At 66.6% G+C, this 55794-nt stretch carries 55 protein-coding genes (1 of these 55 cut by a window edge); 23 read left to right on the top strand and 32 right to left on the bottom strand.

The genetic code is table 11. The features are described from left to right. Positions 1-62 precede the first annotated feature (62 nt). Positions 63-1049 (top strand): NAD(P)H-quinone oxidoreductase, encoded by a 987-nt coding sequence (locus tag JHD77_RS17380; protein WP_003082297.1) that lies wholly within the window; start codon positions 63-65, stop codon positions 1047-1049. A gap of 6 nt (positions 1050-1055) precedes the next feature. Here JHD77_RS17380 and JHD77_RS17375 read toward each other — a convergent pair whose 3' ends face one another. Then, a complete protein-coding gene (locus JHD77_RS17375; protein WP_003112485.1) occupies positions 1056-1787 on the bottom strand; it encodes a PA1136 family autoinducer-binding transcriptional regulator in 732 nt (243 codons plus the stop codon). Positions 1788-1958: 171 nt separating this feature from the next. On the opposite strand from JHD77_RS17375, the gene hchA reads away from it, so the two are divergent. From hchA to JHD77_RS17360, 3 genes are all read left to right on the top strand, one after another. Beyond that, on the top strand, positions 1959-2834 hold the full coding sequence (hchA, locus tag JHD77_RS17370; protein ID WP_031756169.1) for a glyoxalase III HchA: 876 nt from the start codon (positions 1959-1961) through the stop codon (positions 2832-2834). 255 nt (positions 2835-3089) lie between these two features. Continuing rightward, on the top strand, positions 3090-3503 hold the full coding sequence (locus JHD77_RS17365; RefSeq protein WP_003116330.1) for a thiol-disulfide oxidoreductase DCC family protein: 414 nt from the start codon (positions 3090-3092) through the stop codon (positions 3501-3503). Between the two features lie 66 nt (positions 3504-3569). Further along, positions 3570-3920 carry a DUF7079 family protein gene (locus tag JHD77_RS17360; protein WP_003082290.1) on the top strand — a complete coding sequence of 117 codons (351 nt, stop codon included), beginning with the start codon at positions 3570-3572 and terminating at the stop codon, positions 3918-3920. A gap of 9 nt (positions 3921-3929) precedes the next feature. Here JHD77_RS17360 and JHD77_RS17355 read toward each other — a convergent pair whose 3' ends face one another. Beyond that, positions 3930-4619, bottom strand: a complete 690-nt coding sequence (locus tag JHD77_RS17355) for a hypothetical protein (protein ID WP_003123148.1) — start codon at positions 4617-4619, stop codon at positions 3930-3932. Between the two features lie 312 nt (positions 4620-4931). Here JHD77_RS17355 and JHD77_RS17350 point away from each other — a divergent pair, with 312 nt between their 5' ends. Both JHD77_RS17350 and JHD77_RS17345 read left to right on the top strand, forming a co-directional pair. Next, the gene (locus JHD77_RS17350) at positions 4932-6200 is read left to right on the top strand and encodes a TCR/Tet family MFS transporter (protein ID WP_003123149.1); all 1269 of its coding nucleotides are present in this window, start codon (positions 4932-4934) and stop codon (positions 6198-6200) included. Then, positions 6188-7165, top strand: coding sequence for a rhamnosyltransferase (locus JHD77_RS17345; RefSeq protein WP_016851886.1), 978 nt, complete (start codon positions 6188-6190; stop codon positions 7163-7165). Before JHD77_RS17350 ends, JHD77_RS17345 begins: the two co-directional genes overlap by 13 nt. Here JHD77_RS17345 and JHD77_RS17340 read toward each other — a convergent pair. After that, positions 7162-7569 (bottom strand): FosA family fosfomycin resistance glutathione transferase, encoded by a 408-nt coding sequence (locus tag JHD77_RS17340; RefSeq protein ID WP_003082280.1) that lies wholly within the window; start codon positions 7567-7569, stop codon positions 7162-7164. The genes JHD77_RS17345 and JHD77_RS17340 overlap by 4 nt on opposite strands. A gap of 35 nt (positions 7570-7604) precedes the next feature. Then, entirely contained in the window at positions 7605-8516 is a 912-nt protein-coding gene (locus JHD77_RS17335; RefSeq protein ID WP_003123151.1) for a LysR family transcriptional regulator, read from the bottom strand. Between the two features lie 134 nt (positions 8517-8650). On the opposite strand from JHD77_RS17335, the gene JHD77_RS17330 reads away from it, so the two are divergent. Both JHD77_RS17330 and JHD77_RS17325 read left to right on the top strand, forming a co-directional pair. Beyond that, positions 8651-9640: an aldo/keto reductase gene (locus JHD77_RS17330; RefSeq protein WP_003082273.1), complete on the top strand. Its 990-nt coding sequence runs from the start codon at positions 8651-8653 to the stop codon at positions 9638-9640. A 94-nt stretch (positions 9641-9734) separates the two neighbouring features. After that, positions 9735-10322: a DUF4234 domain-containing protein gene (locus tag JHD77_RS17325; RefSeq protein ID WP_017001453.1), complete on the top strand. Its 588-nt coding sequence runs from the start codon at positions 9735-9737 to the stop codon at positions 10320-10322. 6 nt (positions 10323-10328) lie between these two features. Here JHD77_RS17325 and JHD77_RS17320 read toward each other — a convergent pair whose 3' ends face one another. Together JHD77_RS17320 and dgt are read right to left on the bottom strand one after the other, a co-directional pair. Beyond that, the gene (locus tag JHD77_RS17320; RefSeq protein ID WP_031756167.1) at positions 10329-11081 is read right to left on the bottom strand and encodes an SIR2 family NAD-dependent protein deacylase; all 753 of its coding nucleotides are present in this window, start codon (positions 11079-11081) and stop codon (positions 10329-10331) included. Between the two features lie 13 nt (positions 11082-11094). Further along, positions 11095-12591 carry a dGTPase gene (gene dgt / locus JHD77_RS17315; protein ID WP_015648346.1) on the bottom strand — a complete coding sequence of 499 codons (1497 nt, stop codon included), beginning with the start codon at positions 12589-12591 and terminating at the stop codon, positions 11095-11097. 230 nt (positions 12592-12821) lie between these two features. Between dgt and JHD77_RS17310 the strand changes: the two genes are divergently transcribed. Together JHD77_RS17310 and JHD77_RS32665 are read left to right on the top strand one after the other, a co-directional pair. Beyond that, positions 12822-13142, top strand: coding sequence for a DUF2025 family protein (locus tag JHD77_RS17310; RefSeq protein WP_003082265.1), 321 nt, complete (start codon positions 12822-12824; stop codon positions 13140-13142). Positions 13143-13274: 132 nt separating this feature from the next. Continuing rightward, entirely contained in the window at positions 13275-13406 is a 132-nt protein-coding gene (locus JHD77_RS32665; RefSeq protein WP_255254913.1) for a hypothetical protein, read from the top strand. A 33-nt stretch (positions 13407-13439) separates the two neighbouring features. Here the strand turns inward: JHD77_RS32665 and def are convergent, their stop codons facing one another. Continuing rightward, on the bottom strand, positions 13440-13979 hold the full coding sequence (gene def / locus JHD77_RS17305) for a peptide deformylase (protein ID WP_003112493.1): 540 nt from the start codon (positions 13977-13979) through the stop codon (positions 13440-13442). Between the two features lie 209 nt (positions 13980-14188). Here def and yfiR point away from each other — a divergent pair, with 209 nt between their 5' ends. The 5 genes from yfiR to JHD77_RS17280 all read left to right on the top strand — a co-directional run bounded on the left by yfiR (position 14189) and on the right by JHD77_RS17280 (position 17856). Then, positions 14189-14761 carry a diguanylate cyclase inhibitor YfiR gene (gene yfiR / locus JHD77_RS17300; protein ID WP_094954161.1) on the top strand — a complete coding sequence of 191 codons (573 nt, stop codon included), beginning with the start codon at positions 14189-14191 and terminating at the stop codon, positions 14759-14761. Beyond that, entirely contained in the window at positions 14761-16068 is a 1308-nt protein-coding gene (gene tpbB / locus JHD77_RS17295) for a diguanylate cyclase TpbB (protein ID WP_191519251.1), read from the top strand. The genes yfiR and tpbB overlap by 1 nt, the downstream gene beginning before the upstream one ends. Then, positions 16040-16546 (top strand): OmpA family protein, encoded by a 507-nt coding sequence (locus tag JHD77_RS17290; RefSeq protein ID WP_003082254.1) that lies wholly within the window; start codon positions 16040-16042, stop codon positions 16544-16546. The genes tpbB and JHD77_RS17290 overlap by 29 nt, the downstream gene beginning before the upstream one ends. Before the next feature lie 274 nt (positions 16547-16820). Beyond that, positions 16821-17375, top strand: a complete 555-nt coding sequence (locus JHD77_RS17285; protein ID WP_003112496.1) for a magnesium transporter — start codon at positions 16821-16823, stop codon at positions 17373-17375. Between the two features lie 106 nt (positions 17376-17481). Continuing rightward, entirely contained in the window at positions 17482-17856 is a 375-nt protein-coding gene (locus JHD77_RS17280; RefSeq protein WP_003082252.1) for a hypothetical protein, read from the top strand. A gap of 9 nt (positions 17857-17865) precedes the next feature. On the opposite strand, the gene JHD77_RS17275 is transcribed toward JHD77_RS17280, so the two are convergent. Continuing rightward, positions 17866-18705, bottom strand: a complete 840-nt coding sequence (locus JHD77_RS17275; protein ID WP_003082250.1) for a CvfB family protein — start codon at positions 18703-18705, stop codon at positions 17866-17868. A gap of 254 nt (positions 18706-18959) precedes the next feature. Between JHD77_RS17275 and JHD77_RS17270 the strand changes: the two genes are divergently transcribed. Then, positions 18960-21284 carry an LTA synthase family protein gene (locus tag JHD77_RS17270; protein ID WP_003082248.1) on the top strand — a complete coding sequence of 775 codons (2325 nt, stop codon included), beginning with the start codon at positions 18960-18962 and terminating at the stop codon, positions 21282-21284. A 103-nt stretch (positions 21285-21387) separates the two neighbouring features. Continuing rightward, positions 21388-21723 carry a lysozyme inhibitor LprI family protein gene (locus tag JHD77_RS17265; protein ID WP_003082246.1) on the top strand — a complete coding sequence of 112 codons (336 nt, stop codon included), beginning with the start codon at positions 21388-21390 and terminating at the stop codon, positions 21721-21723. 2 nt (positions 21724-21725) lie between these two features. Here the strand turns inward: JHD77_RS17265 and hcuC are convergent, their stop codons facing one another. Further along, positions 21726-23492, bottom strand: a complete 1767-nt coding sequence (gene hcuC / locus JHD77_RS17260; RefSeq protein WP_003082245.1) for a hydrophobic compound transporter HcuC — start codon at positions 23490-23492, stop codon at positions 21726-21728. 472 nt (positions 23493-23964) lie between these two features. Between hcuC and JHD77_RS17255 the strand changes: the two genes are divergently transcribed. Both JHD77_RS17255 and JHD77_RS17250 read left to right on the top strand, forming a co-directional pair. Beyond that, complete coding sequence (locus tag JHD77_RS17255; protein WP_003109112.1) at positions 23965-24156, top strand: hypothetical protein; 192 nt, start codon at positions 23965-23967, stop codon at positions 24154-24156. A gap of 100 nt (positions 24157-24256) precedes the next feature. Beyond that, a complete protein-coding gene (locus JHD77_RS17250) occupies positions 24257-24478 on the top strand; it encodes a VF530 family DNA-binding protein (RefSeq protein ID WP_003082243.1) in 222 nt (73 codons plus the stop codon). Positions 24479-24481: 3 nt separating this feature from the next. Here the strand turns inward: JHD77_RS17250 and hcuB are convergent, their stop codons facing one another. After that, positions 24482-25630, bottom strand: a complete 1149-nt coding sequence (gene hcuB, locus JHD77_RS17245; RefSeq protein ID WP_003082241.1) for a hydrophobic compound transporter HcuB — start codon at positions 25628-25630, stop codon at positions 24482-24484. A gap of 92 nt (positions 25631-25722) precedes the next feature. Then, positions 25723-26346: a hydrophobic compound transporter HcuA gene (gene hcuA / locus JHD77_RS17240; RefSeq protein WP_003082239.1), complete on the bottom strand. Its 624-nt coding sequence runs from the start codon at positions 26344-26346 to the stop codon at positions 25723-25725. A gap of 112 nt (positions 26347-26458) precedes the next feature. Between hcuA and JHD77_RS17235 the strand changes: the two genes are divergently transcribed. Continuing rightward, a complete protein-coding gene (locus JHD77_RS17235; RefSeq protein WP_003082237.1) occupies positions 26459-27169 on the top strand; it encodes an rRNA pseudouridine synthase in 711 nt (236 codons plus the stop codon). Positions 27170-27173: 4 nt separating this feature from the next. On the opposite strand, the gene JHD77_RS17230 is transcribed toward JHD77_RS17235, so the two are convergent. Further along, on the bottom strand, positions 27174-27953 hold the full coding sequence (locus JHD77_RS17230; protein ID WP_003082235.1) for an AraC family transcriptional regulator: 780 nt from the start codon (positions 27951-27953) through the stop codon (positions 27174-27176). Between the two features lie 89 nt (positions 27954-28042). Here JHD77_RS17230 and JHD77_RS17225 point away from each other — a divergent pair, with 89 nt between their 5' ends. The 3 genes from JHD77_RS17225 (at position 28043) to JHD77_RS17215 (ending at position 31425) form a co-directional block, all read left to right on the top strand. Continuing rightward, positions 28043-29200, top strand: coding sequence for a multidrug effflux MFS transporter (locus JHD77_RS17225; protein ID WP_003158219.1), 1158 nt, complete (start codon positions 28043-28045; stop codon positions 29198-29200). 116 nt (positions 29201-29316) lie between these two features. Beyond that, the gene (gene roeA / locus JHD77_RS17220; protein ID WP_003082226.1) at positions 29317-30513 is read left to right on the top strand and encodes a diguanylate cyclase RoeA; all 1197 of its coding nucleotides are present in this window, start codon (positions 29317-29319) and stop codon (positions 30511-30513) included. Positions 30514-30711: 198 nt separating this feature from the next. Beyond that, entirely contained in the window at positions 30712-31425 is a 714-nt protein-coding gene (locus JHD77_RS17215) for a TorF family putative porin (protein WP_003086461.1), read from the top strand. A gap of 4 nt (positions 31426-31429) precedes the next feature. Here JHD77_RS17215 and fliJ read toward each other — a convergent pair whose 3' ends face one another. The 20 genes from fliJ to flgK form a co-directional block, all read right to left on the bottom strand. Continuing rightward, positions 31430-31873, bottom strand: coding sequence for a flagellar export protein FliJ (gene fliJ, locus JHD77_RS17210; RefSeq protein ID WP_003082220.1), 444 nt, complete (start codon positions 31871-31873; stop codon positions 31430-31432). Between the two features lie 13 nt (positions 31874-31886). Next, positions 31887-33242 (bottom strand): flagellar protein export ATPase FliI, encoded by a 1356-nt coding sequence (gene fliI, locus JHD77_RS17205; protein ID WP_003086458.1) that lies wholly within the window; start codon positions 33240-33242, stop codon positions 31887-31889. Then, complete coding sequence (gene fliH, locus JHD77_RS17200; protein ID WP_003082217.1) at positions 33232-34038, bottom strand: flagellar assembly protein FliH; 807 nt, start codon at positions 34036-34038, stop codon at positions 33232-33234. The genes fliI and fliH overlap by 11 nt, the downstream gene beginning before the upstream one ends. A gap of 1 nt (position 34039) precedes the next feature. After that, positions 34040-35056 carry a flagellar motor switch protein FliG gene (gene fliG / locus JHD77_RS17195; RefSeq protein WP_003082212.1) on the bottom strand — a complete coding sequence of 339 codons (1017 nt, stop codon included), beginning with the start codon at positions 35054-35056 and terminating at the stop codon, positions 34040-34042. Between the two features lie 5 nt (positions 35057-35061). Continuing rightward, the gene (gene fliF / locus JHD77_RS17190; protein ID WP_003109118.1) at positions 35062-36858 is read right to left on the bottom strand and encodes a flagellar basal-body MS-ring/collar protein FliF; all 1797 of its coding nucleotides are present in this window, start codon (positions 36856-36858) and stop codon (positions 35062-35064) included. A gap of 22 nt (positions 36859-36880) precedes the next feature. Further along, on the bottom strand, positions 36881-37210 hold the full coding sequence (gene fliE, locus JHD77_RS17185; protein WP_003140591.1) for a flagellar hook-basal body complex protein FliE: 330 nt from the start codon (positions 37208-37210) through the stop codon (positions 36881-36883). Positions 37211-37456: 246 nt separating this feature from the next. Beyond that, complete coding sequence (fleR, locus tag JHD77_RS17180; RefSeq protein ID WP_003082202.1) at positions 37457-38878, bottom strand: sigma-54-dependent response regulator transcription factor FleR; 1422 nt, start codon at positions 38876-38878, stop codon at positions 37457-37459. A 4-nt stretch (positions 38879-38882) separates the two neighbouring features. Beyond that, a complete protein-coding gene (gene fleS, locus JHD77_RS17175; RefSeq protein WP_003109120.1) occupies positions 38883-40091 on the bottom strand; it encodes a sensor histidine kinase FleS in 1209 nt (402 codons plus the stop codon). Between the two features lie 112 nt (positions 40092-40203). Continuing rightward, entirely contained in the window at positions 40204-41676 is a 1473-nt protein-coding gene (gene fleQ / locus JHD77_RS17170) for a transcriptional regulator FleQ (RefSeq protein WP_003086448.1), read from the bottom strand. Between the two features lie 281 nt (positions 41677-41957). Then, the gene (gene fleP, locus JHD77_RS17165) at positions 41958-42254 is read right to left on the bottom strand and encodes a pili length/flagellar attachment protein FleP (RefSeq protein ID WP_003082194.1); all 297 of its coding nucleotides are present in this window, start codon (positions 42252-42254) and stop codon (positions 41958-41960) included. 22 nt (positions 42255-42276) lie between these two features. After that, positions 42277-42657, bottom strand: a complete 381-nt coding sequence (gene fliS, locus JHD77_RS17160) for a flagellar export chaperone FliS (protein WP_003082192.1) — start codon at positions 42655-42657, stop codon at positions 42277-42279. 121 nt (positions 42658-42778) lie between these two features. Further along, positions 42779-44203 carry a flagellar filament capping protein FliD gene (fliD, locus tag JHD77_RS17155; protein WP_003082190.1) on the bottom strand — a complete coding sequence of 475 codons (1425 nt, stop codon included), beginning with the start codon at positions 44201-44203 and terminating at the stop codon, positions 42779-42781. Between the two features lie 85 nt (positions 44204-44288). Further along, on the bottom strand, positions 44289-44660 hold the full coding sequence (locus JHD77_RS17150; RefSeq protein WP_003082188.1) for a flagellar protein FlaG: 372 nt from the start codon (positions 44658-44660) through the stop codon (positions 44289-44291). Between the two features lie 78 nt (positions 44661-44738). Further along, the gene (fliC, locus tag JHD77_RS17145) at positions 44739-46205 is read right to left on the bottom strand and encodes a B-type flagellin (protein WP_003112503.1); all 1467 of its coding nucleotides are present in this window, start codon (positions 46203-46205) and stop codon (positions 44739-44741) included. 360 nt (positions 46206-46565) lie between these two features. Further along, positions 46566-51650, bottom strand: coding sequence for a CDP-glycerol glycerophosphotransferase family protein (locus JHD77_RS17140; RefSeq protein ID WP_031756164.1), 5085 nt, complete (start codon positions 51648-51650; stop codon positions 46566-46568). Further along, positions 51643-52305: a phosphocholine cytidylyltransferase family protein gene (locus JHD77_RS17135; RefSeq protein ID WP_003082180.1), complete on the bottom strand. Its 663-nt coding sequence runs from the start codon at positions 52303-52305 to the stop codon at positions 51643-51645. The genes JHD77_RS17140 and JHD77_RS17135 overlap by 8 nt, the downstream gene beginning before the upstream one ends. Further along, positions 52281-52883: an HAD-IB family phosphatase gene (locus tag JHD77_RS17130; RefSeq protein ID WP_009877982.1), complete on the bottom strand. Its 603-nt coding sequence runs from the start codon at positions 52881-52883 to the stop codon at positions 52281-52283. Before JHD77_RS17130 ends, JHD77_RS17135 begins: the two co-directional genes overlap by 25 nt. A 4-nt stretch (positions 52884-52887) precedes the next feature. Further along, complete coding sequence (locus JHD77_RS17125) at positions 52888-53649, bottom strand: class I SAM-dependent methyltransferase (protein WP_003111493.1); 762 nt, start codon at positions 53647-53649, stop codon at positions 52888-52890. Between the two features lie 54 nt (positions 53650-53703). Then, positions 53704-55023, bottom strand: a complete 1320-nt coding sequence (gene flgL, locus JHD77_RS17120; protein WP_191519252.1) for a flagellar hook-associated protein FlgL — start codon at positions 55021-55023, stop codon at positions 53704-53706. Between the two features lie 25 nt (positions 55024-55048). Further along, positions 55049-55794 carry the 3' portion of a flagellar hook-associated protein FlgK gene (gene flgK, locus JHD77_RS17115; RefSeq protein ID WP_003082174.1) on the bottom strand. The gene runs 1306 nt beyond the window's last position, so only the last 746 of its 2052 coding nucleotides appear in the window; its start codon lies beyond the right edge, outside the window; its stop codon occupies positions 55049-55051.

Below are 55794 nucleotides of genomic sequence, written 5' to 3'. Positions count from 1 at the left end.
CCAGGTCCGAACCATTTTCCCAGGAGCATGCGATGAGCAGAACGAACCGATTTCCCGAACGAATGACCGCCATCGAGATCGCCCGGCCCGGCGGCCCCGAGGTACTGGTGGCGACCAGCCGGCCGCTGCCGACGCCCGGCCCGCGCGAGGTCCTGGTCGAAGTCCGCGCCGCCGGCGTCAACGGTCCCGACGTGCTTCAGCGCAAGGGCGTGTACGACCCGCCGCCCGGCGCCTCGGACATTCCCGGCCTGGAGATCGCCGGCACGGTGCGGGCGGTCGGCAGCGAGGTCAGCCGCTTCGCCGTCGGCGAGGCGGTGATGGCGTTGATTCCCGGCGGCGGCTACGCGCAGTTCGCGGTGGCCGACGAGCGCACCACCCTGCACCTGCCCGACGGCCTGGGCATGGAGGAAGCGGCGGCGCTGCCGGAAACCTTCATGACCGTCTGGGTCAACCTGTTCCAGCGCGGTGGCTTCAAGGCCGGCGAGACGCTGCTGGTCCACGGTGGCGCCTCCGGCATCGGCACCGCCGCGACCATGCTGGGCAAGGCCTTCGGCGCGGCGAAAATCTTCACCACGATCTCCAGCGAGGCCCAGCGCGAGGCCAGCCTGCGCCTCGGCGCTGACCTGGCGATCAACTACACCGAGCAGGATTTCGTCGAGGAAGTGCTGCGCGGCACCGAAGGTCGCGGGGTCGATGTGATCGTCGATATCGTTGCCGGCGACTATGTGACGCGGAACTACCAGGCGGCGGCGATGAACGGACGGATCGTGCAGATCGGCGTGATCAAGGGCAAGGCCGCCGAAGTCGACCTGTTCCCGATGCTGAGCAAGCGCCTGGTCCATCTTGGCTCGACCCTGCGCTCGCGGAGCCACGACGAGAAAGGCGCGATCATCGCCGAACTGGAGCGCCAGGTCTGGCCGCACGTGCGCGCCGGCACTGTCCGGCCGCAGGTGTTCCGCACCTTCCCCCTGGAACAGGCGCGCCAGGCCCACGAACTGATGGACTCCGGCCAGCACATCGGCAAGATCGTCCTCACGTCAGCTCCCTGAGGCCGCTCAGACCTCGATATCGCCCAGGCGCAGCGCCCGCGCCACCGCCTGGGCGGTGGACGCCGCGCCGAGACGGCGGCGGGCGGCACGCAGGTGATTCTCCACGGTGCGCTCGGAAATCATCAGGATCGCCGCCACCTCCGCCTGCTGCTTGCCCAGGGCGATCCATTGCAGGACTTCCCGCTCGCGCTCGCTGAGCGCTTGCGCATCGCCCGCCGACACAGGGCCGCGCAGGCGCTTCAGGGCGAAGAACAGGATCGGGCAGAAGGCCTGGGCGGCGAGCTTGCAACCGGCATTCAGGTCCAGCCGCTCGCCGGCGAAAGACACCGCGCCCTCCAGGCCGTTGCGGCCGAACACCGGCACCTGCATGCCATTGACCTGGCCGAGGTCGCGGACCCCACGGACGATGCGGTAGGTCATGCGCTCGGGATCCTCCGAGGGGCTCTTCGACCAGAAGAACGGCTCGTCCAGTTCGAGGATGTGCCGGGTGACCGGACAGTGCAGAAGATAGGCGTCGCGCTCCTGGGCGCTGCGCCCTTCGGCCCAGTCGCCATGGACGAAGAACAGCTCGTCGATCAGTTCGTCCTCGTCGGGGCGGGGGAACAGGCTGCAGACGATCACCCGGTCGAAGCCCAGGCGTGCGGCGAACTCCACCATCTCGCGGCAGACCGCCTCGGTGGTAGCGGCCTTGCGCAGCCGGGCGACGCTGTCGAAGAGAAGGCTGGCGTAGTCGGTCATGGCGCGGGCATTCCTGGCTTTTTCCGTATGATCCCCGGCTTGCCGGCAAAAGCCCATAGGGGAAAACCCTCAGGCGACCGATCGTGGGTTAGGGGATTTCCCCTATTTCGCCGGCCGGCGACCCCGCCTATCGTCTTGGTACGACCTCCATCACGCAGAAAGGAACGAGCCATGAGCAACGAGCGCGATACCAGCAGAACCCCGACGCCCGACCCCGCCGAGCACAACGCGTTCTTTCCCTCGCCCTATTCCCTGAGCCAGTACACCTCGGCAAAGACCGACTTCGACGGCGCCGACTACCCGACCCCGTACAAGGGCGGCAAGAAGGTGCTGATGATCGGTACCGACGAACGCTACATCCTGATGCAGAACGGCAGCATGTTCTCCACCGGCAACCACCCGGTGGAAATGCTCCTGCCGATGTACCACCTGGACAAGGCCGGCTTCGAGTTCGATGTCGCCACGCTCTCCGGCAACCCGGTGAAGCTGGAGATGTGGGCGATGCCCGGTGAGGACGAGGCGGTGAAGAGCATCTACGCGAAGTACCTGCCCAAGCTGAAAGCGCCGCGGAAGCTCGCCGACCTCCTGGAGCAGGCCGTCGCCGACGACTCGCCGTACGCCGCGGTGTTCGTTCCCGGCGGCCACGGCGTGCTGGCGGGCATTCCGCACAGCCGGGAGGTGAAACGGCTGCTCAATGCCTTCCTCGCCAAGGACCGCTACATCATTACCCTTTGCCACGGTCCGGCCTGCCTGCTGGCACCGGCGGTCGAGGAGAAGCCGGAGGACTACCCGTTCAAGGACTACGAGATCTGCGTGTTCCCCGACGCCCTGGACACCGGCGCCAACCTAGAGATCGGCTACATGCCCGGTCCCCTGCCCTGGCTGGTGGGCGAGAACCTGCAGAAGCTCGGGGTGAAGATCCTCAACAAGGGCATCACCGGCCAGGTCCACCGCGACCGCAAGCTGCTCACCGGCGACAGCCCGCTGGCCTCCAACAACCTTGGCAAGCTGGCCGCCAAGACCCTTCTCGAAGCGTTCGCCCGCTGATTCCCCGCCGCGCCCCGTCCGTGCCCCACGGACGGGGACATCTCCCGTTCGTCCCGGCGTCATCGAACTTAAACCGGCCTGGCGCAGCATCGTCCTTCAGGAAGAGGAATGGCGCGTTGCCCGACGCCGTCCGGCGAAAGACGAATCGATGACCGCACAGAAAGAAAACTCTGACAGCACACCGACTAGTCGTCCTCCCTTCCCGCCGTTACGGTTCCGGGCTTGCGCACAAAGCCGAACCCAAGGGGGCCCCTCATGTCACTGCCGCCGTACCTCAAGCCCGGCGACAAGGTCGTGTTGTACGACCAGCACTGCCGCTTCTGCACGCTCTGGAGCGGTTTCCTGGCACGCCGCGCCGACCACCGGCTGAAGCTGCTTGCCGCGCAGTCCGCCGAAGGCCTGGCGATTCTCGATTGGTTCGGGCTGGCACCCGATCATTTCAACACCTGGCTGTTCGTCGACGGCGCCTACGCCTGCGACGACAACGATGCCCTGCTCGAGGTGCTGCGCCTGTTGCCGGGCCCCTGGCGTCACCTGCGCTGGCTGCGCCTGCTGCCAGCCTGGCTGCGCGACGAGTGCCACGAGGCGCTACGGCGCAACCGCTGGCGCTGGTTCGGCCGCCAGCGCCCACCCCTTCGTCGTCGCTCCTGGCGTCCCCGTCGAGCCTGACGCCTCTCCGCGCTGGCCGTGGCGGGTTATGCTGCCTGCGCACCAGCCTGCGGACCCATACTTGCCATGGCCCTTGACCCGAGCCAACGCCGACGACTGCGCCACGCGCTATCCGACGCCTTCGTCGACACTCTCCTGGAGCCCGAGGATATCGCCCGGCGGATAAAGGGCGTCGACCCGGCGTTGCTGGAGCGGTTGTTCTTCGAGGAAGTGGCGCCGGTCTGCCACGGCAACCTGCTCAGCCCCGCTCCGGCGGTATGGACCGCCTTCGACGAGGCCTGGCTGGAAGAGGCCATCGAGCGACGCCTGGCGCGGCAAAGGAGCTGCGCCCTGCGACGCTGGCACGAGCGCTGCCTGGTCGCCTGGCTGCGATGGCGATACGCCGACACCTGGCGCGCGATCGCCGGCGCTCTTTGAGCGAGCGCCTCAGCGAAATACCGAATGGATGAGCTTGCCGGCCTTCTTCGTGTCGACCGCCTGCTGGCGTACCGGCGGCAGCGGCTCGCGCTTGTCCTTGTCTGCCTCGTTCATCTGCGCCACCCAGGCGTCCACCCGATCGCGGCTGACGGCGCCGTAGTTGAGACGGCAGCTGTCGACGAGGGTCTTGCCCTTCTTCTCCTTGTAGCTGCACTGCACGCGGAAGTCGCCGATGTAGTTGGTGGCGAAGCTCTCGGCACGGAACGGCGCGGAGAACGGCTTGGAGGTATAGGTCTCGTAGTAGTAGTCGGTCTTGGTCAGCGGCGTAGAACGACAGTTGGACTCCACGTTTACCGCCGTGTGGGTGACGCTGCGCTTCCTTTTCCGGACCGTCTTCTCCAGCGCCTCGCCGTTGGCCTCGCAGCGCTCCTCGTACGCACCGGTCTCGCGGGTGACGGTATAGGACAGGTACCTCACCTCGAACTCGTAAAGCTCGTAGTAGCGCGGCGTCAGTGCGAGGCTGAACAGCTCGGAGTACGACGAGGTGGTGACGTGGGCCGCATGGGTCTTGGAGGCGGGATCGCGGAAACGCAGGGTCAGGCGGGTGGACGGGTCGTTGCTGCCGGTGTTCTCGAAGCCGACCACGCCGGTGACGAAGCTGGGCGGATCGCCGGCGCGCATGGAGAACCAGGACGACACCGAGCCCTGGTTCGCCGGGTTGATGTTGCAGCCCGCCAGCGCTGCCATGCAGGCGAGCACGGCAGGTAGCTTTCCTTTTCTGGGCGTCATTGAAATCCCTTTGCTCGCGACAGGAGGAAAATATCGTTAGGAAACAACGTTGAGAGGCCGGCAAGGATACCCGACTGGCGCACGGGTCGCATCATTATGACATCACACCGCCCGCCGGCGTTGCCGCGACCGTTCGTCGAACCTGTGAATTCCGGTAGTTTCCCTTGCCGTCGCTGGCGTCCCAGGATCGGGATTTCCTGTGTTCGCCGGGAGGGTCCTGGCGTGTCCACGACCAGCCTCTGCCCCTCCGCCACGCGGGAACACGGTCCCGGCGCGAAACGCGTCCTGCCTCTGCTGTTCCTCACCTGCCTGCTGGATGCCGCTGGCGTCGGCCTGATCGTGCCCCTGCTGCCGACGCTGATCGGCAGCGTGGCGCCGCTGGCGATCCGCGACGCGGCCACCTGGGGCGCCGCCCTGGTGATGACCTTCGCGCTGCTGCAATTGTTCTTTTCGCCGGTCCTCGGCAGCCTCAGCGACCGCTTCGGACGCCGCCCCGTCCTGGTCCTGGCGATGCTCGGCTTCGCCCTCAGCTATCTGCTGCTGGCGCTGGCCGACAGCCTCTGGATGCTGTTCCTCGGTCGCGCGCTGGCCGGGCTCACCGGCGCCAGCGTGGCCACCGCGATGGCCTGCGCGGCTGACCTCGGCACGCACGGGCAGCGCACCCGGCACTTCGGCTGGCTGTACGCCGGCCTCGCCCTGGGCATGATCCTCGGCCCCGCCCTCGGTGGGCTGCTGGCGGTGCACGGCACGACGCTGCCGCTGTTGCTGGCCGCCGGCCTGTGCCTGCTCAACGCCCTGCTCGCCGGCCTGTTCCTCGAGGAAACCCTGCCCCCGACGCGACGCCGCCGCCTGGATCCGAGGCGGATGAATGCCTTGCGCTCGATCAGCGGCCTGGCTCGGCAACCGGGGGTCGGACGCCTGCTGGCGGTGCTTGCCCTGGTATTCCTCGGCTTGCAGGCGGTGATGGTGGTCTGGCCGTTCTTCGTGATCGAGAAGTTTCACTGGAGCAGCGCCTGGATCGGCTACTCGCTGGCCCTCTACGGCGTGCTCGCGGTGCTCGCCCAGACCCTCGGCGTGAACCTCTGCAAGCGGCGCCTGGACGACGCCCGCCTGCTGCGCCTGGGCCTCGCCCTGCAAGGCTGCGGCCTGCTGCTGTTCGCCCTGGTCGACTCGTCATTCTGGCTGGTCTGCGCGCTGCTGCCCTTCGCGCTCGGCAGCCTCGCCACCCCGGCCATGCAGGGGCTGCTCTCGGCCCGCGTGCCGGTCGACCGCCAGGGCGAGTTGCAGGGCGTGCTGAGCAGCCTGATGAGCCTCGCCGCGATCATCGGTCCGCCGCTGATGAGCGGCCTGTTCCACTGGGGCAGCGGTCCGCTCGCGCCGCTGCCCCTGGCCGGCGCGCCATTCCTCGCCGGCGCCCTTCTCGTTCTGGCCGGGCTGGTCCTGGCCTGGCAACTTCGACCTACGGGAGAAGAACGATCATGGACCGGATAGACATGGGCGTGCTGGTGGTACTGTTCAATCCTGGCGACGACGACCTGGAACACCTTGGCGAACTGGCGGCGGCGTTTCCGCAACTGCGCTTCCTCGCCGTCGACAACTCACCGCACAGCGATCCGCAGCGCAATGCCCGGCTGCGCGGGCAAGGCATCGCCGTGCTGCACCACGGCAACCGGCAGGGCATCGCCGGCGCCTTCAACCAGGGGCTCGACGCGCTGTTCCGGCGTGGCGTGCAGGGTGTGCTGCTGCTCGACCAGGACTCCCGTCCCGGCGGCGCCTTCCTCGCCGCCCAGTGGCGCAACCTGCAGGCGCGCAACGGTCAGGCCTGCCTGCTCGGCCCACGGATCTTCGACCGGGGTGACCGGCGCTTCCTGCCGGCCATCCATCTCGACGGACTGACGCTCAGGCAATTGTCTCTGGACGGCCTGACGACCCCGCAGCGCACCTCGTTCCTGATCTCCTCCGGCTGCCTGCTGACCCGCGAGGCCTACCAGCGCCTCGGCCACTTCGACGAGGAACTGTTCATCGACCACGTGGACACCGAATACAGCCTGCGCGCCCAGGCGCTGGACGTGCCCCTGTACGTCGACCCGCGGCTGGTCCTCGAGCACCGCATCGGCACGCGCAAGACCCGCCGCCTCGGCGGTCTCAGCCTCAGCGCGATGAACCACGCCCCGCTGCGCCGCTACTACCTGGCGCGCAACGGCCTGCTGGTCCTGCGCCGCTACGCCCGGTCCTCGCCGCTGGCCCTGCTGGCGAACCTGCCGACCCTGACCCAGGGCCTCGCGGTGCTCCTGCTCGAACGCGACAAGCTGCTCAAGCTGCGCTGCCTGGGCTGGGGCCTGTGGGACGGCCTGCGTGGACGCGGCGGCGCGCTGGAGCGCAACCGCCCGCACCTGCTGAAGCGCCTCGCCGGCCCGGCCGTGGCGTCCGTAGCTTCCGGCAAGGCCAAGGCCTAGTCGGCGAAACGCATTCCCGCATAGGGCGCTTGCCGGCACGCCGCGAGCCGGCTGCGCAGGTCGCCGACGTGGGCCTCCAGGCGATGGCCGTCCGGGTCGAGGAAGTAGAACGAATCGCCCTCGCTGCGGTTCTGCTTCCATTCGCGCACGCCATGCGCGCGCAGCTGCGCGGCGAAGCGGGCGAAATCCGCGGCGGCGATGCCGAAGGCATAGTGCGTGTAGTCCGCGGCCGGCCCGCCGTACTGCGGCTCCCGGGACAGGCACAGCCACAGTGAACCCAGTTCGAGATAGGCGCCCTGGTCCCAGCGTGCTTCCAGGCGAAAGCCGAGAAGATCGCGGTAGAAGGCGATGCTGGCCGGCAGGTCGGCGACCGCCAGGGTCAGGTGATTGAGACCGGTGAGCATGGGGGGCTCCTTGCAAGGTTTGGCGAGAGGACGATTCAGGCACGCCCCAGCCAGTCGCCGCGGATCATTTCCATCAGTTGGCGCAAGCCGGGTTGCGGCTGGCGTCGGCTCGGATAATAGAGGCAGAACGGCGCGCCCATCGAGGTCCAGTCCGGCAATACCAGTTGCAGCCGGCCGCTACGCAGCTCCTCGGCGATTCCCACTTCCAGGCAGTAGGCCAGGCCAACGCCGTCCAGGGCCGCGGCGACCGCCGTATTGCTTTCGTTGACGCTGAAAGGGCCGGGCACGTCGACCTCGACCATCCGCTCGCCGTCGCCCAGTTCCCATTTGTAGAACGAGTTGTCGCCCAGGCGCATGCGGATGCAGGCGTGCCACAACAGGTCGTCCGGCCGCTGGGGCACGCCGTGGCGCGCCAGGTAATCGGGCGACGCGGCCACCACCCAGCGCAGCTCCCCGGTCAATGGCACCGCGACCATGTCCTGGGGCACCGTGCCGCCGTAACGGATGCCGGCGTCGTAGCCGTCGGCGACGATGTCGACCATGCGGTCCTCCACCGAAAGTTCCAGTTGCAGGTCCGGATACGCCTCGGTGAAGCGCCTGAGGACCGGCCCCAGCAGCAGCCGCGAGGCATCGCGCGGCACGTTCAGGCGCAGCCGGCCCACCGGCGAGGTGCGATAGGCATCGAGCTCGCCGAGCGCCTCGCCGATCACCTGGAAACCATCCTCCAGCTTGGCCGCCAGCGCGCTGCCGGCATCGGTCGGCACCACCGAACGGCTGGTACGGTTGAGCAGCTTCACCCCGAGCCGCGCCTCGAGGTTGCGCATGCTGTGGCTCAGCGCCGAGGTACTGACACCCAGCTCCTGGGCCGAGTGGCGGAAGCTGCGGCGCCGGACGATGGTCATGAAGACGTTCAGGTCGGCGAGTTCGGAACGGGTGAAAGCCGGCATTCCAGGGCTCCTGGCAGTTCTCGGAGGTCAATGCAGCATTGAGCCACATTCAATCTCGGGTGATCTAGAGTAATCGCTCCGTGCCGCCGAGCGCATTGCCGGCAAGCGTTTTCCCGATCTGCAGGAGTATTTCCATGAGCGTTGAAAGCATTCGCATCGAGGGTATCGACACGCCGGTCTCGCGCATCGGCCTCGGCACCTGGGCCATCGGCGGCTGGATGTGGGGCGGCGCTGACGACGCGACGTCGGTGGAAACCATCCGGCGTGCGGTGGAATCCGGGATCAACCTGATCGACACCGCGCCGGTCTATGGCTTCGGCCATTCCGAGGAGGTCGTCGGCAAGGCCTTGCAGGGCCTGCGCGACAAGGCGGTGATCGCCACCAAGGCGGCGCTGGAGTGGAGCGACGCGGGCATCCACCGCAACGCCTCCGCCGCACGCATCCGCCGGGAGGTCGAGGACTCACTGCGACGGCTGAAGACCGATCGCATCGACCTGTACCAGATCCACTGGCCGGACCCGCTGGTGGCGCACGAGGAAACCGCCGGCGAACTGGAGCGCCTGCGCCGCGACGGCAAGATCCTCGCCATCGGCGTGAGCAACTATTCGCCGGAACAGATGGACGGGTTCCGCCAGTTCGCTCCGCTGGCCAGCGTGCAGCCACCCTACAACCTGTTCGAGCGCGCCATCGACGCCGACGTGCTGCCCTACGCCGAGCGTAACGGCATCGTCGTGCTGGCCTACGGAGCACTGTGCCGCGGCCTGCTTTCCGGACGGATGAACGCCGAGACCCGCTTCGATGGCGACGACCTGCGCAAGTCCGACCCGAAGTTCCAGCAGCCCCGCTTCGCCCAGTACCTGGCAGCGGTCGCGCAACTGGAGGAACTGGCTCGCGAGCGCTATGGCAAGTCGGTGCTGGCCCTGGCCATCCGCTGGATTCTCGATCGCGGCCCTACGGTGGCGCTGTGGGGGGCGCGCAAGCCGGAGCAGTTGAACGGCATCGCCGACGCCTTCGGCTGGCGCCTGGACGACGAGGCCATGGCCCGCATCGAGCGGATCCTCGCCGAGACCATCCAGGATCCGGTCGGTCCCGAGTTCATGGCGCCGCCCAGCCGCAACGCCTGATCGGACGGCCGGGGCGGCAACGCCCCTGGCCGCTGGCCTGACGGAGCGGCGGAAGGCAAAATGGCGGTTTTTCTCAAGGACTGCCGGATCAGTTATGGAAAACGTCTACAAGACCCCGGAAGCGCCCCTGGTGGAAACCCGCGGCGCGAAGCGGGCGCATTTCTTCGTCACTTCCCTGGGCAAGATGAGCGTGCTCTTCCTCGTCACCCTGGGGCTGTACGGCGTGTACTGGATGTACAAGCACTGGAAGGCCCAGCAACCGCAGATAGAGCGGCGGATCAGCCCGGTATGGCGGGCGATCTTCGGCATCTTCTTTTTCCACGCCCTCGCCCGGCGGATCCACCAGGCCCTGCCGGAAGAGCGCCAGGCACTATGGAGCCCGAGCAAGGATGCGACCTGGGCGGTGCTGCTGACGGTCGCGGCGAACCTGATCAGCCACCTCACCGACGTGGTCCCCGCGCTGGAGCCCTACTCGCTGCCCTCGCTCCTGCTGCTGCTCACGCCGCTGATCCCGATGCGTAACATCCAGCGCCAGGCCAACCTCGCCAGCGGCGACCCGCAGGGCACGGGCAACGCCGGCTATTCGGGCTACAACCTGCTGTTCATCGTGCTCGGCGCGCTCTACTGGCTGCTGATCCTGATCGGTTCCGCGGTGATCCTCTTCGGCTCGTCCCAGGGCTGAGCCGCCTCAGCCGGGAAACGCCCGGCGCAACAGTTCGGGCAGCATCTCGCCGGCCGGACCGACGAGACAGTGCTCGCGCGGATGGCGGGTGCGCACCGTTTGCGGGTTCACATGCACGACGCTGGCACCGTGTTCCAGCGCCAGTCCGGGTATCCGCGCCGCCGGCTGCACCACGCCGGAAGTGCCGACGCTGAGCAACAGGTCGCACTCGCAGGCCGCGGCGAAAGCCTCGCGCAGCGCCGCCTCGGGCAGCGCCTCGCCGAACCAGACCACGCCCGGTCGGACCTGTCCGCCGCAGGCCGGACAACGCGGCGGCTCGATCCGTCGTCCCTCTTCCGGCTCGACCGAATCGGGCAAGGCGTCCCGGTAGGCTGCCGCGCAGGTCGCGCAACGCGGCGCGTGCAGGCTGCCATGCAGGTGAAGGACGTCGCGGCTACCGGCGCGTTCATGCAGGTCGTCGACGTTCTGGGTGACCAGCCGGGTGTCGGCGATCCGTCCGCTCAATGCGGCAATCGCCCGGTGCGCGGGATTCGGCTGGACACCCAGCACCTTCAGGCGGCGCCACTCGTACCAGCCCCAGACCAGCGTGGGATCGTCGGCGAAGGCCGCGGGCGTGGCCAGGGCCGCCGGATCGTAGCGCGCCCAGAGACCGCCAAGGGCATCGCGGAAGGTGGGAATCCCGCTTTCCGCCGACACCCCGGCGCCCGTGAAGATCACCAGGCGACGGGCGCCGGCGAGCAGTTCGACGACAGCGCGCATCTCGCTCCTCCGCTTACAGCGCGGACAACGCGCGGTATTCGTCCTGGGCATGCTGGTCGGTCATGCCGCTGACGAAATCCTGGAGCATGCGGCAGCGGTGGTAGAACTCCCACTGCCGCTGCAACGGGTCCTCCGCCACACCTTTCATGGCCTCCAGGTAAGCCTTGATCTGCTGGCTCGGCAGGCGCCGAACCAGCAGTTGCGGATGCGGCGCGGCGGCCTGGCGACCTTCGGCGAGGGCCTGGAACTCCTCGGCCGGCAGGCGCAGCAGCGGCGCGTAGAAATCCAGCAGGCCCTGGATGATGCGGTAGCCCTGCAATTCCAGGGTTTCCACCTCCGGATGGCAGAACACCCATTCCATGGCCACGTCCTTGAACGTCTGGACGATGGCGTGCGGCAGGCTGCCGTCCTCCATCAGCGCGCGGCCGAGGGTGCCGGCATGAACCGCTTCGAGGTTGTCGATGAACTGCTGGGCGGCGTGCTGGACCAGCGGGTGGATCATTTTCACTCGCAGGCGGATGAAGAATTCGCTGACCTTGTTGATCGGCTCCCGCTCGGCCTTTTCCAGCGAGTAGTCGACCATCCGCTGGAAGCTCATGTTGTCCGCGTCGCCGGGAATCGGCGCGTCCGGCGAATGGTGGACGGCAAACTTCTTCACCAGCAGATCCGCCAATTGACGGATGTCGAGGATGCCTTTTTCCACCGAGTCTTCGATATCGGCCAGGCAATAGGAGATATCGTCGGCCGCTTCCATGATGTAGGCCACAGGGTGGCGAGTGCCCGGGCGCATGCCGAGGACTCGGCGCAGTTCGTCGACGAAGGCTTCCTCGGAAAGATAGAAGCCCGGCTTCTTGTTCAGGTAGTGGTTCGCCGCCGCCTTGTCCGGCTTCGGCTCGTAGGCCGGGCGCACGTACTTGAGCAGGCCGGCGGTCTGCGTGTAGGTGAGGTTCAGGCGTAGCAGCTTCACCACCAGGCGGATGGCCTGGGCGTTGCCTTCGAAATGCTTGAGGTCGGTGAGCATGCGCTGCTGCAACAGGCCGTCGCCCTGGCCCGGCGGTACGCGGCGCTCGAACAGGGCGTCGAGATTGCGTTCGAACCAGTCGTTGATGGCGTACTCGCCGAAATGACCGAACGGCGGATTGCCGACGTCGTGCATCAGGCAGGCCATTTCCACCAGGCTTTCCAGCGCGCCTTCCAGCCCGTCCAGGCCGACCTCCGCGGCACGCGGGCCCAGTTGGCGGAACAGCGTGCGGACGATGAAACGCCCGGTCTGCTGCACTTCCAGGGAATGGGTCAGGCGGCTGCGCACCGCCGCGTTGCGCTCCAGCGGGAAGACCTGGGTCTTCTGCTGCAGGCGCCGCACGGCGGCGGAATTGACGATGCGCCCGCGGTCGCTTTCCAACTGGTAGACGATGTCTTGCAGATCGGTATTCCCGGCATGTCCGTAGGTTTCCCTGTCATGCGGACGCTGGCGGGATATCCGCTCCTTGAAATCCACGGCCCCTGGCATCTGGCGCTGTTCTCCACTCGGTCGGCTGCGAACCCCGAGCCTAGCGCGTGGCGGCGGTTTAACCAAGGTCGCGACAATCCGTCCCACTACCGTTCGCGGTCCGCCCTCTTCCCCGGGCGGCGGCAACTGGCAGAATACCCCGCTCGGCACCAGCGACCCCCGCCGCAGAACGGGGGCGCCGCCGATCATGCGTGCGCCCATAGAAACAGGAACGTTCAGGGAGGTTCCGCATGAGCATCACATCCACCGACATCTGCCAGGCCGCCGATGCCCTCAAGGGGTTCGTCGGTTTCAACCGCAAGACCGGCCGCTACATCGTGCGTTTCAGCGAAGACTCCTTCGGCATGGACGTAGCCGACGACAGCATCACGCCCACCAGCGAGTTCGTCTGGAGTTCGGTACGCGACGACGTCATGCGCCTGGGCCGCGAGCAGTTGCAGATCCTGCTGGAACAGAACATCAACGAACGACTGAACATCGGCGAGCCGCTACTGGTCTATCTGCGCCGCCAGGACCTGCCGGAAATCACCGCACAACGCCAGTTGCGCTGAGCGCCGTCGATCGCCACCCGCGCCGGGCGCTGCGCCACGCATTATGCTGGAAGCGTCCGCCGCCGTCCGGCGTCGCGGACGCCATCGGCCATCCGGCGCGCCACGCAGGTGCTGCGTGGGGAGGTGAACGCCATGAGCAAGGGACTGAACGCGAAGAAGGAAACTCGTAGGAAACCGCTGAAAACCGCCCAGGAGAAACGCCCGGCGAAACGAGCGAAAAAACACGCTCCGGCGGCGCCGCTCGGCACCCCATCGCGGAGCTGAGCCAGGCCGGAGCAGAGCCGCAGGCGCAACCGCTCAATCGTCCGCGGCGGGGTCCAGGTCGGGGAACAGCACCTCGGTGAAGCCGAACTTGCTGAAGTCGGTGATTCGCGAGGGATACAGGCGGCCGATCAGGTGGTCGCACTCGTGCTGCACCACCCGCGCATGGAACCCTTCGACGCTGCGGTCGATCGGCTGTCCCTGCGGGTCCAGGCCCTGGTAGCGGATGCGCCGATGGCGCGATACCGCGCCGCGCAACCCCGGCACCGACAGGCAGCCTTCCCAACCCTCTTCCATCTCGTCGTCCAGCGGGGTGACCCGCGGGTTCAGCAGGATGGTCGGCGGCACGGCCGGGGCGTCCGGATAGCGCTCGCTGCGCTCGAAACCGAAGATCACCAGCTGCAGGTCGACGCCGATCTGCGGCGCGGCCAGCCCTACCCCGCCGACGTGATGCATGGTTTCGAACATGTCGTCGATCAGCCGTTGCAGCTCCTCGCTACCGAACAGTTCGGACGGCACCGGCTGCGCGATACGCAACAGGCGCTCGTCACCCATCTTGAGGATTTCCCGGATCATGCCGCCCCCTGATAAAGGTCAGTAACGCCCTACATGCTCAGCCAGAAAACCAGACAGGACAAGACGCAAAGCGCTTCCATCTCCGGCAATTGCGCCATTGATTTGACACCGAACGGCTTTCTTTCCCGGCACATCCGGTAATATTCGCCGCACACCGACTACACTGGCCAGTCGTGCCACCCCGCTACGTTTTCCTGGAGGAAACCTTTTTGCCTTCGTTGCCCACCTTGCAGCCCCTCGACCTCTACAGGCGCACCCTGGCCTGCCTGGTCCTGGCGGTTTCCTGCCTGGGCGGCGGAGGCCTGTGGGCGGACGACGTACGGACGTCGGTCGAGCAACGCAGCAATGCGGTCAGCCAGGTTCTGCTGGGCATATTCAGCTACGTGCGCTGGCCGAAGGAGCCGGCGGTCCTGCAACTCTGCGTGGTCGGACCGACCGAGTACGCCGACGGCCTGCTCCGCGGCATGGTGCAGGCCAATGGCAGGCGCGTGCATGCGGAACGCCGCGCGGTGGACAACCCGGACCTCGGCACGCTCTGCAACGTGATCTACCTCGGAGTGGTCGACGAGCGCGAGCGCCAGCAGGTGTTCCGCAGCCTGGCCGGGCATCCGGTCCTGTCCATCAGCGAGCGTGGCACCGAATGCAGCGTCGGCAGCATGTTCTGCCTCAACGTCGGCGGCCCGCGCATCACCTTCGAGGCCAATCTCGACTCCATCGCCCGCAGCGGCGTACGCGTGCACCCGAGCGTATTGAAACTGGCAAGGCGGCAGGCCACTCCGTGATGAACCGTCGTCGTCGCTATACGGGTTCCAATCCATCGCTGCGCCGGGTGCTCTATCGCGCACACCTGGGCGTGGCGCTGGTCGCGGTATTCACCGCCGGGCTGGCGGTGACCCTGGTCGGCCTGCTGACCCTGCGCGCCTATGCCGACCCCAACCAGCAACTGATCGCCCGTTCCATCAGCTATACCGTCGAAGCCGCAGTGGTCTTCGGCGATGCCCAGGCCGCCGAGGAGTCCCTGGCGCTGATCGCCTCCAGCGAAGAGGTCTCCAGCGCCATCGTCTACGACCGCCAGGGACAGACCCTGGCCAGTTGGCATCGGGAAAGCACCGGGCCGCTGCACCTGCTGGAACAGCAACTGGCGCACTGGCTGCTCAGCGCGCCGACCGAACAACCGATCCTGCACGACGGCCAGAAGATCGGTTCGGTGGAGGTGAAGGGCTCCGGCGGCAGCCTGCTGCGCTTCCTGCTCACCGGTTTCGCCGGCATGGTCCTGTGCCTGCTGCTTACCGCCCTGGGCGCCTTCTACCTGTCGCGGCGGCTGGTACGCGGTATCGTCGGCCCGCTCGACCAACTGGCGAAGGTCGCGCATACCGTGCGCCGCGAACGGGATTTCGAGAAGCGCGTACCGGAAGCCGGCATCGCCGAGCTGAGCCAACTGGGCGAGGACTTCAACGCCCTGCTCGACGAACTCGAATCCTGGCAGGCGCGCCTGCAGGACGAGAACGCCTCGCTGGCGCACCAGGCCCACCACGACAGCCTGACCAGCCTGCCCAACCGCGCCTTCTTCGAAGGCCGCCTGAGCCGGGCGCTGCGCGATGCCAACGAGCATCGCGAGCAATTGGCGGTGCTGTTCATCGACAGCGACCGCTTCAAGGAGATCAACGACCGCCTCGGCCATGCCGCCGGCGACACCGTGCTGGTCAACATCGCCATGCGCATCCGTGGGCAGTTGCGCGAAAGCGACCTGGTGGCGCGCCTGGGCGGCGACGAATTCGCCGTCCTGCTCGCACCGCTGGCGTCCGGCGCCGACGCCCTGCGCATCGCCGACAACATCATCGCCAGCATGCAGGCGCCGATCCGGCTCAGCGACGGCAGCACGGTGAGTACCTCGCTGACCATCGGCATCGCCCTCTATCCCGAGCATGCGGATACCCCGACGGCGCTGCTCCACGACGCCGACATGGCGATGTACATCGCCAAGCGCCAGGCCCGCGGCAGCCGGCGCCTGGCGGAACTCAACGACCCCCGCATCCTTCAGGAAGAAAAGGAGATAGACAGTGCTACCCCAGAGGCTCCACCCAAGTAGATTGCTTGCCCTCGCCCTGTTCAGCCTTGTGCTGGGCCTGGCCGGTTGCCAGACCAAGCCGCCGCAGACCGGCCTGAGCGCCGAGCAGATCGCCGTGCTCCAGGAGCAGGGCTTCGAACTCCGCGACGAAGGCTGGGAGTTCGGCATGTCGAGCAAGGTGCTGTTCGGCAACAATCTCGACCGTCTCAATCCCGACAGCCGCAACACCCTGACCAAGATCGCCCGCGCCCTGCTCGCGGTAGACATCGACAAGGTCCGCCTGGAAGGCCACACCGACAACTACGGCGACGAAGGCTACAATCAAAAGCTCTCCGAACGGCGCGCCGAATCGGTGGCCGCGGTATTCCGCGAAGCCGGCATGCCGGCGGCCAACATCGAGGTCCGCGGCCTTGGCATGAGCAAGCCCGTGGCCGATAACAAGACCCGCGCCGGCCGCAGCGAGAACCGCCGCGTCGCCATCATCGTTCCCGCCGAGTAATCCTGCGCTCGCGGGCTGCGTACGGCCCACCCGTACCTGGCCCGTCCATCGCCCGGCCCCGCCACTACCCCGCTTCCGGCCTATGTTGAAGGAAGAAGCCAGCAGACCGGCGTACCGGCCGCCGCTGCCGCGGATGCTAGACTGAATGCTGCGCAAGAAACCGACAATCCCGGCCGACCTGCCGCTTGCGGGTGCTCCGGGATTCACCGACAGGGGGTATCGACCTTTGCCTGTTCGCCCAAGGAACAGGCCGTCAGACGATGGGAGGCATGCCATGAACCGGCATTACTACATCAGCGACAACCTCGACGAGCTGGAACGGCTCGAAGCCGAACTGGAAGCCAGCGGCATCGCCACCGAGCAGATCCACGTCCTCAGCGAAAAGGACGCGGAGACCGGCCAGCGCCATCTGCACGAAGTCTCTCCGTTCATGAAGAAGGATGTGGTCCGCTCCGGCCGTGTCGGCCTGCTGGTCGGCCTCGTCCTGGCCATCGTCGCCGTGGCCTTCGCCTATGCCAGCGGCTGGACGGAAACCGCCGCCGGCTGGATTCCGGTGATCTTCCTCGGCGCCATGCTCTGCGCGTTCTGCCTGTGGGAAGGCAGCTTCTTCGGCCTGCAGCGCACCAACCGCGCCTTCCGTCCCTTCGAAGAACGCCTGCACCAGGGGCAGCACCTGTTCTTCGTCGATGTGAAGAACGCCCAGGAGCCGATCCTGGTCAACGTGGTCAGCCACCACCCGCGCCTGCAGGACGCCGGCACCGGCCCCGCGGTCTCTCCGCTGCTGCTGGGCTGGCAGCAACGCTGGCGGCAGTTCCGGCGGATGGTCTGAGCGGCGGGGCCTGCGCACCGCGCAGGTCCTGCGGCGTCCCTCCGGCTGCTAGAATATCCGGCTACCCGCCCGCCATCCCGGCCGGCGCGGCCCGTCAGGAAACTCCATGAAACTCGATAAAGCGGCAGCCATCGCACAGCTCAACCAGGCCTTGGGCATGTCCGTGCTGGATGCCGGCAACACCCTGCTCGCCCGCTTCAACAAGAGCAAGAACGTCTGGTGGTTCGATATTCCGCTCAGCCAACTGAAGGCCGGCAAGTTCCTCAACCTGCTGCTGGCGAACCCGGCCGGCGATGCAGTGGAGCACCTGAAGGTGCCCACCGGTTTCCTTCGCCAGCAGCAGGACAGCCTGGAACTGCGCGACAAGAACGCCCGCCGGCCGACCCTCAGCCTGGAGCTGAGCGCGGACCCCGGCAAGCGCCTGCGCGACGTCCGCCCCGGCGGCGCTGGCCTGGACTTCGCCCCGTTCCTCCAGCCCTGAGCGGAAACCTCAGCGCGGCAGTTCGATGCGTTCCGGATGGATCAGGATCAGGCCTTTCTTGTAGAGGCCGCCGATGGCCTTCTTGAAGGTCCCCTTGCTGACCCCGAAGAGCCGGTGGATATCTTCCGGCGAACTCTTGTCGCTGAGCGGCAGGCTGCCGCCGGCCTCCAGCAGCCGGGCGAGAATCTGCTGGCTCAGCTCGACGGCGGCCTCGGCGCCGACCGGCTGCAGGCTAAGGGCGATCTTGCCGTCCGCGCGCAATTCCTTGATGTAGCCCTGTTCGCGCATGCCGCTGCGGAGGAACTTGAACGCCTCGTTCTTGTGGATCAGGCCCCAGTGCTTGCCCTCGATGATCGCCTTGAAGCCCATCTCGGTACGCTCCACCACCAGCAGGTCGACCGCCTGGCCGACGCTGTAGCGCGGCGGCAGGTTGTCCAGCTGGCGGTCCAGGCGTGCGGTGGCGGTGATGCGGTTGGTGCGCTTGTCCAGGTAGACGTAGACCACGCAGTAGTCGCCGACCTGCAACGGACGCTTCTCTTCCGAATGCGGCAGCAGCAGGTCCTTGGGCAGGCCCCAGTCGAGGAACAGGCCGATCCGGTTGATCTCCACGACCTTCAGGCTGGCGAAACCGCCGACCTGGACCTTGGGCGTCTGGGTGGTGGCGATCAGGCGGTCGTCGCTGTCCAGGTAGATGAACACGTTGAGCCAGTCGCCCACTTCGCTGGGCTGGTCCTTCGGCACATAGCGCTTGGGCAGGAGGATCTCGCCGTGCTGGGTACCGTCGAGATAGAGCCCGAACTCCGTGTGCTTGACCACCTGCAGTGAATTGAAACGCCCGATGACCGCCATGTTGTCTCCCCCTGTCGAAGGGGCGGCATTCTACCGGGCGCCACGCATGCGGGCGGAAGTTTTTGCCGGTACGCCGACGCCGCTCATCGCCTTGCCGGCCATTCGCGCCGAAACATCCTGAACCACGCGGACATTTCCCAAATGCCGACTGTCTACTGGCAGTAAGCACAACGATGTTTCAAAATCGTGAACCCTAAAGACTTTTTTGGAACATCCTTATCAAGGATTCTCGCTGCCGCTCATCAGGAGTTCCTGTGCGTCCACTCAGCCGTTGGCTCTCATCTTGCGGCTCGCTTCTGGCGCTGGCCGCGCTGTTCCTGGTCGTTCCCCTCGCCGGCCGCTACTGGCTCGGCTGGTCGACGCCGTTCGGCTATCTCTCGGACCTGGCCCTCGGCAGCCTGCTGGTGCTGCTCCTGCATCGACGCTCCCTGTGGTTCGCGCTCCCGGTCATGCTGCTCTGGTGCCTGTTCCTGATCGGCAATGCCGAACTGGTCGGCGCGGTCGGGCGCATGCCGGAACCTTCCGACCTCAAGTACCTGCTGGATCCGCAGTTCGTCAGCAGCTCCACCCAGGGCGGCGGCCTCGCCCACCTGCCACTGGCGCTCGGCCTCGGTGGCGCGACATTGCTTTGCGTGCTGCTCTGGCGTCGCCGCGGTCCGCGCCTGCCGCGCTATGCCTACGCGCTGCCGGCGGCGTTCCTGGCGGCGCATGTCGGCCTGCAATACCTGCGTCCGAGCGATGCCGACCAATGGCAGCAGTACAACCTGCCGCACAAGCTGCTGGCCAGCGCGCTCAGCAGTGGCCAACTGGCGGTCGAAGACTGGCTCGCCGACGACCGTCCGGACACCCCGCCGGACGTCGCCGGGCTCAACCAGCTCGACCTTTCCGGAACGCCGCTGCTGGCCGGCGGAGGGCGCGCGCGCAACGTCCTGATCGTGGCCATGGAGGGAATCCCCGGCGCGTATATCGCCGCCAACCGCGCCGCCATCAACAGCAGCTACCACGAAGCGCCGATGCCCAGACTGAGTGGCTGGGCCGAACGGGCGATGACCACCCCGGACTACGTGCTGCACAGCCACCAGACCATCCGCGGCCTCTACGCCATGCTCTGCGGCGACTACAGCAAGCTCGACTCGGGCACGCCGAAGGGCGTCGAGCTGCTCAACAACCCGGCCCGGGCCAGGGAGTGCTTGCCCGCCCAGCTGCGCCAGCACGGTTTCAGCACGCACTTCCTGCAGGGTGCCGGCCTGCGCTTCATGGCCAAGGACAAGGTCATGCCGCAGATGGGCTTCGACAAGACCCTCGGGCGCGACTGGTTCCGCAACACGTCCTACCTGGAGTTTCCCTGGGGCATGGACGACAAGGCCTTCTTCGAGGGCGCCGCGACCTACGTGAAGCAGCTGCGCCAGCAGAAGAAACCCTGGATGCTGACCCTGCTCACCGTCGGCACCCACCAGCCCTACTCGGCGCCTGCCGACTACCTGGCCCGCTACCCGAGCGCCAAGCAGGCCGCGGTGGCCTATCTCGACGACGCGATCGACGCCTTCCTCGCCGACCTGGAGAAACAGGGCGTGTTGCGCGACACCCTGGTGGTGCTCACTTCCGACGAATCCCACGGTGTCGACCAGGTGCGCCTCGCCTCGGCCTGGGGCTTCAACCTGGTACTGGCACCGGAACAGGCGGCGCTGCCGCCGATCAAGAGCGGCGTCTACGGCCACGTCGACCTCGCCGCGTCCGTCCTCGACTATTTCGGCTACCGCGTGCCGGCGGGGATTTCCGGGCGCTCGCTGTTCCGCGACTACGCCAGCGGCCGCGAAATGATGTCCTACACCAACGGCATGCTGCGCCACCACGACGGCAAGGACACCTTCGTCGAATGCGATTTCCAGCAGGTCTGCCGGCGCTACCGCAGCGAGGGCTTCATCGCCGACGAAGCCGAGTTCCTCGGTCGCTTCAGCGGTCGCCAGGCACGCCTGGTCAGCCAGCGCGCCGCCGTCCTCGACCACTCCGTGCAACAGGCCGGCCAGTTGGGCCAGGAGTTCCAGTTCGCCACCCACGAACGCATCCGCCTGAAGCCGGAAACCCACAACGACTGGACCGACAACCTGATCGGCGCGCAATACCTGGAGATGCCGAAGAACAGCAGGACCACGGTCACCCTGAAGATCCGCGCCTTGCAGATGGACCGCAACGGCGCCCGGGTGACGCTGAAGACCAAGGAGTTCGAACGCGACGTTCCCATACCGGTACCGGACATCCCGCGCCTGCTCAAGGGCAAGCCGCTGGACATGAGCTTCACCTTCGACAACCCGGAAGCGCGCAAGGCCTTCTCCTTCCACTTGCTCGCCGAGGGCCGCGGGATCATCGAGATCAGCGACTTCCACGTGGTCACGGCGGCCAACCCGGAACCCGTGGAAAGCCGCAGCCAGGTCGCCGAAGCGGCGAAGGAACAGCCGCTGCTGAGCACCCTGAAAAGCCTGTTCGCCAACCGCCCCGAAACCGAGGAAGCGGAACGCGCGGACGCCCCTCGGGAGCGCACCGTCATCCCCGAGCAGAAGGCCCTGATCCTTTCGCACTGACCGCGCCGGAGCGGCCCGCCCGGCCGCCGCGCGCTCCCCGCTGAACCCAGCGCCGTCGCGGGCGTCGAAGATTCGCAAGCAACCAGGCGAAACGGAGAACGGCATGAAGCACCTGGCATTCCTCGCCCTCGGCGGACTCCTGCTGGCGCCCCTGGCCGAAGCGGCCAGCTTCGATTGCGAAAAGGCTGAGCGAGCGGACGAAAAGGCCATCTGCGCGAACCGGGCGCTGAACGACAAGGACGTCGAGATGAGCGTCAAGTACCACTTCCTCCGCGGCCTGTTCGCCATGGGCGGCCGCGGCGCCATGCAGGACCGGCAGCAGGACTGGCTGCGCCAGCGCCGGCGCTGCGGTGGCGACACCGACTGCCTCTCCCGTGCCTACGCGCAGCGTATCGACGAGCTGGACAAGCAGTACGCGGGCATCGACAAGCCGCTCTGAAGCTAGCGTCCGCCGGCAGCGAACTGCAGTTCCGCCAGGCGCGCATAGAGCGGGTTCTCGGCGATCAGCCGGGCATGGCTACCAATGGCCACCAGCCGCCCCTGGTCGATCACCGCGATGCGGTCGGCGCTCTGTACCGTGGCCAGGCGATGGGCGATCACCAGGGTGGTACGTCCGCTCATCAGGCCTGGCAGGGCCTGCTGGATCAGGTGCTCGCTTTCCGCATCCAGGGCGCTGGTCGCCTCGTCGAGCAGCAGCACCGGCGCGTCTACCAGCAACGCCCGGGCGATCGCCAGGCGCTGGCGCTGGCCGCCGGACAGGCCGATGCCGCCCTCGCCCAGGTGGGTGGCGTAGCCCTGCGGCAGACCCAGGATGAACTCGTGGGCATGCGCGGCACGCGCTGCGGCCTCGACCTCGGCGGCGCTGGCATGCGGACGGCCGTAGCGGATGTTTTCCTCGACGCTGCCGAAGAACAGCGCGGGGTTCTGCGACACCAGGGCAAAGCTGCGGCGCAAGTCGGCCGGGTCCAGTTCGACGATCGGCTGTCCGTCCAGCAGCAGCCGTCCCTGCTGCGGATCGAAGAAACGCAGGAGCAGATCGAACAGGGTCGACTTGCCGGCGCCGGAAGGTCCGACCAGGGCCAGGGTTTCCCCCGGTTCGACGGCCAGGCTGATGTCGTCGATGGCCCAGTGTTCGGGACGGGTCGGATAGGCGAAGCGCACCGCCTGCAATTCGATCCTCCCGCTCACCCGTGCCGCCAGCTTGCGTGGTTGCGCTGGCGAGCGGATCTCGCTGCGCGCCCTGAGCAGCTCGGCGATGCGCTCTGCGGCGCCGGCGGCGCGCTGCAATTCGCCGATCACCTCGCTGAGGGTGCCGAAGGCCATGCCGACGATCAGGCTGTAGAAGACGAACGCGGCCAGTTCGCCGGCCGAGATGCTGCCGGCGATCACGTCGCGGCCGCCGACCCAGAGCATGACGCCGACCGCGCCGAGCACCAGCACGATCACCACGGTGATCAGCCAGGCGCGCTGGGCGATGCGCTTGCGCGCGGTGTCGAAGGCGCGTTCGACGGTGCCGGCGAAGCGCTGGCGATCCTGCGCCTGGTGGTTGTAGGCCTGCACGGTCTTGATCTGACCGAGGGTTTCACCGACGTAGCTGCCGACGTCGGCCACCCGGTCCTGGCTTTCCCGCGACAGGCTGCGCACGCGGCGGCCGAACAGCAGGATCGGGGCGATCACCAGCGGCAACGCCAGCACCACGATGCTGGTCAGCTTGGCGTTGGTGACGAACATCAGCAGCACCCCGCCGACCAGCATCAGGGCATTGCGCAGGGCCATCGACAGCGAGGAACCGATCACCGTCTGCAGCAGCGTAGTGTCGGCGGTCAGGCGCGACTGGATCTCGGAGCTACGGTTGGTTTCGTAGAAACCGGGATGCAACTCGATCAGGTGGTCGAACACGCGCTTGCGGATATCGGCGACGAAGCGCTCGCCGATCCAGGACACCAGGTAGAAGCGCACGAAGGTGCCCACGGCCAGGCCGAGCACCAGCACGAAGAACAGCAGGATGTAGCGATTGAGCAATTCGGGCGAGGCGGTGAGGAACCCCTGGTCCACCAGCAGGCGGATGCCCTGGCCCAGGGACAGGGTGATCGCCGCGGTGAACAGCAACGCCACCAGGGCCCCGAGCATGCGCCAGCGGTAAGGCGCCATGAAGCGCCAGGCCAGGCGCAGGGCGATACGTTGGCGGGAGGAGAGAATGGCTGGCATGCGGCGCTCGCTCGGCGGCTGGGGTTCCGCAGGTTAGCACCGGGAACGCAGCGAGGCGATGCATGCCCCGGCCGGCAGCGCGATGATATCGACGTATATATCCGGGCAACTTAGCCGATAACTAATCGTGAACTTTTCATTATTCTCGATATAGGTGAGATAGAGGCCCGGAGAACTTTCTCGCATCAACTAATGCAAACATTGGAATTCATGCCGGGATGCGCGAAGGGAGTTATCCACCTGGCGGTATCCTGCGTCGCCCGGGGTCGGCGGAACATCCAGCCGCGGAGACCTCGAGCAGTTCACCGCCGGATCGCCAATGCCGCAGCGCCTCGCTCGGGTATTGCCTAACGGACTTTATAGAAAACAGCAGGTTACGTCCGAAATCTGATCGACAATATTCAAGATGAAATAAAACGCCGCTTCGGTTATAATGAACGGCCATATTTAATGCAGAGACAGGTCCCCGGATATGGCCATCATGAAGAAAACCGTCGCGCCGAAAGCCGCCAAGCCGGCTCCCGCGGTCGAAACCCGCGAGTCCATCGAAGCGCAGGTCGCCGCCTTCCTCCAGGCCGGCGGCGAGATCCAGAAGATCGCCAAGGGCGTCAGCGGCCAGGTCTACGGCCCGTCGCGGCAGATCACCATCAGCAAGAAGCGCTGAACGCCCGCCCCTCGCCGGGGACTACGAAGGGGATGGCAGGCCGGCACGCAGATGTGCCACGCTCCATCCCCTTTTTCATTGCCTGAATCCCGAGCCCTTCATGCCTGGCCATCCCGATCCACTGCACGGCGTCACCCTGGAAAAACTGCTCACCGAACTGGTCGCCCACCACGGCTGGGCGGAGCTTGGCAAACGGGTCGACATTCGTTGTTTCAGGAACGACCCGAGCATCAAGTCCAGCCTCGCCTTCCTGCGCAAGACGCCCTGGGCCCGGGAAAAGGTCGAGGCGCTCTACGTCCAGCTCAAGCGCAACCAAGGCTGAAGGCTAGCGCGCCAACCCCAGGCGCAGCAATTGCCCGTCCTTCTGGTCGGTGAGCAGGTAGAGATAGCCGTCCGGGCCCTGCCGCACGTCGCGGATGCGCACCCCGAGATCGCCCAGCAGGCGCTCTTCGTGGACGATCCGGTCGCCATCCAGTTGCAGGCGGATCAGTTCCTGCGTCGCCAGCGCGCCGATGAACAAATTATGCTGCCAGGCCGGGAAGCGCTGCGCATCGTAGAACGCCATGCCGCTGATCGCCGGCGACTTCTCCCAGACATGGTGCGGCGCCTCGGTACCTTCGACGGCCTTGCCCCTGGCTTCGGGGATCGGCAGCAGGGTGTAGTTGATTCCATGGGTCGCCAGCGGCCAGCCGTAGTTCCCGCCGGCCTGGGGTATGTTGATCTCGTCGCCGCCGCGCGGGCCGTGCTCGTGGGTCCAGAGCCGGCCGGTCCAGGGATTCAGCGCGGCGCCCTGCTGGTTGCGGTGGCCATAGCTCCAGATCTCCGGCCGCGCGTCGGTACGGCCGACGAAGGGATTGTCCTTGGGAACGCCGCCGTCCGGATACAGGCGGACGACCTTGCCCTGCAACTTGTCCAGGTCCTGCGAGGTGCTGCGCTGGTTGTTCTCGCCGAGGGCGATGAACAGGTGGCCCTCGCCGTCGAAGACCAGGCGCGAGCCGAAGTGATGGCCGCTGGAAAGCTTCGGCAATTGCCGGAAGATTACGTGGAAGCCCTCCAGCCGTCGCTTGTCCGCCGATAACCGGCCACGTCCCGCCGCCGTTCCGGCGCGGCCGTCCTCGCCGGCCTCGGCATAGGTCAGGTAGACCAGCCGGTCCTCGGCGAACCCCGGCGACAAGGCGACGTCGAGCAGTCCCCCCTGGCCGCTGGCGAAGACCCTGGGTACGCCTTCCAGCGGCGCCGACAACTGTCCCTCGGGACTGACGAAACGCAAGCTGCCGGGCCGCTCGGTAACCAATATGCCCTGGTTGTCCGGCAGGAAGGCGACGGCCCAGGGATAGGCCAGACCGCCAACCACCGGGGTGACCTCGACGGCGCCCAGCTCGCTGTCGTGGCGACCGGCGTCCACCGCCTCGACCGACGGAGCGAGCAGCGCGACGGCGCTCAGCAGGATGGCATTCAAAGACAGGCCCGGCATGCGTTCTCTCCTTCCCCAAGCGAAAAACACCACTCTAGTCGCAGATCCGCCGCGCCTGGCGGTCCGCACACGGGCTGTAACAAACCCGCCCCTCAAAGCAAGGCGACCATTTCCTTGAGAGTCACCGCCCAGGTGCCCTTGGCATTGATATAGCGATAGCCGAACCGGGAACCATGCGCTTCGCTGGTGATCACCGCGTTCCAGGCCTGCCCGCGCGGCAGGTCGTGGGCCGGGTCGAGGAGCAGGAAGGCGCGCTCGCTCATGCCGATGGCCAGGCCCCAGTGGCGGATATCGCTGCCCTTGCGGCCGTGGAAACCGAGCACTACCGGAAAGCCGGCCTCCAGGTATTCGCGGGTGTGCCGGACCAACCTGCGCCCCTCGCCCTTGAGGGCGAAATGCTCGGTATCGTTGATCTCGGCCAGCAGCTCCAGCAGGTCGACGCCGGTGGTGCCGACGCGCAGCAGCGGGCCGTGCTGGTCCAGCGCCTTCATCAGGCGCCCGTAGCGACTGCGACTGTCGACCCGCTCCAGGCCCTTGGCCTGGCGCCGGCGCAGTTGGCCGCGGACCAGCATCGCCATGACCAGGCAGTAGGGCCCGCAGGCGCCGTCCATGTCGCCCTGGCGCAGATGGACCTTGTCGCCATGGACGTTGCACAGGCCGCCGCTGCCATCCTCGTCCAGGTCCCATTCCAGGCCATCGATCAGGCGTGACTGCATGAGGGTCTCCTCTCCGGTTCCTTAAGTTGGGACCGAGCGGGCGCCGAATCATTCCTCGGCGCCCATCGCCACAACGAGTAAACTGGCGGTCTTTCATTCCAGTAGCCTCGCCATGACCGACCCGATCCGCCTGTCCAAACGCCTCGCCGAACTCACCGCCTGCTCGCGCCGCGAAGCCGAGCTGTACATCGAGGGCGGCTGGGTCAGCGTCGACGGCGAAGTGATCGAGGAGCCACAGTTCAAGGTGCTCGACCAGCGCGTGGAGCTGCTGCCGGGCGCCCGCGCGGAAACGATCGAACCGGCCACCCTGCTGTTGCACAAGCCGGCCGGCTGGCGCCACGACGATTTGGAAGGCCTGCTCGCTGCGGGGCGGCGCTGGAGCGATGACCCCAGTCCCTTGCGAGCGCTGAAAAAACACTTCGCCCGCCAGCGTCCCACCCTTGCGCTGGACAGCGAGGCTTCGGGGCTGGTGGTGTTCAGCCAGCAGCACGGCGTACTGCGCAAGCTGGTGGACGACGGTGCACGGCTGGAGCAGGAATACCTGGTCGAGGTCGCCGGCGACCTGGCCGCCGGCGGCCTCGAGCGCCTGCGCCACGGCCTCGCCTACCAGGGCCGCAGGCTATCGCCGTGCAAGGTCAGTTGGCAGAACGAAAGCCACCTGCGCTTCGCCCTCAAAGACGTGCTGCCCGGCCAGTTGCGCTTCATGTGCGAAAGCGAGGGGCTGGAAGTGCGGAGCATCCGCCGCCTGCGCATCGGCGCGCTGTCGCTGGCCAGGCTACCGCTCGGCGAATGGCGCTACCTCGGCCTCCACGAACGCTTCTGAGCGCTCATTCGAGGCCACGCAGGGCGCGCCCCGGCGACTGCCCGCAGACCCGCCGGTACATGGCGATGAACGCGCTGTCGCTGGCGTAGCCCAGGGCGTGGGCGACCTCGGTCACCGAGCGGCCTTCGGCCAGGCGCCTCCGCGCTTCGAACAAGCGCGCCTGGGTTCGCCAGCGGGAGAAACCCAGGCCGGTCTGCTCGGTGAACAGACGCGCCAGGGTCCGCCCGCTGGCGCCGACCTCACGTCCCCACGCCTCGATGCTCCAGTCCAGCGCGGGTTGCGCCAGCAGCGCCTCGGCCACCTTCAGCGCCCGCGCATCGCGTGGCATCGGCAGGCTCGCGGCGTGTGCCGGCGCGCTCGCCAGTTCATCGAACAGTGCGCGCAACAGCGTCAGGTGCGGCCCTTCCAATTGCAAGTCGGCTGCCCAGCCGGTCATGCGCAGGATCAGTTCGCGCATTAGCGGCCCGACCTCGAGGACCTGGACGCTGTCCGGCAGCTCGGCGAACGCCGAGGGTTCGAAGTACAGGCTACGGTAGGCGAAGCGCCCGTGCAGGACCGTGCGATGCGGCACGCCGGCCGGCAGCCAGGCGGCCTGGAGCGGCGTCAATTGGCAAATGCGCTCGGCGAAATACAGCGTGACGCTACCGGCCGCCATGTACAGCAACTGCGCGCGCCGGTGGCAATGCCAGTCGCTGCGGTGGCCGGTGCTGTCGACCTCGAGGCCGACCACCGGGCAGCGGGCGAGATCGGGATCCTCGACCCGTTCGTAGGGATAGCGCGGCACCTTGTCCTCTTCGCGATGTTTTCCGTCCTGACCGCAGCATTCTGCCAGGCGCAAGCGACCTAGGCTTGGCTCTTTTTTCCGGAGCCATCATGCCTGACCGTCCTCGCCCTCCCCTGCTGCTGGTGCTCGCCCTGCTAGCCCTGCCGCAAGTCGCCGAAACCATCCTTTCCCCCGCGCTGCCGGCCCTGGCCAGCCACTGGCGACTGGACGACGCTACCAGCCAGTGGACCATGGCGCTGTTCTTCGTCGGTTTCGCCCCCGGCATCTGGCTCTGGGGCTGGCTGGCCGACCGCCTCGGCCGGCGCCCGGCTCTGCTCGGCGGGCTCGGCCTGGCGGCCCTGGCGACCTTCGGTGCCTGGGCCAGTACCGACTATTCCTACCTGCTTGCCTGTCGCCTGGTCCAGGGCCTCGGCCTGGCGACCTGCTCGGTGACGGTGCAGGCCAGCCTGCGCGATGTGCTGCAAGGCCCGGCGTTGATGAGCTATTTCGTCACGCTCGGCGCGGTGCTGGCCTGGTCGCCGGCAGTCGGCCCCCTCGGCGGCCAGTGGCTGGCCGACCTCGGCGGGCACCCGGCGGTGTTCGCCACCCTGGCGGTGCTGCTCGCCTCGCTGGCGGCGCTGGTCGTCCCGGCCTGGCCGGAAACCCGTCCGCTGCTGGCGGGCACGCCCGAGCCCGCGACCCTGGCGATCTTCCGACGGGTCCTGGCCGACCGCCCGCTACAAACGCGCGCACTGCTGGTGGCGGTGCTCAATGTGCTGGTGTTCTCCTTCTACGCCGCCGGGCCGTTCATGGTCGGCGACCTGCCCGGCCTGGGCTTCGGCTGGATCGGCCTGGCCATCGCCATTGCCGGGAGCCTCGGCGCCTTGCTCAACCGACGCCTGCCGCGCACCTGGAACAGCGCTCGCCGGGTACGCCTGGGCCTGGCGCTGGCGGCCGCCGGCGCGACAGCGCAGACGCTGTTGGCCGCCGTCGGATACGCCGAAGGCCTGTACTGGGCGCTGCCAGCCCTGCCGATCTTCATCGGCTTCGGCGTGGCGATTCCCAACCTGCTGGGTCCGGCGCTGCACGCCTACGACGATTGCCGGGGACGCGCCGGAGCCCTGTTCGGGCTCGCCTACTACCTGCTGATCGGCCTCGGACTGGGCGCATCCACCCTGCTACCGTTCGACCGTCCCTGGCCGCTGGCCGCGTACTGGAGCCTGCTGGGCCTGGTCGCACTGCTGCTGGCCAAGCGGCTGCCGGAATGAAAGCGGCGCCAGGTACGCCCGTGCAAACCGGACGACCGGCCCGGAAAGCCGGATAGGGCGGCCGTCGCGACGCTGCTATGCTGTGATGGCACAGCGCCCACGCGGACCCGCAGAACGTGGCCAGAACGACGCTCGAATCGATCCAGCACGCCATCGAGGTGAATTCGTCCCTGGCCCTTCCCATCGCCCTGGAGAATCTCTCGCGTCTGACCCACCTCGCGCTGCTGACCGTCCCCTTCAACCTGATCCACATCCTGGTGTTTTCCCTCAAGGACTTCCGCCCGGACCTCGGCCATCAGCTCTGGCGCCAGGAAATCATGTACGCCCATGGCGCCATGGCCCTGCTCTTCGGCGGCATCGGCCTGCTCGCGCTATGGCTGCGCCGCCAGCCACCCAAGCTGTGGCGCATGCGCCTGCTGATCCTGCTGGGCGGCGCAGGGATCATAGGCTTCGGCGTCGCCATCGCCTGCATCGACCAGCGCATCACCAGCAACATCACGCCGCTGCTGCTGGCCTGTTTCGCCTGCGCCATGTTCATCCTGATCCGCCCGGCCTACGCGGTGCCCTTCTACGGTCTGGCGATGCTGGCCTTCGAGGTGGCGATGGACCACGCCCAGGCCGACCCGCAACTGCGCCTGTCGAACCAGGCCAACGGCCTCACCGCGTTCGGCCTCGGCCTGCTGCTGTCGCTGATCCTCTGGCACGGCCACGTGCGCAACCTGCGCCAGCAACGCAAGCTGGAGTTGCAGCGGCAGGAGCTGGAGGAGAAGAATCGCCAGTTGGAGTACCTGGCCGGTCACGACCCCCTGACCGGCCTGTTCAATCGTCGCGAGTTCGACCAGTTGGTGCTCATGGAGCTCGCGCGCATCGCTCGCCAACCGCAGCCGCTGAGCCTGCTGATGGTCGACCTGGATCACTTCAAGTACATCAACGACCGCTATGGGCACCCCTTCGGCGACGAGGTCATCCGCCATGCAGCCAACCTGCTGCGCGGCAATACCCGTAGCAGCGACAGCGTGGCGCGCCTGGGCGGGGAAGAATTCCTCCTGCTCCTGCCCGACACCGCCGAGCAGCAGGCTCGCAGCCTTGCGGAAAAACTCCGCGAACGCCTCGAAGGTACCCCGCTGGCGACGCAGGACGGCGTGCTCTGCCTGACCGCCAGCTTCGGCGTGGCCAGCCTCGACGGAGGCGGCCAGGCCAGCTACGAGCAGCTCTACAGCGCCGCCGACCAGGCTCTCTACCGGGCCAAGAGCAGCGGTCGCAACCGGGTGGAAGTGATTCGCCTGGCCAGCCTCGCGGAAAGCCTGCGGTAACAATTGATCGGCCGGCCCTGACGAGCGGTCGGTCAGCCGCCCGAACCTTGGTTAAGATGGTCCGTGGCGCTCTAGCTCGCCGCTCTTCCTGCCCTTCCGACCTGCCCGACCTCGCCCGGCCCCATGCCGCGGCCTTGCCGTTGGCGTCGTGCGGGAAGACCGGCGCAGCGCCGTTGTCCGCATTACCAGGGGAGAACCATGCTCAAGCACCTGCTCGTGCTCACCTGTGCCCTGCTCGCCAGTTCCTCGGCCCTGGCCCAGGTGATGGCCCGCGACCTGGGCGATTTCGAACTCAAGCTGGCCACCAGTCCGACCCGCAGCATGGCCCAGGGCCTGGTCACCCCGGGCAGCTCCGGCAGTTTCCACGGCGGCCTCGACCTAAGCCACGAAAGTGGCTGGTACATCGGCAACTGGACCTCCAACCTCGACCCCGGCAAGCCCACCGAGATCGACTCCTACGCCGGCTTCAAGCGCCCGCTGAACAACCGCCTGGGCTACGAAATGGGCCTGATCCGCTACAGCCGCCCGGAGCAGCCGGCCAACGACGCAGCCGAACTCTACGGCGGCCTGTCGATCTTCGGCAGCCGGCTCGGCGCGGCCCTGAGCAGCGACCCGGGGCGCAACGACACCACCCTGTTCGCCGACCTCGGGGTCAACCCGCCGTTCGGTTTCGACGTCACCCTGAAGTACGGCAACCATCGCCTGGACAACCCGGCGAGCCTCAGCGGCGGGGGCTACGTGAGCGTCTTCAACGACTGGTCGGTGAACCTCTCGCGGCCCTGGCTGGGCATCGACCTGAACCTGTCCTACAGCGGCACCAGCCTGACCGGCAGCGATTGCAGCGCCTACTCGGGACACAACAGCTACTGCGACACCACATTCATGCTGAAGGCGTCGCGTCCGTTCTTCTGAGTCGTCAGTCGTCCTGGCGGCGGGTACGCTGGGCGAGTTCGTCGAGCTGTTTCTGCTCGCGCTTGTCCTCGGCCTGGCGCGCCTCTTCCAGGTAGCGCTCGACCAGCTTGCGCAGCCCTTCCAGGCGGGCGTATCTCTCCTGCCAGTTGAGCCGCGCCTTGTCCACCGCCTCGCGGTGCCAGGTCACGCTGTTGGCCTGCTGGGCGACGGCGGTCTCCAGTTGCGAGAGGAAGCGCTGGTAGTTCATCAGCCACTGGCCGCTGACGCCCTTCTGGCCCTGGCTGATCCATTGCTGCTGGTAGTCGTTGCGGTAGCGTTCCAGCTCCGCCAGCTTCTGCTGTGCCGCGAGCAATTGCTGCTGGCACCTGCCCAGCTGGGTCGCGGCATCCCGCTCGGCCTTGCTGGCCATGTCCACCACCGGCGCCAGCCGCGCCGCGCGCTTCTCCATGCCTCAGCGCGCCTCAGGCCTGCCCGCCGGCGAGCAGGCTCGCCAGCCGCGCACGGCTTTCCGCCAGGCTTTCGCTTTCGTCGAGGCCCTGGCGCAGGAACTGGCGCATGACCGGGAAGCGAGCGATGGCCAGGTCGGTCTCGGGATCGCCGCCGGCCACGTAGGCACCGACGCTGATCAGATCGCGACTCTGCTGGTAGCGCGACCAGAGCTGCTTGAAGCGCTGTGCGTCGCGCAGGTGCTCGGCCTCGACCACCTGCGGCATCACCCGGCTGATCGAAGCTTCGATATCGATGGCCGGATAGTGGCCTTCCTCGGCCAACCGCCGGGACAATACGAAGTGCCCGTCGAGCACGCCGCGAGCGGCGTCGGCGATCGGGTCCTGCTGGTCGTCGCCCTCGGAGAGCACGGTGTAGAACGCGGTGATCGAGCCGCCACCGGCTTCGGCATTGCCGGCGCGTTCCACCAGCTTCGGCAGCTTGGCGAACACCGATGGCGGATACCCCTTGGTCGCCGGTGGCTCGCCGATGGCCAAGGCGATCTCGCGCTGGGCCTGGGCGTAGCGGGTCAGCGAGTCCATCAGCAGCAATACGTTCTTGCCCTTGTCGCGGAAGTACTCGGCGATCCGCGTGCAGTACTGCGCGGCACGCAGGCGCATCAGCGGCGCGTCGTCGGCCGGCGAGGCGACCACCACGGAGCGCTTGAGGCCTTCCTCGCCGAGGATCTCGTCGATGAACTCCTTCACCTCGCGGCCCCGCTCGCCGATCAGACCGACGACGATGATGTCGGCCCTGGTGAAGCGGGTCATCATCCCCAGCAGCACCGACTTGCCCACCCCGGTACCGGCGAACAGGCCGAGGCGCTGGCCGCGGCCGACCGTGAGCAGGCCATTGATCGAGCGGATGCCGACGTCGAGAGGTTCGCTGATCGGGTGGCGCTTGAGCGGGTTGATCGTCGGGCCGTCCATCGGCACCCAGTCTTCGGCGCGCATTCCGCCCTTGCCGTCGAGGGCGCGGCCGGCGCCATCGAGCACCCGGCCGAGCATCGACATGCCCATCGGCAGGCGCCCGGTGTCCGGCAGCGGCACGACCCGCGCGCCAGGCGCGATGCCGGCGAGGCTGCCGACCGGCATCAGGTACACCTTGCTACCGGAAAAGCCCATCACTTCGGCCTCCACCTGCACCGGGTGGTAGCCGCTTTCGTTGATCACGTTGCAGCGGCTGCCGACCGCGGCCTGCAAGCCTTCGGCTTCGAGGGTCAGGCCGACCATGCGCAGCAGGCGGCCCTCGACCACCGGCTGCGCCGGCAGCGAGACAGCCTCGGTGTAGCCCTCCAGGCGCCTGGCGAAACTGGTTCGCTCAAGGCGCATCGACGTCTCCGGGGGCGTCGAGGTCGATCCGGATGTCGCTGGCCAGCGGATGGGTCGCCTGTTCGCGCTGTTGCTCGAACAGTTGCTTCACTGCCTGCGCCAGGCGCGTCTCGATGGTCGCGTCGATGCGACTGTGCTCGGTCTCGATGCGGCAGCCGCCGGGCAGCAACGAATCGTCCTCGAGAATCCGCCAGCTCTCTTCGTGGCGCTCGCGCAGCGCCTTGACCCGCTCGAAGTCCTGCGGGTTGACATGGATACGGATGTTCGCCGCGCCCATCGGCAGCAGCTTCAGAGCCTCGCGCAGGACCTGGCGGACATGGCTGGAGTCCATGTGCAGTTCGCGCTGGATCACTTGGCGGGCAACGTGGTTGACCAGGTTGACCATGCCCTGCTCGATCAGGGCGTCCTGCTCGGCGATGGGTTCCAGAAGCTGCGTCATCAGACGCTCGAGACTTTGCAGACGCTCCTTCAGCGCCTCCTCGGCTTCCTGCCGCGCCTTCAACTGGCCGGCGTGGAAACCGTCGCGCTCGCCGGTGGCGAAGCCTTCGTTGTAGGCGTCCTGGCGGATCGCCTCGATCTCCTCCAGCGTCGGCGGCTTGACGGTCTCCAGCTCGACCTCTTCCACCGCCGGCGGCGCCGGCGCGGGTTCGGCGACCGCGGGCACCTGCGGCGCGGCAACGGCCGGCTCGTCGCGCGGCTCGTCGAAGCTCGGCAACGACCAGAGGCCGAAGGCCGCCACGTCCTTGCCGCGGATCAGTTCGCTGGGATTGTCTTTGTCCTTGTCGTGGGGGACCACCTCAGATCATCTCCTCGCCACCCTTGCCGCCCAGCACGATATCGCCGGACTCGGCCATGCGCCGGGCAATGGTGAGGATTTCCTTCTGCGCACCTTCCACTTCGCTGACCCGTACCGGCCCCTTGGCCTCCAGGTCGTCGCGCAGCAGCTCGGCGGCACGCTTGGACATGTTCTTGAAGACCTTCTCGCGGATCGCCTCGTCGGAGCCCTTGAGCGCCAGCACCAGTACGTCCGAGGAGACTTCCCGGAGCAGCGCCTGGATGCCACGGTCGTCGACGTCGGCGAGGTTGTCGAAGACGAACATCAGGTCCTCGATCTGTCCGGACAGGTCTTCGTCGACCTCGCGGATCGAATCCATCAGCTGGCCTTCGATGGAGCTGTCGAGGTAGTTCATGATGTCCGCCGCGCGCTTGACCCCGCCCATGGTGGTGCGGGTGGCGTTGGAATTGCCGGCGAACTGCTTCTCCAGGATCAGGTTGAGTTCCTTCAGCGCCGAGGGCTGCACGGTGTTCAGCGAGGAGACGCGCAGGACGATATCCAGGCGCACCTTGTGGTCGAAATGGCTGAGCACCTCGGCGGCCTGGTCGGGATCGAGGTAGGCGACCACGATGGCCTGGATCTGCGGGTGTTCGTAACGGATCACGTCGGCCACGGCACGCGGCTCCATCCACTTCAGGCTGTCCAGGCCGCTGGTGCTGCCGCCGAGGAGGATGCGGTCGATCAGGTTGTTGGCCTTGTCCTCGCCGAGGGCCTGGGTGAGCATCTTGCGGATGTAGCCGTCGGCACCGACGCCGAGGCTGGTCTGGTCGCCGACCACTTCGACGAACTCGCCCATCACCTGCTCGACCTGTTCGCGATGCACGTTGCGCATCGACGCCATGGCCACGCCGACCCGCTGCACCTCTTTCGGTCCCATGTGCCGCAGCACCTGCGCCGCGTCGGTCTCGCCGAGCGACAGGAGCAGGATGGCGGCCTTGTCGACCTTGGTCAGTTTGGCGGCGAGACGATTCTCACTCATGGCGCTTACTCATCGGCGTTGATCCACTCTTTCACGACCTGGGCGACGCGGCCCGGGTCCTGTGCGACCAGGTTCTTGATCGCGTTCAATTGCGCATCATACCCCTCCGTGGGGCTCGGCAGGAGGATGCTCGACGGCCCGCCGATGCTCACCCGGTCGTCGGCCAGCGAGCCTTCCAGGCCACTCTCGCCCAGCGCCAGGTCGCCGTCGCGACCGCCGCCGCCGGCCAGCGACTTGCCCTTGCCGCCGCCGGTGATGTTGCTCAGCACCGGACGCAGCACACCGAACACCAGGACCAGGATGAACAGCACGCCGAGCACCTGCTTGACGATGTCCCAGAACCACGGCTGCGAGTAGAACGGAATGCTGTCGATCTCTTCGGCCTGGGCCGGGGCGAACGGCGCGTTGATCACGCTGACGCTGTCGCCGCGGCTGGCGTCGTAGCCCACCGAATCCTGTACCAGGCGGGTGAAGCGCGCCAGTTCGTCGGCGCTCCAGGGCTGGTGGCTGACCTCGCCGGTCTTCGCGTCGACCTTCATCTGGTCGTCCAGCACCACCGCCACCGACAGTCGGCGCAAGCGCCCCTGCTGCTGCTTGGTGTAGCTGATCGAGCGGTCCAGTTCGTAGTTGCGGGTGGTCTGGTCGCGCTTGTCGGTCGGGTACGGCGCCAGCTCCGGCTTGCCGGTCTTCGGATCGATGATGGTCTGGCCGTTGGCGTCCTTCAGCGGCTGGCCCGGCGCGACGTAGTCGGCCGGCGCGCTGGCGGTGGCCTGCTGCGGCGCGCTGGCCGGGCCCGGCGGCTGGTTCGACAGCGCCCCCGGCACGCCCTGCGGGCCGGACGAATTCTGCCGTTCCTCGTTGTTGCGTTGCTCGCTGCGCAGGGCCGGCTGGTCCGGGTTGTACATCTCCGAGGTCGACTCGACCGCGCTGAAGTCAACGTCGGCGGACACCTCGGCCTTGTAGCGACCGTTGCCCAGCACCGGTTGCAGGATATTGTGCACGCGCTGGGTGAGCAGGCCTTCCATGCGCCGGGTGAAGTCGAACTGCTTGCCGGCCATGGTCAGCTCGGAGAGTTCCTGCTGGTCGGAGAGCAGGTTGCCCTTCTGGTCGACCACGGTGACCTGCGACTTGTCCAGCTCCGGCACACTGGTGGCGACCAGGTTGACGATCGCCATCACCTGGCTCGGCTCCAGGCTGCGACCCGGATACAGCTCGACCAGCACCGAGGCGCTGGGCTTGCGGTCGTCGCGGACGAACACCGAACTCTTCGGGATCGCCAGGTGCACGCGGGCGGCCTTGACGTTGTTCAGGCTCGACACGGTGCGCGCCAGCTCGCCTTCCAGGCCGCGGCGGTAGTTGGTGGCTTCCATGAACTGGCTGGTGCCCAGCGCCTGTTCCTTGTCGAGGATCTCGAAACCGACGTTGTTGTCGGTCGGCGCCACGCCGGCGGAGGCCACCTTCATGCGTGCCCGGCCGAGGTCGTCGGCCTTGACCAGCAGCGCGCCGGAGTTGGGTTCGACCTTGTAGGGAATGTCCGCCGCGGTCAGCGCTTCCACCACACGGTTCGCGTCGACCCCGTTGAGGCTGCCATAGAGCGGCTTGTAGTCCGGCTGCTGGGACCAGAGCACGACGGCGAAGCCGATCGCCACGCTGGCGGCGAGACCGACCAGCAGGCCGATCTGGCGCAGCATGGTCATCTCGGAAAGGTTGTCGAGGAACGACAGTCCCGGGAAGGATTTCTTCAGCATCCCGGCACCGCCGCTCTTGGCGGGAACCTGGCTGTCGATCAGTGCATCGGCCATGAACTAGTTATCCTCGCGCCGCTCAGACCGGCATCTGCATGATGTCTTGGTAGGCCTGGACCAGTTTGTTGCGCACCTGGGTCATGGCCTGGAACGACACGCTGGCCTTCTGGCTGGCGATCATCACGTCGGTCAGGTCGACGCCGCTCTGGCCGACCTCGAAGGCGTTGGCCATCGCGGTGGAGGCCTGCTGGGTCTCGTTCACCTTGTCCACGGCCTGGGAGAGCATTTCCGAAAAGCTCGGCGCCCCCGCTTCGGCCGGCGCCTGAACCGGTTTGGCCTTGGCCATGGCTTCCATTTGCATGGAGCGCATTTCCAGCATCAGACGATTGAACTCGACACCCTGACTCATGACTCTTCCTCCAACAGCCGCGGCTTTTTTGACGCCGCCCGGCACTTTGCAGAGGAGTTAGCAACAAGGGTGCCAAGTCGACCCCAAGGCCCGGCATCGGCGTTCGCCGCCAATGCCCGCGACCGCTGCAGGGTCCGTCCCTGCTCCGGTTATCGGCAGGCGCGCACGCTCGAACAGCCCCGGGCGACGACCGGCGGCGGACGCAAAAGGCCCGCACGAGGCGGGCCTGGGGAACATGGCGAGCCCTCAGATGGCGTAGAGATAGGCCTCCACGTCCATCCCCGCGTCGCGCATCTGGGCGAGCTTGTAGCGCAGGGTCCGCGGGCTGATGCCAAGGCGCTCGGCGGCCTCCTTGCGGCGGCCGCGCTCGGTGCGCAGGGTATCGATGATCACCTGGAATTCGCGGCGGCGCAGGTCGTCGCCCAGCGCGCCGCTAGCGTCCTGGCCTGCGGCCGGCGACGGAATCTCGACGCTCGGCGGGGTGGCCGGTGGCATTGCCGGCATGGGCACCGGCACCGGGGCCGCGAGCGGCATACCGATCGGCGCGGTGAGGCACAGGTCGGCGGGCTGGATCAGGCCGCCCTGTTGCAGGATCAACGCACGCTGGATGGCGTTGTCGAGTTCCCGTACGTTGCCCGGCCAGGCATGCCGGACCAGGCACTGGGCGGCCTCGGGGCCGAGCGCCACCGCGCCGAGGTTCATCTTGCGGCTGTGCTTGCGCAGCAGACGCTCGGCCAGCGGCAGGATGTCCGCAGGGCGTTCGCGCAGCGGCCGCCAGGCCAGCGGGAAGACCGACAGGCGATAGTAGAGGTCCTCGCGGAAACGCCCCGCCGCGACTTCCGCCGCGAGGTCGCGGTTGGTCGTGGCAAGCACGCGGATATCCAGGTTGATCGGTTTGCGCGCACCGACCCGCTCCACCTCGCGCTCCTGCAATACGCGCAACAGCTTGGCCTGCAGGCCGAGGGGCATTTCCGATATCTCGTCGAGAAGAATGGTGCCGCCGTCGGCCAGCTCGAACTTGCCGGGCTGGGCGGCAATGGCGCCGGTGAAGGAACCTTTCTCGTGGCCGAACAGGGTGGCCTCGAGCATGTTGTCCGGGATCGCCGCGCAGTTGATCGCGATGAACGGCTTGCCGGCACGCGGCGATTGCTGGTGGATATAGTTCGCCAGGACTTCCTTGCCGGTCCCGGACTCGCCGGAGATCAGCACGGTGGAATCGCTGCGCGCGACCCGCGCGGCCAGTTCCAGCAACTGCCGGCTGGCCGGCTCCAGGGCCACCGGACCATCCTCCTCGCTGCCCGGCAACTGGCCCAGCGCATGGCGTGCCACCAGGTCGAGCAGCGCCCGCGCCTCGAACGGCTTGACCAGGTAGTCGGCGGCGCCCTGGCGCATCGCCTCGACGGCGCGATCGACCGCGCCGTAGGCGGTCATCAGCAACACCGGCAGGTGCGGGTAGCGTGTACGGATCAGGCCGAGCAACTGGTGCCCGTCCATGCCCGGCATGTTCACGTCGCTGATCACCAGGCTGAAGGCTTCGCGGGCCAGGACCGGCAGCGCCGCCTCCGCCGAGTCCACGGCGACGAACTCGTGACCGCCCAGCAGCAGGGTGTCGCTGAGGGCTTCGCGTAGTGCGCGGTCGTCTTCGACCAGCAGGACTTTGGCTGCCATGGGGTTACTCCTGAATCGCAGAAAGAGGCGCCGCCGGAATCAGCGGCAGGATCAAGGTGGCGCAGGTGCCGCGCCCCGGCCGAGAGCGCAACTGCAATTGCCCCTGGTGGGCGCGCGCCACGGCCTTGACCACCGCCAGGCCGAGCCCGGTACCGGTGGTCTTGGTGGTGAAGAAGGGTTCGCCCAGGCGCGCCAGGGTCGCCGGGTCCATACCCGGTCCGTTGTCGCTGACGCTGAGGCGCAGGCTGTCGGCGCGGGCATAGAGATGCACCTTCAGGCGCAGTTCGGGCCCGCAGGCCTGGATCGCGTTCTCCACCAGGTTGAGCACGGTGCCCACCAGGGTGTCGCGATTGCACAGCAGCTCGCCGCCGCGCGCCTCGCACTGCCAACGCACCTGGAGCCCCTGGACATGGACTTCGGCCGCCGCGCGCAGGCTGTCGAACAGCGCCTTCGGCGCCACCCGGTCGGTCAGTGGCAGCTCGCCGCGGGCGAACACCAGCATGTCGCGTACCTGATGCTCCAGTTCGTGCAGGCGCTCCTTCAGGCGCCCGGCGAAGCGTTGCTGCTGGTCGGTCGGCAGCGCCTGCTCGCTGAGGTGCCCGGCATAGAGCAACGCCGCTGACAACGGCGTGCGGATCTGGTGGGCCAGCGAGGCGACCATCCGCCCCAGCGCCGACAGGCGCTCGTGGCGCGCCAGTTGCTCCTGGAGACGGCGGGTATCGGTAAGGTCGTTGAGCAGGATCAGTTGACCCGGTTCGCCGTTCAGCGAGCGGGTGGCGATGGACAGGCGTCGCCCGTCGCGCAGGGAAATCTCGTGACCGTCATCCTCGCGCGGAGCGAAGCAGCGGGCGATCACCTCACGCCAGAGCATGCCCACCAACGGCTCGCCAAGCAGGCCCAGGGCCGCCGGGTTGGCCTCGCGGACCACGCCATGGGCATCGATGACGATGACGCCGCCGGGAAGCAGGTCGAGCAGGCTCTGCAAGCGGTTCGCCAGGCGCTCCTTTTCCGCCAGCTCCTCCATGCGCTGCGCGCTGACCAGGGCCAGTTGCCCTTTCAGCTCGGTAACGCGCTCCTCCAGCAGGCTGTAGGACTCGCTGAGCTGGCTGGACATCTGGTTGAACAGCGCGAAGGCCTGCTCGAGGCCGGCGCGGCTGGTGGCCTCGGCCGTATCGGCTGGCTGCTCGGGGAAGGCGTTGAGGGCTGGTTGCATTGCGTTTCTCTCGGTCGGCGCGACGTCATGGTTCTGTCGGTCGACGGAGATATAGCAATACCCGTGCCTAAATTTTTTTCATTTGTAAATCAAAGCGTTGCGAAACGACCTGTCAATCATCCGACAGGTCGTCGTCGCGCCGGCTCATGCCGTACTTGCGCATCTTCTCCACCAGCGTGGTGCGACGGATGCGCAGGCGTTCGGCGGCCCGCGCGACCACTCCGCCGGCGTCGTCGAGGGCCTGCTGGATCAGGCCCTGCTCGAGGTTGGCCAGGTAGTCCTTAAGGTCCAGGCCTTCGGCCGGCAGCATCGCCGGCGCGTCCATTCCCGGCAGCCCGGCGTTGATCGCCGCGCGCTCTTCCAGCTCTTCGCGCAGGCTGCTGGCGAGTTGCTCGTCCTCGTCGTCGACATGGCGGAATTTCTTCGGCAGTTCGCCGACCCCGATCACCCCGTAGGGATGCATGATCGCCAGGCGCTCCACCAGGTTCGCCAGTTCGCGGACGTTGCCCGGCCAGTCGTGGCGGCAGAGCGACATGATCGCTGCCGAGTTGAAGCGGATCGACCCGCGCTTCTCATGCTCCATCCGCGAGATCAGTTCGTTGAGCAGCAGGGCGATGTCTTCCACCCGCTCGCGCAGCGGCGCCATCTCGATGGGGAATACGTTGAGGCGGTAGTAGAGGTCTTCGCGGAAAGTGCCGTCCTCGATCATCTTCTCGAGGTTCTTGTGGGTCGCGGCGATGATCCGCACGTCGACGTTCTGCGTCTTGTTGCTGCCGACCCTTTCGAAGGTGCGCTCCTGCAGCACGCGCAGCAGCTTGACCTGCATCGGCAGCGGCATGTCGCCGATCTCGTCGAGGAACAGGGTGCCGCCGTTGGCCAGCTCGAAACGTCCGGCACGACTGGTGATGGCACCGGTGAAGGCGCCCTTCTCGTGGCCGAACAATTCGCTTTCCAGCAGTTCCGCCGGGATCGCCCCGCAGTTCACCGGGACGAAGGGCCCCTCGCGGCGCTTGGAATGGTAATGCAGGTTGCGCGCCACCACTTCCTTGCCGGTGCCGGACTCGCCGAGGATCAGCACGCTGGCATCGGTATCGGCGACCTGCTGCATCATCTGCCGCACCTGCTGGATCGCCCGGCTGGTGCCGACCAGGCTGCGGAACAGGTTCGGCTCGCGGGAACGGCCGCGCTCGCGGGCCTGGTCGTACATCTCGCGGTAGACCTGGGCGCGATGCAGGGAGTCGAGCAGCTTGTTGTAGCTGGGCGGCATCTCCAGGCTGGCGAGCACCCGGCGGCGCAGCTCTTCCGGCCAGTCGGCCGGGGCCGGCTCGCCGATCAGCAGGATCGGCAGGTACTCGTCCCAACTGGCCAGCTGCTTCAGCAGCTCTACCGCCCCGCCCTTCGACTCGACGCTACCGAGCAGCACGCACAGGGCTTCGCGACTGTTGCTCAGGCCCGCCGCTACCTCTCGCCAATCCTCGCTGTTGCAGGTCAGCTGATCTTCGCCGAGGAAGTTGAGAATGACTGCCAGGTCGCGACTGCGATCGAGATTGTCGTCAATCAGCAAGAGTTTGGTTTCGCGCCACATTTTGATCAGCTGCCTTGCATCGAATGGGTCTCGCTCGACCCGAAAGAGGGCTGGGACTAATGCCTATTTCTAATAAGCAGCCAGCATTTGGCCACTAGTTAAGTCAAATGTGAACGATTAGTCAATTTTATGGCGTGTTTTTTTTGCTGTTTCCGACAGGGAGAGGCAATAAAAAACCCCTACAGACCGCATGGAAAGCAGTACTGGCAGGGGTTTTGGGGGATATGTAAATTTTTCCGAAAAGCCTTGCGCCAAAGTAACGGCACAAAGCCATGAAAAACTTATCCGAACATCTGGTAGACCTTGGCGCCTTTACTCGCACGCTGCAGACCGGTCAGCTCCGCACCGATCGCTTCGCGCTGCTGCCGGCAAGCGCTGAGCATATCGTTGTACAAGCTGAGCAACTGCTCCAGGCTCACGCGCAAGGCCTGCTCGTCGCGCTCGTCATCATGCATGGCCTGGTCGATCTTGACCTGACAGACCTGATCCAGCTCACCGATGGCATCCCAGTTGCCGGCCTGCAACGCATCGGCCAGGGCGAGTCGGGTTTCATCCAGTTGTTGCGTGGCTTGGCTCATAACCGATCCCTTTACATCTCTTTCAGTGCGAAATACCGTCCCAACCGGACTTCACTTCCAACAACAGGGCGCTGACTTCGTCTAGCAGGCTGGTATCGTTGCTGGTATTGGCCTCGACCAGACGAGCGATCATGTACTCGTAGAGACGATCCAGATTGCCGGCCAGCTCGCCACCACGCTCGCTGTCCAGCGCTTCGCGAAGGCCGCCGATGATGCCGATGGCCTTGCCGATCAGGATCCCCTTTTCCGGGATCTGCTCCCGCTCCATCGCACCACGCGCCTGGGCCAGACGCTCCAGACCACCCTGCATGAGCAGTTGGATCAGACGGTGCGGGTTGGCATCGGAAACCTGAGCCTCGATGCTGACCTGCTGGTATTGCTTCATCGCTTTCATCGCGTACATGGACCGCTCCCAGTGGGCTTCGCTATGACCAAGTTATCGGCAAGGAGCGCGGGAGCTTTACGGTGGGCGGGAGGTTTTTTTGCCGGCGATACGGCCTTGGGCCGCACCGCCAGCCAGCGGATCAGGTCTTCTTGCCGCTGCCGTAAGGCAGGCTGGCGAGGTTGTCCGTGATGCTCTTCTGACGCTTGGTCATTTCATCCTGCATCGCGGAAAGCAGGTTGAACTGAGTGGTCAGTTTCTCCTGCAGCGCCGCCAGCCGCTTGGCCAGATCAGCCTTCTGCGTGTCGACGTTGCTGAGGGTCTTCTGCAAGGTCGTGGTGCGCTGGTCGAGAATCCCCTGGGCGTCGGTGTAGGGCTTCATCTTATCGCCCAGGCGCTTGGCCAGGCCGGTATCGCCGGTGAAGTAGCTGGCAACGCCTTCGAAGTCGGCGCTGATCGCCTTGTCGAGCTTCTTCTCGTCGATCTCCAGCGTACCGTCCTTGGTCGTGGTGATTCCGAGGGCGGCAAGGTTGCGTACGCTGCCGTTCTCGTTGGAGGCGATCAGTTCGCTGCGCATGGTGTTGACCAGCGCACGGACGGAGGCATCGCCGAGCAGAGCACCAGTGACCGGATTCTTGTCTTCGCCGACCTTGGTCACCACGGTCTGTTCGTTGATGAACTTGGTGAGGGTGTTGTAGGCCTCGACGAACTTCTTGACGTTGTCCTTCACCCCGGCATCGTCCCGGGAAACAGTCAGGGTGATCGGCTTGCCGGCTTCGGTGACGGCTTTCACGTCGAAGCTGACGCCGTCAATGACGTCGCTCACGCTGTTGGAGGCGATGCTGCGCTTGAGGCCGTCGACGGTGATTTCACCGTTTGCCGCCTTGGTCACGTAGCCGGCAGCGGCGCCGTCGCTGAGCTTGGGAGCCGTCGCGGGATCGAAGGCCAGTTGACTGAGCGACGTATTGCCGCCGCTGCCGTCATCGCTGACCTCGACCTTGATGTCCTTGCCGTCGCCGGTCTTGGTGCTGCTCAGCACCAGACGCGAGCCGGAGTTGTCGGTAATGATGGTGGCGCTGACGCCCGCTTCCTTGCCGGCCTGATTGATGGCGTCACGCATGCCGGCCAGCGTGTTGTTGCTGGAGTCGACGGTGATCGCCGGCAGCTTGGTGTCGCCGACGGAGATGTTCAGCGTACCGCTGTTGAACTTGGCATTGGCCGGGTCGGCGATGGCCTGGAGGGCAATCTTGCTGCTGGTGGCAAGGCTGTTGACCTGGATCTGGTAGGTGCCAGCCACCGCGCTCTGGGTGGCGCTCGCCTTGAGAATGTCTTCGTTGGAAGACTTGGCGGTGCGCGCCATGAACACAGCATTGCTGTTCAGCGCCGTGAGCGCCGTCTGGAACGCGCTGATCGCACTCTTGAACTGGCCCAGGGCAGTGAGACGAGTAGTGGTGGTCTTCTCCAGGGTGGCGAGCTGGTTGGTCTTAGCCGCGCCCTCCAGGTTCACCATCTTGTTCACCAGATCGGTGTAATCGGTCGAGCCTACTCCTATCGAGATACCGGCCATAATCCATCTCCGTCAAAAAACCGTGCATGTACTGCCCTATCCCTTCGATAGGGCAAGCACCATGCCAAGTCGTTCAACCCGCGCGTCAGGCGCGGGTTTCGAACAGGACACTGCGTACGTCGTCGAGCCGGGCGGCAAGTTTTAGTACTTCTTCGGAAGGGATTTGCCGCACGACTTCGCCCGAGTCACCGTCGATCACCTTGACCACGACCTGGCCAGAGGAGTCGTCGATGCTGAAGTTCAAGTTGCGCTTGACGCTCTGCACGAAAGACTGGATGTCGCTGACGGCGAGCCCCAGGTCATCGCGAGATTCGCTGGCCTCCCGGGAAGCCGTCACTTCCGGCAACGGTTTGCCGCTGCCATCCGCTGCGCTGCGCGGCGCAAAGATATCGCCGCTGGCCTCCGGGGCCCTGCCGGTCTTGAACGTAGAAAGGGAAGTGATATTTCCGACGTCCATTTCTCATGCCTCGCAAAGGGAAAAGGGAGGAAGGGTCACCCCTTCCTCCCAGTACCGCGTGAGTGACCGTTCCCGGGCTTAGCGCAGCAGGCTCAGGACCGCCTGCGGCAGCTGGTTGGCCTGGGCCAGGATCGCGGTACCGGCCTGTTGCAGCACCTGATTCTTCGACAGCGCCGCGGTTTCGGCAGCGAAGTCGGTGTCCTTGATGCGGCTACGAGCGTTGGTAGCGTTTTCCGAGATGTTGGTCAGGTTGTCGATAGTGTTCTTGAAGCGGTTCTGAACAGCACCGAGGTCAGCACGCTGGGCGTCGATCGCAGCCAGGGCGTTATCGACTACCGCGATGGCGTTCTGGGCGCCGTCGGCAGTGGAGATGTCGACGCTGGCAACGCTGCTCTTCTGCGCGGCGCTGGCGTTGCCGAAGACCTGCGAAGCCTGGGTGCCGGTACCGCTGACCGAGTAGGCGGTCGGCGAGTTCAGTTGCACGTAGCCGGTCACGATGGTGGTGGTAGCGGCAGTACCGGCAGCTACCACGTTCTTGGCGGCCGCTTCGAACTTGCCGTCGGAACCCTGGACCTTCACTGCGACCTGACCGGCAGTAGCGGTACCGGTCTGCGCACCGAACTTGACGTTCTCGCCGGTAGCGGAGGTGATGGTCAGTACACCCTTGTCGTTGATGCTGGCAGTGATGCCCAGCTTCGACGAGTTGGAGTTCAGTTGGTCGGCCAGATCCTGAGTGGAGGTCACGCCTGCCAGGCTCACGGTGTTGCTGCCAACGGTTACGTCGAAGTTCAGCGAACCACCGGTCACGCCGCTGACATCAGCGGTGAACACGGTACGGGCACGAGCCGACAGGTTCGGGATCGCACCGTCCATCTTCTCGGCGATGGCCTTGGCGCTATCGCCGGCGGCGATGGCGATGTTCTTCACCTGACCGCCACCGACCAGGTTGACGGTGCCCGAGGCGATGCCCGAAGCGGTCGCGGTGCCCGCTACGCTGGCGACGGTACCCGCGCCGTTGCTGCCGACCTGGTAAGAACCGATGGCGCTGGCAGAGGCATTCTGCAGGCTGATGTCAATGGTCTCGTAGGCGTTGGAACCGACCTGGAAGCTGGTGGTGCCGAAGGAGCCGTCGAGCAGCTTGCGGCCACCGAAGGTGGTGGTATCGGAGATACGGGTCAGTTCGGCCTGTTGCGCAGCGACTTCTTTCTGCAGGGCGGCACGGTCGGCGTCGCTGTTGGAGCCGTTGGCGGATTGCAGGGCCAGGTCGCGGATACGCTGCAGGATATTGGTGGACTGCTGCAGGGCACCTTCAGCGGTCTGCGCCAGGGAGATGCCGTCGTTGGCGTTGCGGGTGGCAACGTTCAGACCGCTGATCTGGTTGGACAGGCGGTTGGAGATCTGCAGGCCGGCAGCATCGTCCTTGGCACTGTTGATGCGGTAGCCGGTGGTCAGACGCTGCAACGAGGTGTTGAGGTCGTTGGAAGAAGCATTCAGGTTGCGCTGAGTGTTCAGGGAAGCAATGTTCGTGTTGACTGTAAGGGCCATGGTGATTTCCTCCAAAGGACCTATTTCGGTTACCTGAGCTTGCGATCTCTCGGCCTGCTTGCTCAGGTGCCCCAAGAATTCGCGTTCATGGTGTTTATCGGCGTTTCCCGGCGGAGCTTTAGAGAAAAAATCAACATTTTCTTTTTCTCTTCCTCTTCAGTGGGTTACATGCTTCGAAGAGGACTCGCCAATATCGGTCCTGAACCGCCCCCGGTTGGTCCGGCAGAGGGTGGAAGTTCCGACACCCATTGCATCGACCCCCCGGCGATTTTCTTTAGCCCTCCCGTGCAACAGGGCACGCCGGGCATGAAAAAAGGCCGATGGCTTGCGCCACCGGCCTCGTTCGAGAAAACCCCGGATTCAGTCCGGCAGCCAGGCTGCCGCCCATGCCTCGAGATGCGCGCCTTCGAGCATCCAGTCGCGGCGCACCGCCTCGCGCAACTGCGCGCCGGCCGCGGCGTTGGCGTCTGCATCGGCCAGGTGCGCGCGGATCGCCTCCAGCCAGTCCCTGGAACGGTTCTTCACCCGCATGACCGGGAGACTGTCGCGATAGCAAAGCACGTCGCTGCAGATCACCGGGAAGCCGAGCACGCCGTACTCCAGGAGGCGCAGGTTGCTCTTGCACTCGTTGAAGCGGTTCTGCTCCAACGGCGCCAGGGCGAGATCAAGGTCGAGGCTGGCCAGGTAGGCGGGATAGCGTTCGATCTCCACCCCCGGATGGTATTCGCGCACATAGGGACGCAAGGCATCCGGGCAGAATCCGAAGAACACCCAGTCCACCTCGTCCGCCAGCTCGCGCACGACCTCGGCGATCACCTCGAGATCGCCGCCATGGCCGATCCCGCCGGCCCATCCGACCCGTGGCCGCTCTGCGTCCCGGCGCCGACTGGAAAGGTCGCGCCACCAGGGCAACGGAAGGCGGTTCGGCACGACCCGGATGTCCCCGTGCATGCGCCGGAATGCCTCCGCCAACGGTTCGGTCGAGACCACGAAACGGTCCGCCAGGCCCAGGGCACGACCGAGGATCTGGCGAATGTCGCCGGGCATCTCGGCCCGATGCAGGCTCTTCAGCGGCAGCTCGGGCAGATAGTCGTCCAGTTCGTAGACCCGGAAGGCGCGGTTGAACGACCGCATCCGGGAAATGGCCCGCAACTGCTCTTCGCTGATCTGCCGCTGGAGAATCACGCTGTCGACCTCCAGGCGCTCCAACGCCACCGGCTGCAGGAGCGACTCGCTGAGCATGCCGTCCAGCAGGCCGGCGTCGTGCAGCGCGCGGAACGGCTGACGCACGCGATAGTGGCCACAACCGTAGGGATCGGCAGGATGCGCCAGGACCCGCGGCAGCGGCGACCGTCCGAACAGCGGTTGGCAGGCCGGTACCTCGGGGCGCTCCAGGGCGAACCCGGCCCCCTCCAGGCTGAGATTGCGGTTGTACGCGGGATCCCGCGCCAATGCCGGTAGCCAGCGCCGGTAGAGCGACTCATCGGCCTCCACGGAAGGCAGCTCGACGTTTCCGTTCTGGGCCAGGACTGCATAGGGCGTCCACACCGACAGGTAGCCGAGCTGGCGGGCACGCAGGCTGAAATCGACGTCGGCGTGGCCATGAGCGAAGTCGTTCTCGTCGAAGCCGCCGAGTTCGTCGTGCAGCGAGCGCTTGAACAACAGGCAGGAAGCCGACAGAGCCGTGTGATTCTGGACGACCAGCAGGCGATGCATGTAGCCGGCGCTGTCTCCCGCCTCGCCGGCGAACGCGCGGCCCGCCGTGCCGCCCAGGCCAAGCACCAGGCCCGCCTCGCGAATCGTTCCGTCCAGGCCCAGGAGCTTGCCGCCGACCGCCCCGACCTCCGGGCGGCGGCCGTGGTTGAGCAACTCGCGCAACCAGTCCGGACGAAGGGCCACGACCCCCGCCCCCAACGACAGGAGGAATTCGCCTCGGGCCTCGGCCACGCAGAGGTTGAGGCACCCGGCCAGGCTCGAAGCCTGCGGGCTGAGCACCCGGATCTGCTCGCTCCCCAGTCCCTGGACCGCCTCCAGCCAGGCGGCCATGTCGGGCGCCAGCGGGCCGGAGGCGACCAGCAGCAATTCGTAGGACGGGTAGTCGGTGTTCTCCAGGAAGCTTTCCACGCTGCGCTGGAGAGCGCTCAGGCTGTCTCCCACGGGAAGCAGCAGGGACACTGCCGGCGTCCCCGGATAGTCGTAGGCGATGCGGTTGATCACCGCCAGCCGGCCCGGCTCGATCCGGTGCGGAACCCCGAGGCGGTTCAGGTGCTCGTCGACCACGCTCGCGATGAACGGGCGCACGGCGGCGCTCGCCAGCCATTCTCCGAAGGCGCGAGCGCTGTGGTAGAGGACCTCGGCGAGATGGCCGATACGATCCAGGCCCTCCCGCTCCGCCAGGCGGAACATGAAGTCCTGCAACGCCAGATCGCCGAAGCCTTCCTGCAAGCCGCCCTGCGCCAGCAAGGCGGCACGCTGGAAGGCCAGGGAACGACCGCAGTAGGGGTAGCTGCGCAGAAGGTCGAGGTTGAAGTCGGGCTTCAGCAACGGTGCCTCGTAGCGTCCGTCGCACACATGGTCTTCATCGCTGTAGCAGCACAGCAGCGCGGTTTCCGTACGGATCTTTTCCGCCAGCAGGAGCAACGCGGAACGCGCCAGTTCGTCTCCGGCATGGATGACGATCAGCCAGTCGGCGTCGCTGGCGGCCGCCGCCAGGTTGATCCGCTCGGCGGCGGAACCACCCTCGGCCAGCCACGCCAGGCCCTTGCGCGCAAACGCCGGGGCTCTGCCCAGTATCCGCGTGCGCCAGGCCGGCAAGGCCTGGCCGTCGATGCTCGCCAGGCTGCGCTGGAGGTCTGCGTCCTCGGCCTCCTCGGCAAGCACCAGGACTTCGATCCGCGAGTCGCGTCGCAAAGCGTCGATGAAGGGACGGTAGCGGGCCGGCTCCACTTCGCGCCCGTGCAGCCAGGTCTCGTATTCGCTGCGGAAGTCCTCCCCCGCCACCGGGCTCGCTGCGCCGGCCGCGAGGGCCGCGCAATAGTCTCCCGGCGCCGGCTGGAACGCGGTCTGGAGCAGCAGGGAGACCGGCGTGGAAACGCCTTCGAAAGCCGGATAGCTGCCGTCGCACTCCAGTTCGATCGTCATGCCACCGCGTTCGTCACCCCGGAACGGCAGGACCAGCGACTTCGCTCGCGCGTCCTCGACGCTCACGCGGCTGAAGAGCTGGCCGTTGAGGCACACGCGCAACTGGAACGGGAAGCGGTCGTAAAGCTGGCTGGCGAAGGGCGTGACCTGCAGGACGACCTGGCGCTGGCGCAGCGGCAGGCCCGACACGCAAGGAACCGCGCGCAGCCGAGCGCGCGCGCAGAGCATATGCACGTCGCCCTGGCGCAACAGTCCCTCTTCGGCGAACAGGTTCAACTGCCCGACGGGCCATTCGACCGGCGCCTCGGCTGCCGCCACGGCGCGCAGCCACAACGGCTGCTCCGCTTCGTCCGGCAGGTCGGCCAGTTCCTCGCGCAACAGCGCGGGCGCCAGCAGACGCCAGGCCGGCTTCGGCTGCAGGCGCGCGAGCAACCTGTGCAGGCGGCGAGCGCTCCAGTCGGTTTCGCCAGCGGGCCCGGCCTCGCGCTCTTCCAACGCCAGCCGGGCATGCCGCAACTGGCCCATGGCGATGGCCGGCAGGAGCGCGCTTACCTGATGCGCGCTGCCCGGCAGCAACTGGCCGCCGTCTTCCACCAGAAGCACCGCCGAAGCCCTGCGTTCGAGCGTGGCAGCCTCCGCGTCGCACCAGGCCCGCCACGAATCGAAGCGCCGCACGTCGGCCGGCAATGCCGCGCCGGACGGAGCGATCAGGTCGATACGGCGATGGGCGAAGCAGGCCGCATAATGTTCGGCCAGTCGCTGCCCGCCATCCGCAGCGGCCCGCGCGTCGAGCACGATCTGCAAGCGCGGCGCCTCGGCGATCGCTGCGGCGACCCTCTGGACGCTGCGTCCGTCGCGAAACCGGCCGTACAGCTGCTGCGTGCGGTTCTCCTGGGTATCGCGACTCTCCGCGTGCCGGGTAAAGGCATTGGCCAGCAGGTCGAGCAGTTGCTCGTCGTCGGCGAACTCCAGTCCGATATCGCGCCAGGCGTTCCCTGGAGCCTCCGGGTTGTAGGCCCAGCGGGCGATCCGCTGTTCGCGGGAGAACAGCAGGATCGGTCGGTCGAGCGTCATGAACTCGAAGATCAGCGAAGAACGGTCCGCCAGCAGAATGTCGGCTTCGGCGAAGCTGGCCGCGATGCTCGCCTCGGGGTCGTCCACCAGAGTGACCAGCGGGTCCGTGCGTGACTGTTCGCGCCAGAGCTTCATGAGGTCGCGGAACAGATCCTTGTCGCTGACGAACGCATGTTCGTGCTGGACGATGGCGGGATGCGGCTTGATGATGATCCGCGACGCGGGATAGACCTTGCGGATCAACGCCACCACACGCTCGCCGAGGTGGACGGCGGCGCTGATCTCGGGGTTGTAGGTGGGGGCGAAGAGGATAGTCGGCGCGTTCTCCGCCGGGGTTCTCGCGGGCAGCCGGAACACCTCGTCGCACCAGGCGTTGCCGGTCAGCAGGAAACCGTTGCGCGGCATCACCGAGGAAGCCAGGGTGTCGTCGATGTCCCAGGCGCTGCCGCACAGATAGTCGGCGTAGCGGTAGGTGCCCTCGGCGAATCCGTAGCGGGTGACCGAGCCATGGCGCATGCCGACCAGCAATACGTTGTGCGCATCGCAGTAGTCGCGCCAGAACTCCACCGACCAGCCGTCGGCCACCGCTATCACGTCCGGTTTCCAGGCCATGACTTCATCGATGTCGAGGCTCAGGAGGCTGTCCTCGAAACACTCGGCCAAAGGACGCAACGAGCGGTAGTGGAAAGGCATGTTGCCGTAACAGGCGACCCTCAGGCCCGAGTAGCGCTGCATGCGCGCAACCGCCAGGTCCTGCCGGAACAGTTGCAGCACCCGCTGGCGTCCGCCGTCGTCCGGCGCGCCCAGGTGCAGTTCCGCGACCTGCCGCAAGCCCAGGGAAAGCGCCAGGCGGGCCTGCGCCTGGGGACTCCGGCAAGCGCCTGCGGCGGATACCGAGAGAACCTCCTCCAGCAGCAGCCAGCCGCGATCCTCCAGGCTCTCCACCGCTCGCAGGAGCAGGCGCATGGCCTGCCAGTCGTCCGCCACGCCTCCCACCGCCCCGCCCAGGCAAGCCAGGCGGAAACGCTCGTTGCCAGGCAGCTCGCCAGCGACGGAAGCCTCGACGACCTTGTGTGCGCCCCCGGCGAACGGCGCGCCGTCCAGCCCGGAAACCCAGACCGCGTCCCCCTCCTCCAGCACCGGCAAGACCTGCCGCTGCAGCCAGGCCAATCGTTTCCCGGCATCCCCACCGTCGCGCCGGCCGGGTTCGCTCACGCTGTCCTCAATCATTCAGGTTCCAGTTATTCAGGTGCACGCGCCGCGCCATATCCAGGTCGCTGGCGGTATCGATGTCGAAGGCGTCGAGTTCCTGCGCGGGCAGCGGCAGGTACGGTTCGAGCGCCTGGTACACGTATATCGGCCGGTCCACCACCATGTCCGGCCGGAGAATCGCGATACCCGTCCATTCGTAGGCGTGCTGCGGCTCGCGGGTGAAAGCGGTGACCGCCTCGCCACCCGCATCCAGCAGAACGCGCACGCCATCGCTGGTGGTGTAGCGCGAGACGCCGATCAGGCCCGCCTGCCCGGCGGCGGCGCGGAGAAAGCGTTCGAACGAGCGATTCTCGATGAAGGTGTCGCCATCCACGGCGAGGAAGCGCCGGTCGAGATAACGCGAAACCCGGTGGATACTCTGCAAGGTATTGGTTCGGTCGAAATCGGGGTTGCGCACGATGATCGCGTCCCTGCGCAGGTTGCGCACCTGCTCGATGACCAGTTCCTCCTGAAACCCCACCACGACCCAGACGTTCGGGATCTCCGCCAGGCGCTCGAGGTGCTGGGCCAGCAGCGTCTTGCCACCAACCTCGACCAGGCACTTGGGTTTGTTCAGTCCCAGACGAGAGCCGATGCCCGCCGCGCTGATCACAGCATGTTCAATAGGCGACACAGGGCTTCTCCTTCATGGACCACGAAATCGCTCAGGCCGGTCAGCACCCGGTTCGGCACATGCACTCCGCCGTAGGCCACGCGCAGATCGGCGGCCTCGAACATCGGCACGTCGTTCATCCCTTCGCCGACGGCGACGATGCGCTCGAACTCGCCGCGCAGGGAGGTCACCGCATCGCCCTTGTGGAGGATCTCCTCGACTCCCTCCAGACGTCCGTCGCGCATCCGCGCCCGCGAGGTGAAGCTGCGCACTCCGAGGCGTTCGAGTACCGGCTCGACCCAGAGGTCCAGGTTGCCGGTCACGACGAAGCATTGCCGAGGGCGCGCGGAAATGAACGCCTGGATATGCGGGTCCAGCTCCACCTGCTGACGCAGGGCGGTGTGGATCCACTCCAGGTTCGCGTCGCGCAGCAAGCGGACACGCAGCTTGAAGGATTTGTCGAACGGCAGGAAACCGTCGATGGTGGCCTGGGTCAGCACCTCGATCTCGTCTTCGAGACCGACGGACGACGCGATCAGCGGCAACAGTTCCTGACGGGTCAGGGTTCCATCCAGGTCGAAGCAGTAGGCAGTGCGCACAGAGTCATCCCCGTCGCTGCAGGATCATGAAGTACTGGCGGGTCTCCGCACGCTTTTCCAGCGCTTCGGCGAACAGGCAGTCCTCTTCGAGAATCGCAGGCCCTTCCCCTCCGCCGGCCTGTACGAGCATGTCCTTGAGTTCGGCGACGGTGCGATAGACCGCCGAATACTCGTGTTCCAGTTCCTTCGAAAAGAAGCGATCCAGGGTGAGGCGCTGTTCCACGGCTACCGGTTCGCGCAGGTAGATCCGCCCGCCCGGTGCGCACAGCTGCAGCGCCTGGCGCAACAGTTCCTGGCAGTCGCTGTCGTTGAGATAGATGAGTAGTCCCGAGACCAGCAGCAGGTCGTAGGGAGGACTGAGCGCCAGCTCGGCGGGACGGATGTCGGTCGCCGACATCCGCTGGAAAAGCAGCCGCTCGTAGCCGCGCTGCCGTGCCTCGTCGCGGGCTTTCTCCACCAGCGCGGCGGAGAAGTCGATGCCCAGGTAATCGGCCTGCGGCGCTTCCTCGGCCAGCAGCCAGCCCCAGCGCCCGATACCGCAGCCGATGTCGAGGACCCGCCGGGCCATACCGAGGGCGAGTCCCGGAGCGACGCGCAGTTTCTCGCGCCGATCGCGCTCCTCGACCAGTTCCGGCTGCTGGTCCTGATACATCGTCGAACTCAGGGCATTGCGATATTCGCGGGCGGCCCGACCTTCGAAGAAAGCCAGCGTGCTTTCGTAGTCGATAGCGACGGGCCTGCCCTTTATCCGTTGTTTGTCGGTCATTCCGTAGCCTGCTGTCGACTCCGCGCCCCTGCTGGGCTATCGCTTGTCATCCGCTTAACTCAGGTAGTTGAACAGGCTCAAGTCGCGAATCTTGACGAAACTCTGCTGCGCCGCATCCATGATGGTGGATTGCAGGGTCAGCCGTGACAGCGCTTCAGGGTAGTCCAGATCCTGGATCTGTGAGATCACGGCGGTATTCACCAGGGTCACGTCGTCGATGAAGGTTTCCGTCGATTCGGCGACGTTCATCCGCGCGCCGATGCGTCCCTGGCCCGTGAGGATTTGCGAGTTCGACGAGTCCAGGTTGGAGATCGCCACCCCCACCGCGTCGCGGATAGCCAGGTTTCCAGCCGGCGTGTCCTCGGCGCTGAGCAGGGCCTTGCGCAAGTCCGACACGGTATTGAGCAAGCTGCGCTTTTCCTGGTCCGGCTGGCGCTTGATACTGAAGGTGTCGCCGCCCTGCGGCTCGCCGTCGATCTGTACCTTGACGCCGCCGAAGGTGATGAAGTCGCTGGTCTGGGCGTTGTCGTCGATCTTGCCGCTGGCGAGCGTGGCGAAGCTCGGCGGGTTGGGGTCGCTGGTGCTCCAGTCGTAGCCCGGCGGGATCGTCTTGAGGTCGTAGACCACGTAGTTCTTCGCGTCGGTGAAGTGGATACCGACGCCATCGCTGGCCAGCGGTGGCGTGCTCGACGGGAACACCGTGTCGTAGGCTTCCTTGTCCGTCACCAGGCCCAGGGAGATGCTGCTGTCGCTGGGGTTGCCGCTGGCGTCCAGGCCTGCGGCGCCCTTGCCGGTGGAGACCCGGTTGGCGTTGCTGCCGCTTTCGAAAAGGATCTTGCCGTTGTCGCTGATGGCAATGAAGGTGCTGCTGGCGATCTGTACCTCACGCTGGCCTTCGTCGCCGTTGTAGGAGTAGGTACCGTCCGGGTTGCGAACGAACGGCTGGGTATCGCCCTGGCTGCCGGAGAACAAGTACTTGCCGCTGGCATCGCGGCTGTTGAGCAGGTTCAGCAGTTCGTCCTCGCGCTGCGCCAGTTCGGTGGCCAGCGCGTTCTTGTCCGAGGCGTCGAGGCCGCCGTTGCCGGCCTGCACGGCGATCTCGCGGATACGATGGATGACCGTGCCGACCGAATTGAGGATGGTCTCCTCCTGCTGCAGGCTGTTCTTCGCTGCCGTGATGCCCGATTTGTACTGACTGTTGAGCGCCTGCTCCTGGTTCAGCTGAAGCAGCCGGACGGCGCCGACCGGGTCGTCAGCCGGGGTCAGCAGGCGCTTGCCGGCACTGATTTCGGCCTGGGTGCGCGTCAGGTCGGCATAGTTGCGGGAGATGCCACTGACCGAGTTGTTGAAAGCCTGGATCGTTGAAATGCGCATGACGACGGTCTCTCGGTTAAGGCGCTCAGCGGAACGCGCCTATCAGGGTATCGAACAGCGAGCGGGCAACTTGAATGACCTGGGCCGACGCGCTGTAGTACTGCTGGAACTGGATCAGGTTGGCCGCCTCTTCGTCGAGGCTCACCCCGGACAGCGAGTCGCGGCTGTCCTGCGCCTGCTTGAGCACGGTCTGCGAGGCGTCGGCGCTGGCGCGCGCCTGGGCGGTCAGGGTGCCGACCCGCTCCACCAGCCCACCGTAGGCGTCGTTGTAGGTAGACCCCGTGCTGCCGGTACCACCCACCGTCGGCTTGGTCTGCAAGGCATTCAGGTTGAGGGCGTTGCGGTTGTCCGAAATGCCGTCCTTGTTGAAGCTCAGGGTGAAACTGTCGCCAGTCTGCGGCACGTTGGACAGGTTGAACTCGTAGGTATAGGTCTGGCCGCTGCCCGGATCGGTATAGGCCATGCGCACGCTGTTGCTGGTACCGCTGTTCAGCGTCGGACTGCCGGGCAGCGCGTTGCCGTCCTTGTCGACATAACTCCAACCGGCCGGCAGCGGCGAGGTCATGGTGTAGGTCTTGCCATCCGCGCTGACCGTCGCGCTCAGCGGCAGACCATTGGCGCCGAAGGCGTTCTGCAGAACCGCCGGATCGATCGGCGACGGTCCGCCGACCAGGTTCGGCTGGCCGATGGCGCCGCTGCCGCGGTTGTTGGTGGTCGCCTCGGCGCGAGCGGACCCGGCGAAAGCCAGTTGCGAAGCGTTCTTCAGGGTTG

This window comes from Pseudomonas sp. P20 (assembly GCF_016463925.1).
GTDB classification, from domain to species: Bacteria; Pseudomonadota; Gammaproteobacteria; order Pseudomonadales; family Pseudomonadaceae; genus Pseudomonas; species Pseudomonas aeruginosa.
The sequence above is the reverse complement of the archived record's forward strand: the minus strand, read 5'-3'. Positions and strand labels throughout refer to the sequence as shown.

Coding starts and splice junctions, on each gene's coding strand:
- JHD77_RS17380 (WP_003082297.1), top strand. CDS start 63: ATGACCGCCATCGAGATCGCCCGGCCCGGCGGCCCCGAGGTACTGGTG.
- JHD77_RS17375 (WP_003112485.1), bottom strand. CDS start 1,787: ATGACCGACTACGCCAGCCTTCTCTTCGACAGCGTCGCCCGGCTGCGC.
- hchA (WP_031756169.1), top strand. CDS start 1,959: ATGAGCAACGAGCGCGATACCAGCAGAACCCCGACGCCCGACCCCGCC.
- JHD77_RS17365 (WP_003116330.1), top strand. CDS start 3,090: ATGTCACTGCCGCCGTACCTCAAGCCCGGCGACAAGGTCGTGTTGTAC.
- JHD77_RS17360 (WP_003082290.1), top strand. CDS start 3,570: ATGGCCCTTGACCCGAGCCAACGCCGACGACTGCGCCACGCGCTATCC.
- JHD77_RS17345 (WP_016851886.1), top strand. CDS start 6,188: ATGGACCGGATAGACATGGGCGTGCTGGTGGTACTGTTCAATCCTGGC.
- JHD77_RS17340 (WP_003082280.1), bottom strand. CDS start 7,569: ATGCTCACCGGTCTCAATCACCTGACCCTGGCGGTCGCCGACCTGCCG.
- JHD77_RS17335 (WP_003123151.1), bottom strand. CDS start 8,516: ATGCCGGCTTTCACCCGTTCCGAACTCGCCGACCTGAACGTCTTCATG.
- JHD77_RS17330 (WP_003082273.1), top strand. CDS start 8,651: ATGAGCGTTGAAAGCATTCGCATCGAGGGTATCGACACGCCGGTCTCG.
- JHD77_RS17325 (WP_017001453.1), top strand. CDS start 9,735: ATGGAAAACGTCTACAAGACCCCGGAAGCGCCCCTGGTGGAAACCCGC.
- JHD77_RS17320 (WP_031756167.1), bottom strand. CDS start 11,081: ATGCGCGCTGTCGTCGAACTGCTCGCCGGCGCCCGTCGCCTGGTGATC.
- dgt (WP_015648346.1), bottom strand. CDS start 12,591: ATGCCAGGGGCCGTGGATTTCAAGGAGCGGATATCCCGCCAGCGTCCG.
- JHD77_RS17310 (WP_003082265.1), top strand. CDS start 12,822: ATGAGCATCACATCCACCGACATCTGCCAGGCCGCCGATGCCCTCAAG.
- JHD77_RS32665 (WP_255254913.1), top strand. CDS start 13,275: ATGAGCAAGGGACTGAACGCGAAGAAGGAAACTCGTAGGAAACCGCTG.
- def (WP_003112493.1), bottom strand. CDS start 13,979: ATGATCCGGGAAATCCTCAAGATGGGTGACGAGCGCCTGTTGCGTATC.
- tpbB (WP_191519251.1), top strand. CDS start 14,761: ATGAACCGTCGTCGTCGCTATACGGGTTCCAATCCATCGCTGCGCCGG.
- JHD77_RS17285 (WP_003112496.1), top strand. CDS start 16,821: ATGAACCGGCATTACTACATCAGCGACAACCTCGACGAGCTGGAACGG.
- JHD77_RS17280 (WP_003082252.1), top strand. CDS start 17,482: ATGAAACTCGATAAAGCGGCAGCCATCGCACAGCTCAACCAGGCCTTG.
- JHD77_RS17275 (WP_003082250.1), bottom strand. CDS start 18,705: ATGGCGGTCATCGGGCGTTTCAATTCACTGCAGGTGGTCAAGCACACG.
- JHD77_RS17265 (WP_003082246.1), top strand. CDS start 21,388: ATGAAGCACCTGGCATTCCTCGCCCTCGGCGGACTCCTGCTGGCGCCC.
- hcuC (WP_003082245.1), bottom strand. CDS start 23,492: ATGCCAGCCATTCTCTCCTCCCGCCAACGTATCGCCCTGCGCCTGGCC.
- JHD77_RS17255 (WP_003109112.1), top strand. CDS start 23,965: ATGGCCATCATGAAGAAAACCGTCGCGCCGAAAGCCGCCAAGCCGGCT.
- JHD77_RS17250 (WP_003082243.1), top strand. CDS start 24,257: ATGCCTGGCCATCCCGATCCACTGCACGGCGTCACCCTGGAAAAACTG.
- hcuB (WP_003082241.1), bottom strand. CDS start 25,630: ATGCCGGGCCTGTCTTTGAATGCCATCCTGCTGAGCGCCGTCGCGCTG.
- hcuA (WP_003082239.1), bottom strand. CDS start 26,346: ATGCAGTCACGCCTGATCGATGGCCTGGAATGGGACCTGGACGAGGAT.
- JHD77_RS17235 (WP_003082237.1), top strand. CDS start 26,459: ATGACCGACCCGATCCGCCTGTCCAAACGCCTCGCCGAACTCACCGCC.
- JHD77_RS17225 (WP_003158219.1), top strand. CDS start 28,043: ATGCCTGACCGTCCTCGCCCTCCCCTGCTGCTGGTGCTCGCCCTGCTA.
- JHD77_RS17215 (WP_003086461.1), top strand. CDS start 30,712: ATGCTCAAGCACCTGCTCGTGCTCACCTGTGCCCTGCTCGCCAGTTCC.
- fliJ (WP_003082220.1), bottom strand. CDS start 31,873: ATGGAGAAGCGCGCGGCGCGGCTGGCGCCGGTGGTGGACATGGCCAGC.
- fliI (WP_003086458.1), bottom strand. CDS start 33,242: ATGCGCCTTGAGCGAACCAGTTTCGCCAGGCGCCTGGAGGGCTACACC.
- fliG (WP_003082212.1), bottom strand. CDS start 35,056: ATGAGTGAGAATCGTCTCGCCGCCAAACTGACCAAGGTCGACAAGGCC.
- fliF (WP_003109118.1), bottom strand. CDS start 36,858: ATGGCCGATGCACTGATCGACAGCCAGGTTCCCGCCAAGAGCGGCGGT.
- fliE (WP_003140591.1), bottom strand. CDS start 37,210: ATGAGTCAGGGTGTCGAGTTCAATCGTCTGATGCTGGAAATGCGCTCC.
- fleR (WP_003082202.1), bottom strand. CDS start 38,878: ATGGCAGCCAAAGTCCTGCTGGTCGAAGACGACCGCGCACTACGCGAA.
- fleS (WP_003109120.1), bottom strand. CDS start 40,091: ATGCAACCAGCCCTCAACGCCTTCCCCGAGCAGCCAGCCGATACGGCC.
- fleQ (WP_003086448.1), bottom strand. CDS start 41,676: ATGTGGCGCGAAACCAAACTCTTGCTGATTGACGACAATCTCGATCGC.
- fleP (WP_003082194.1), bottom strand. CDS start 42,254: ATGAGCCAAGCCACGCAACAACTGGATGAAACCCGACTCGCCCTGGCC.
- fliS (WP_003082192.1), bottom strand. CDS start 42,657: ATGTACGCGATGAAAGCGATGAAGCAATACCAGCAGGTCAGCATCGAG.
- fliD (WP_003082190.1), bottom strand. CDS start 44,203: ATGGCCGGTATCTCGATAGGAGTAGGCTCGACCGATTACACCGATCTG.
- JHD77_RS17150 (WP_003082188.1), bottom strand. CDS start 44,660: ATGGACGTCGGAAATATCACTTCCCTTTCTACGTTCAAGACCGGCAGG.
- fliC (WP_003112503.1), bottom strand. CDS start 46,205: ATGGCCCTTACAGTCAACACGAACATTGCTTCCCTGAACACTCAGCGC.
- JHD77_RS17140 (WP_031756164.1), bottom strand. CDS start 51,650: ATGATTGAGGACAGCGTGAGCGAACCCGGCCGGCGCGACGGTGGGGAT.
- JHD77_RS17125 (WP_003111493.1), bottom strand. CDS start 53,649: ATGACCGACAAACAACGGATAAAGGGCAGGCCCGTCGCTATCGACTAC.
- flgL (WP_191519252.1), bottom strand. CDS start 55,023: ATGCGCATTTCAACGATCCAGGCTTTCAACAACTCGGTCAGTGGCATC.